This window comes from Microbacterium oleivorans, assembly GCF_023715745.1.
Taxonomy (GTDB): Bacteria; Actinomycetota; Actinomycetes; order Actinomycetales; family Microbacteriaceae; genus Microbacterium; species Microbacterium oleivorans_D.
In genome coordinates this window covers 56,832-112,393 of sequence record NZ_JAMBOV010000001.1, presented here as the reverse complement: position 1 = coordinate 112,393, position 55,562 = coordinate 56,832, and the positions used below count along the sequence as shown (strand labels likewise).

At 69.4% G+C, this 55,562-nt stretch carries 59 protein-coding genes (2 of these 59 cut by a window edge); 33 read left to right on the top strand and 26 right to left on the bottom strand.

Annotated elements, in window-relative coordinates:
- The 3 genes in view from M3190_RS00555 to M3190_RS00545 are tightly spaced (at most 16 nt apart) and all read right to left on the bottom strand, a layout consistent with a single transcriptional unit that may run on beyond the window.
- Positions 1-167 carry the start of an L-idonate 5-dehydrogenase gene (locus M3190_RS00555; protein ID WP_251577275.1) on the bottom strand. 856 nt of this gene lie to the left of the window's left edge, so the window shows 167 of its 1,023 coding nt (coding positions 1-167); its start codon is at positions 165-167; its stop codon lies beyond the left edge, outside the window.
- A gap of 16 nt (positions 168-183) precedes the next feature.
- On the bottom strand, positions 184-951 hold the full coding sequence (locus M3190_RS00550) for an SDR family oxidoreductase (protein WP_251577273.1): 768 nt from the start codon (positions 949-951) through the stop codon (positions 184-186).
- Positions 944-2,329, bottom strand: a complete 1,386-nt coding sequence (locus M3190_RS00545; protein ID WP_251577271.1) for a GntP family permease — start codon at positions 2,327-2,329, stop codon at positions 944-946. Before M3190_RS00545 ends, M3190_RS00550 begins: the two co-directional genes overlap by 8 nt.
- A gap of 138 nt (positions 2,330-2,467) precedes the next feature.
- On the opposite strand from M3190_RS00545, the gene M3190_RS00540 reads away from it, so the two are divergent.
- The 5 genes from M3190_RS00540 (at position 2,468) to M3190_RS00520 (ending at position 6,779) form a co-directional block, all read left to right on the top strand.
- Positions 2,468-3,172: a FadR/GntR family transcriptional regulator gene (locus M3190_RS00540; protein ID WP_251577269.1), complete on the top strand. Its 705-nt coding sequence runs from the start codon at positions 2,468-2,470 to the stop codon at positions 3,170-3,172.
- 65 nt (positions 3,173-3,237) lie between these two features.
- Positions 3,238-3,519: a metal-sensitive transcriptional regulator gene (locus M3190_RS00535; RefSeq protein WP_251577267.1), complete on the top strand. Its 282-nt coding sequence runs from the start codon at positions 3,238-3,240 to the stop codon at positions 3,517-3,519.
- Positions 3,520-3,544: 25 nt separating this feature from the next.
- Positions 3,545-3,826 carry a heavy-metal-associated domain-containing protein gene (locus M3190_RS00530; protein WP_251577265.1) on the top strand — a complete coding sequence of 94 codons (282 nt, stop codon included), beginning with the start codon at positions 3,545-3,547 and terminating at the stop codon, positions 3,824-3,826.
- Positions 3,823-6,000 carry a heavy metal translocating P-type ATPase gene (locus M3190_RS00525; RefSeq protein WP_251577263.1) on the top strand — a complete coding sequence of 726 codons (2,178 nt, stop codon included), beginning with the start codon at positions 3,823-3,825 and terminating at the stop codon, positions 5,998-6,000. Before M3190_RS00530 ends, M3190_RS00525 begins: the two co-directional genes overlap by 4 nt.
- Positions 6,001-6,278: 278 nt before the next feature.
- Positions 6,279-6,779 carry a tetratricopeptide repeat protein gene (locus M3190_RS00520; RefSeq protein ID WP_251577261.1) on the top strand — a complete coding sequence of 167 codons (501 nt, stop codon included), beginning with the start codon at positions 6,279-6,281 and terminating at the stop codon, positions 6,777-6,779.
- On the opposite strand, the gene M3190_RS00515 is transcribed toward M3190_RS00520, so the two are convergent.
- Complete coding sequence (locus M3190_RS00515) at positions 6,776-6,964, bottom strand: hypothetical protein (protein WP_251577259.1); 189 nt, start codon at positions 6,962-6,964, stop codon at positions 6,776-6,778. The two genes, M3190_RS00520 and M3190_RS00515, sit on opposite strands and share 4 nt — an antisense overlap.
- Between M3190_RS00515 and M3190_RS00510 the strand changes: the two genes are divergently transcribed.
- Entirely contained in the window at positions 6,963-7,364 is a 402-nt protein-coding gene (locus tag M3190_RS00510) for a hypothetical protein (RefSeq protein WP_251577257.1), read from the top strand. The genes M3190_RS00515 and M3190_RS00510 overlap by 2 nt on opposite strands.
- A gap of 67 nt (positions 7,365-7,431) precedes the next feature.
- On the opposite strand, the gene M3190_RS00505 is transcribed toward M3190_RS00510, so the two are convergent.
- Positions 7,432-7,602, bottom strand: coding sequence for a CsbD family protein (locus M3190_RS00505; RefSeq protein WP_251577255.1), 171 nt, complete (start codon positions 7,600-7,602; stop codon positions 7,432-7,434).
- Positions 7,603-7,726: 124 nt separating this feature from the next.
- On the opposite strand from M3190_RS00505, the gene M3190_RS00500 reads away from it, so the two are divergent.
- Positions 7,727-8,155 (top strand): SRPBCC family protein, encoded by a 429-nt coding sequence (locus M3190_RS00500; protein WP_251577253.1) that lies wholly within the window; start codon positions 7,727-7,729, stop codon positions 8,153-8,155.
- Between the two features lie 79 nt (positions 8,156-8,234).
- Positions 8,235-8,663, top strand: a complete 429-nt coding sequence (locus tag M3190_RS00495; protein ID WP_251577251.1) for a hypothetical protein — start codon at positions 8,235-8,237, stop codon at positions 8,661-8,663.
- Position 8,664: 1 nt separating this feature from the next.
- Here the strand turns inward: M3190_RS00495 and M3190_RS00490 are convergent, their stop codons facing one another.
- Positions 8,665-9,402 carry an SDR family NAD(P)-dependent oxidoreductase gene (locus M3190_RS00490; RefSeq protein ID WP_251577249.1) on the bottom strand — a complete coding sequence of 246 codons (738 nt, stop codon included), beginning with the start codon at positions 9,400-9,402 and terminating at the stop codon, positions 8,665-8,667.
- 14 nt (positions 9,403-9,416) lie between these two features.
- Complete coding sequence (locus M3190_RS00485; RefSeq protein ID WP_251577247.1) at positions 9,417-10,967, bottom strand: cryptochrome/photolyase family protein; 1,551 nt, start codon at positions 10,965-10,967, stop codon at positions 9,417-9,419.
- Between the two features lie 94 nt (positions 10,968-11,061).
- On the opposite strand from M3190_RS00485, the gene M3190_RS00480 reads away from it, so the two are divergent.
- Positions 11,062-12,054 carry an alpha/beta fold hydrolase gene (locus M3190_RS00480; RefSeq protein ID WP_251577245.1) on the top strand — a complete coding sequence of 331 codons (993 nt, stop codon included), beginning with the start codon at positions 11,062-11,064 and terminating at the stop codon, positions 12,052-12,054.
- A 1-nt stretch (position 12,055) separates the two neighbouring features.
- On the opposite strand, the gene M3190_RS00475 is transcribed toward M3190_RS00480, so the two are convergent.
- Positions 12,056-13,249 carry an ROK family protein gene (locus M3190_RS00475; protein WP_251577243.1) on the bottom strand — a complete coding sequence of 398 codons (1,194 nt, stop codon included), beginning with the start codon at positions 13,247-13,249 and terminating at the stop codon, positions 12,056-12,058.
- Between the two features lie 127 nt (positions 13,250-13,376).
- Here M3190_RS00475 and M3190_RS00470 point away from each other — a divergent pair, with 127 nt between their 5' ends.
- The 8 genes from M3190_RS00470 (at position 13,377) to M3190_RS00435 (ending at position 21,329) form a co-directional block, all read left to right on the top strand.
- On the top strand, positions 13,377-14,681 hold the full coding sequence (locus M3190_RS00470) for an ABC transporter substrate-binding protein (protein WP_251577241.1): 1,305 nt from the start codon (positions 13,377-13,379) through the stop codon (positions 14,679-14,681).
- Positions 14,678-15,601, top strand: a complete 924-nt coding sequence (locus tag M3190_RS00465; protein WP_251577239.1) for a carbohydrate ABC transporter permease — start codon at positions 14,678-14,680, stop codon at positions 15,599-15,601. Before M3190_RS00470 ends, M3190_RS00465 begins: the two co-directional genes overlap by 4 nt.
- Positions 15,601-16,521 carry a carbohydrate ABC transporter permease gene (locus M3190_RS00460; RefSeq protein ID WP_251577237.1) on the top strand — a complete coding sequence of 307 codons (921 nt, stop codon included), beginning with the start codon at positions 15,601-15,603 and terminating at the stop codon, positions 16,519-16,521. Before M3190_RS00465 ends, M3190_RS00460 begins: the two co-directional genes overlap by 1 nt.
- 27 nt (positions 16,522-16,548) lie before the next feature.
- The gene (locus tag M3190_RS00455) at positions 16,549-18,243 is read left to right on the top strand and encodes a glycoside hydrolase family 13 protein (RefSeq protein ID WP_439957992.1); all 1,695 of its coding nucleotides are present in this window, start codon (positions 16,549-16,551) and stop codon (positions 18,241-18,243) included.
- Between the two features lie 76 nt (positions 18,244-18,319).
- Positions 18,320-19,117, top strand: a complete 798-nt coding sequence (locus tag M3190_RS00450; RefSeq protein WP_251577235.1) for a DNA-formamidopyrimidine glycosylase family protein — start codon at positions 18,320-18,322, stop codon at positions 19,115-19,117.
- Positions 19,118-19,164: 47 nt separating this feature from the next.
- Positions 19,165-20,445 (top strand): putative Ig domain-containing protein, encoded by a 1,281-nt coding sequence (locus M3190_RS00445; protein WP_251577233.1) that lies wholly within the window; start codon positions 19,165-19,167, stop codon positions 20,443-20,445.
- A 55-nt stretch (positions 20,446-20,500) separates the two neighbouring features.
- Positions 20,501-20,875, top strand: a complete 375-nt coding sequence (locus M3190_RS00440) for a DUF2256 and DUF3253 domain-containing protein (RefSeq protein WP_251577231.1) — start codon at positions 20,501-20,503, stop codon at positions 20,873-20,875.
- 1 nt (position 20,876) lies between these two features.
- Positions 20,877-21,329: an MSMEG_6728 family protein gene (locus tag M3190_RS00435; RefSeq protein ID WP_251577229.1), complete on the top strand. Its 453-nt coding sequence runs from the start codon at positions 20,877-20,879 to the stop codon at positions 21,327-21,329.
- Between the two features lies 1 nt (position 21,330).
- Here the strand turns inward: M3190_RS00435 and M3190_RS00430 are convergent, their stop codons facing one another.
- Together M3190_RS00430 and M3190_RS00425 are read right to left on the bottom strand one after the other, a co-directional pair.
- The gene (locus M3190_RS00430; protein ID WP_251577227.1) at positions 21,331-22,236 is read right to left on the bottom strand and encodes a nucleoside hydrolase; all 906 of its coding nucleotides are present in this window, start codon (positions 22,234-22,236) and stop codon (positions 21,331-21,333) included.
- Entirely contained in the window at positions 22,233-24,707 is a 2,475-nt protein-coding gene (locus M3190_RS00425) for a glycoside hydrolase family 2 protein (RefSeq protein ID WP_251577225.1), read from the bottom strand. Before M3190_RS00425 ends, M3190_RS00430 begins: the two co-directional genes overlap by 4 nt.
- A gap of 221 nt (positions 24,708-24,928) precedes the next feature.
- Here M3190_RS00425 and M3190_RS00420 point away from each other — a divergent pair, with 221 nt between their 5' ends.
- From M3190_RS00420 to M3190_RS00385, 8 genes are all read left to right on the top strand, one after another.
- Positions 24,929-26,617 (top strand): ABC transporter substrate-binding protein, encoded by a 1,689-nt coding sequence (locus M3190_RS00420; protein WP_251577224.1) that lies wholly within the window; start codon positions 24,929-24,931, stop codon positions 26,615-26,617.
- On the top strand, positions 26,614-27,603 hold the full coding sequence (locus M3190_RS00415; RefSeq protein ID WP_251577222.1) for an ABC transporter permease: 990 nt from the start codon (positions 26,614-26,616) through the stop codon (positions 27,601-27,603). Before M3190_RS00420 ends, M3190_RS00415 begins: the two co-directional genes overlap by 4 nt.
- A gap of 14 nt (positions 27,604-27,617) precedes the next feature.
- On the top strand, positions 27,618-28,574 hold the full coding sequence (locus tag M3190_RS00410) for an ABC transporter permease (RefSeq protein WP_251577220.1): 957 nt from the start codon (positions 27,618-27,620) through the stop codon (positions 28,572-28,574).
- On the top strand, positions 28,571-29,425 hold the full coding sequence (locus M3190_RS00405) for an ABC transporter ATP-binding protein (RefSeq protein WP_251577218.1): 855 nt from the start codon (positions 28,571-28,573) through the stop codon (positions 29,423-29,425). The genes M3190_RS00410 and M3190_RS00405 overlap by 4 nt, the downstream gene beginning before the upstream one ends.
- Positions 29,422-30,231, top strand: a complete 810-nt coding sequence (locus M3190_RS00400) for an ABC transporter ATP-binding protein (protein ID WP_251577216.1) — start codon at positions 29,422-29,424, stop codon at positions 30,229-30,231. Before M3190_RS00405 ends, M3190_RS00400 begins: the two co-directional genes overlap by 4 nt.
- Positions 30,232-30,239: 8 nt before the next feature.
- Positions 30,240-31,259, top strand: a complete 1,020-nt coding sequence (locus M3190_RS00395) for an acetylxylan esterase (RefSeq protein WP_251577214.1) — start codon at positions 30,240-30,242, stop codon at positions 31,257-31,259.
- Positions 31,260-31,328: 69 nt separating this feature from the next.
- Positions 31,329-32,441: an ROK family transcriptional regulator gene (locus M3190_RS00390; RefSeq protein ID WP_251577212.1), complete on the top strand. Its 1,113-nt coding sequence runs from the start codon at positions 31,329-31,331 to the stop codon at positions 32,439-32,441.
- Positions 32,442-32,450: 9 nt separating this feature from the next.
- Positions 32,451-33,170, top strand: a complete 720-nt coding sequence (locus M3190_RS00385) for a peptidase E (protein ID WP_251577210.1) — start codon at positions 32,451-32,453, stop codon at positions 33,168-33,170.
- Positions 33,171-33,186: 16 nt separating this feature from the next.
- On the opposite strand, the gene M3190_RS00380 is transcribed toward M3190_RS00385, so the two are convergent.
- Positions 33,187-34,185 carry an adenosine deaminase gene (locus M3190_RS00380; protein WP_251577208.1) on the bottom strand — a complete coding sequence of 333 codons (999 nt, stop codon included), beginning with the start codon at positions 34,183-34,185 and terminating at the stop codon, positions 33,187-33,189.
- Between the two features lie 53 nt (positions 34,186-34,238).
- Positions 34,239-34,709, bottom strand: coding sequence for an Asp23/Gls24 family envelope stress response protein (locus M3190_RS00375; protein WP_251577207.1), 471 nt, complete (start codon positions 34,707-34,709; stop codon positions 34,239-34,241).
- A 137-nt stretch (positions 34,710-34,846) separates the two neighbouring features.
- On the opposite strand from M3190_RS00375, the gene M3190_RS00370 reads away from it, so the two are divergent.
- From M3190_RS00370 to M3190_RS00355, 4 genes are all read left to right on the top strand, one after another.
- The gene (locus M3190_RS00370) at positions 34,847-35,344 is read left to right on the top strand and encodes a DUF805 domain-containing protein (protein ID WP_251577205.1); all 498 of its coding nucleotides are present in this window, start codon (positions 34,847-34,849) and stop codon (positions 35,342-35,344) included.
- Between the two features lie 41 nt (positions 35,345-35,385).
- Positions 35,386-35,547 carry a hypothetical protein gene (locus M3190_RS00365; RefSeq protein ID WP_251577203.1) on the top strand — a complete coding sequence of 54 codons (162 nt, stop codon included), beginning with the start codon at positions 35,386-35,388 and terminating at the stop codon, positions 35,545-35,547.
- 64 nt (positions 35,548-35,611) lie between these two features.
- Positions 35,612-36,904 carry a Na+/H+ antiporter NhaA gene (gene nhaA / locus M3190_RS00360; protein WP_251577201.1) on the top strand — a complete coding sequence of 431 codons (1,293 nt, stop codon included), beginning with the start codon at positions 35,612-35,614 and terminating at the stop codon, positions 36,902-36,904.
- On the top strand, positions 36,901-37,239 hold the full coding sequence (locus tag M3190_RS00355; protein ID WP_251577199.1) for a DUF6804 family protein: 339 nt from the start codon (positions 36,901-36,903) through the stop codon (positions 37,237-37,239). Before nhaA ends, M3190_RS00355 begins: the two co-directional genes overlap by 4 nt.
- A gap of 1 nt (position 37,240) precedes the next feature.
- On the opposite strand, the gene M3190_RS00350 is transcribed toward M3190_RS00355, so the two are convergent.
- From M3190_RS00350 to M3190_RS00340, 3 genes are read right to left on the bottom strand one after another with little or no spacing between them, the layout of a single operon-like run.
- Positions 37,241-37,630 (bottom strand): ribonuclease inhibitor, encoded by a 390-nt coding sequence (locus M3190_RS00350; RefSeq protein WP_251577197.1) that lies wholly within the window; start codon positions 37,628-37,630, stop codon positions 37,241-37,243.
- A gap of 5 nt (positions 37,631-37,635) precedes the next feature.
- Entirely contained in the window at positions 37,636-38,571 is a 936-nt protein-coding gene (locus tag M3190_RS00345) for an aldo/keto reductase (protein ID WP_251578948.1), read from the bottom strand.
- Entirely contained in the window at positions 38,571-39,389 is an 819-nt protein-coding gene (locus M3190_RS00340; RefSeq protein WP_251577195.1) for an EI24 domain-containing protein, read from the bottom strand. The genes M3190_RS00345 and M3190_RS00340 overlap by 1 nt, the downstream gene beginning before the upstream one ends.
- Positions 39,390-39,484: 95 nt before the next feature.
- Between M3190_RS00340 and M3190_RS00335 the strand changes: the two genes are divergently transcribed.
- Positions 39,485-39,949, top strand: a complete 465-nt coding sequence (locus M3190_RS00335; protein WP_251577194.1) for a DUF2975 domain-containing protein — start codon at positions 39,485-39,487, stop codon at positions 39,947-39,949.
- Positions 39,950-40,024: 75 nt separating this feature from the next.
- A complete protein-coding gene (locus M3190_RS00330) occupies positions 40,025-41,401 on the top strand; it encodes an APC family permease (protein WP_251577192.1) in 1,377 nt (458 codons plus the stop codon).
- Between the two features lie 3 nt (positions 41,402-41,404).
- Here M3190_RS00330 and M3190_RS00325 read toward each other — a convergent pair whose 3' ends face one another.
- Positions 41,405-42,436 (bottom strand): LacI family DNA-binding transcriptional regulator, encoded by a 1,032-nt coding sequence (locus M3190_RS00325; RefSeq protein ID WP_251577190.1) that lies wholly within the window; start codon positions 42,434-42,436, stop codon positions 41,405-41,407.
- 110 nt (positions 42,437-42,546) lie between these two features.
- On the opposite strand from M3190_RS00325, the gene M3190_RS00320 reads away from it, so the two are divergent.
- Positions 42,547-43,482: a dihydrodipicolinate synthase family protein gene (locus tag M3190_RS00320; protein ID WP_251577188.1), complete on the top strand. Its 936-nt coding sequence runs from the start codon at positions 42,547-42,549 to the stop codon at positions 43,480-43,482.
- A 133-nt stretch (positions 43,483-43,615) separates the two neighbouring features.
- Positions 43,616-44,938 carry an Nramp family divalent metal transporter gene (locus tag M3190_RS00315; RefSeq protein ID WP_251577186.1) on the top strand — a complete coding sequence of 441 codons (1,323 nt, stop codon included), beginning with the start codon at positions 43,616-43,618 and terminating at the stop codon, positions 44,936-44,938.
- A 51-nt stretch (positions 44,939-44,989) separates the two neighbouring features.
- Here the strand turns inward: M3190_RS00315 and M3190_RS15470 are convergent, their stop codons facing one another.
- The 10 genes from M3190_RS15470 to M3190_RS00265 form a co-directional block, all read right to left on the bottom strand.
- Positions 44,990-47,608, bottom strand: coding sequence for a chitobiase/beta-hexosaminidase C-terminal domain-containing protein (locus M3190_RS15470; RefSeq protein ID WP_251577184.1), 2,619 nt, complete (start codon positions 47,606-47,608; stop codon positions 44,990-44,992).
- 179 nt (positions 47,609-47,787) lie between these two features.
- Positions 47,788-48,399: a bifunctional 4-hydroxy-2-oxoglutarate aldolase/2-dehydro-3-deoxy-phosphogluconate aldolase gene (gene eda, locus M3190_RS00305; protein ID WP_251577182.1), complete on the bottom strand. Its 612-nt coding sequence runs from the start codon at positions 48,397-48,399 to the stop codon at positions 47,788-47,790.
- Complete coding sequence (locus M3190_RS00300; RefSeq protein ID WP_251577180.1) at positions 48,399-49,124, bottom strand: SDR family oxidoreductase; 726 nt, start codon at positions 49,122-49,124, stop codon at positions 48,399-48,401. The genes eda and M3190_RS00300 overlap by 1 nt, the downstream gene beginning before the upstream one ends.
- Positions 49,121-50,602 (bottom strand): xylulokinase, encoded by a 1,482-nt coding sequence (locus M3190_RS00295; RefSeq protein ID WP_251577178.1) that lies wholly within the window; start codon positions 50,600-50,602, stop codon positions 49,121-49,123. The genes M3190_RS00300 and M3190_RS00295 overlap by 4 nt, the downstream gene beginning before the upstream one ends.
- Before the next feature lie 3 nt (positions 50,603-50,605).
- On the bottom strand, positions 50,606-51,574 hold the full coding sequence (locus tag M3190_RS00290) for a shikimate dehydrogenase family protein (RefSeq protein ID WP_251577176.1): 969 nt from the start codon (positions 51,572-51,574) through the stop codon (positions 50,606-50,608).
- Positions 51,571-52,260, bottom strand: coding sequence for a deoxyribose-phosphate aldolase (gene deoC / locus M3190_RS00285; protein WP_251577174.1), 690 nt, complete (start codon positions 52,258-52,260; stop codon positions 51,571-51,573). Before deoC ends, M3190_RS00290 begins: the two co-directional genes overlap by 4 nt.
- Positions 52,253-52,855 (bottom strand): glucose-6-phosphate isomerase family protein, encoded by a 603-nt coding sequence (locus M3190_RS00280; protein ID WP_251577172.1) that lies wholly within the window; start codon positions 52,853-52,855, stop codon positions 52,253-52,255. The genes deoC and M3190_RS00280 overlap by 8 nt, the downstream gene beginning before the upstream one ends.
- 163 nt (positions 52,856-53,018) lie before the next feature.
- Entirely contained in the window at positions 53,019-53,981 is a 963-nt protein-coding gene (locus M3190_RS00275) for a phosphotriesterase family protein (protein WP_251577170.1), read from the bottom strand.
- Positions 53,978-54,934, bottom strand: coding sequence for an NAD(P)-dependent oxidoreductase (locus tag M3190_RS00270; RefSeq protein ID WP_251577168.1), 957 nt, complete (start codon positions 54,932-54,934; stop codon positions 53,978-53,980). Before M3190_RS00270 ends, M3190_RS00275 begins: the two co-directional genes overlap by 4 nt.
- On the bottom strand, positions 54,931-55,562 hold the 3' portion of the coding sequence (locus M3190_RS00265) for an SIS domain-containing protein (RefSeq protein ID WP_251577166.1). Its footprint extends 289 nt past the window's final position; the window shows 632 of its 921 coding nt (coding positions 290-921); the start codon falls outside the window, past its right edge; it ends in the stop codon at positions 54,931-54,933. The genes M3190_RS00270 and M3190_RS00265 overlap by 4 nt, the downstream gene beginning before the upstream one ends.

The following is a 55,562-nucleotide window of genomic DNA, read 5'->3' as shown; positions in this document are numbered from 1 at the left end:
TCGGTGACGACGAAGGCACCGTTCGCGCCTTCTGCGTAGTAGTGCAGGTCCGATCCGCAGATCCCCACATAGCCCACGCGCACGCGGACCTGGCCCTCGCCGGGGACCGGAACGGGGTGCTCGGTGACGGTGAGATCGAGTTTGCCGCCGATGACGACTGCGTCCATGTCAGTGCTCCTCGGGTCAGACGACGGCGGTCATGCCGCCGTCGACGAACAGGTTCTGGCCGTTCACGAAATCGCTCGCGGCCGACGCCAGGAAGACCAGGGGTCCCCGCAGCTCCTCGACGTCGCCCCACCGTCCGGCGGGGGTGCGCTGGGCGATCCAGTCCGAGAAGTCCGTGTCGGCGACGAGCGCCGCGTTCATCTCGGTCGCGAAGTAGCCCGGCGAGAGGGTGTTGACCTGGATGCCGTGGCGCGCCAGGTCTGCGGCCATCCCCCGGCTGAGCTGGGCGATGCCGCCCTTGCTCGCCGCGTACGGTGCGATGGTCTGACGTCCCAGCAGCGACTGCACGGACGCGATGTTGATGATCTTGCCGCTGCCCCGCGCGATCATGCCGGGCGCGACGAAGCGCGACACGTAGAAGGCGCTCGACAGGTTGCTCGAGATGACGGCATCCCAGTCCGCGACGGGGAACTCTGCGAACGGCGCGCGCCGCTGGATGCCGGCGTTGTTGACGAGGATGTCGGGGGTCCCGACCCGCTCGCTCAGTTCCGCGACGGCCGCCTCGACGGCGCTCGCGTCGGTGACGTCGAAGATCGTGGTGTCGGGACGGACGCCGGTGCGCTCGCCGATCACGTCGGCGCTGCGCGCGACCGCCGCGGCATCCCGTCCGTGAACGACCACCCGTGCTCCCGCTTCCACCAACCCGATCGCGAGGCTCTGGCCGAGCCCTCGGGAAGATCCCGTCACGAGGGCCAGCCGGTTGCTGAGGTCGAACGCGTCAGACAAGGGACACCGCGCCGAAGATCACGAGGACGAAGGCGAAGCCGACGACGGACTCGATCGCCTGCTGGACGGTCCACGTGCGCAGTGTGGTCTTCACGTCCATACCCATGAGGCGGCCGACCAGCCAGAACCCGGAGTCGTTGACGTGCCCGGCGAACACCGAGCCGGCCGCGGTGGCGAGGACGATACACGCGATCTGCAGCGGGCTGAACCCGCCCGAGACGACCGCCGGGGCGATGAGGCCCGCGGCGGTCACGAGGGCGACGGTCGCCGATCCCTGAGCCACGCGCAGGAGGAGGGCGATGAGGTACGCGGCGAAGATGACGGGCACGCCGAGGGAGGCGAGCGAGTCGGAGAGCGCGTCGCCGATGCCCGAGGCACGCAGGACGCCGCCGAACATGCCGCCGGCTCCCGTGATGAGGACCACCGAGCAGATCGGACCGAGCGCGGACTCGACGATCTTCTCCATCGCGCTGCCGCCGACACCGCGCCGGGTGCCGAGGACGAGCATCGCCACGAGCACCGAGATGAGGAGCGCGATCTGGCTCGTGCCGATCAGGCGCAGCGCCTGCACCCAGATCGCGTCGCCGTCGACGGCGCCGCCCGACACGAGCGCGGCCGTGCCGGTGTTGAGCAGGATGAGGACGAGCGGGATCGCGATGACGCCGATGACCGTGCCGGCCTTGGGCGGGTTGGCGGGCTGAACGTCCTCGCTGCCGAAAAGGTTCGGGATGGCGAGGGGGAAGCGGCGGTCGGTGAACTTCGCCCACAGGTAACCGCTGACGTACCAGGTGGGGAGGGCGACGACCAGACCGATGAGCAGGACGAGGCCGAGGTTGGCGCCGTAGGTCTCGCTCGCCGTGATGGGGCCGGGGTGCGGCGGCACGAAGACGTGCATCACCGAGAAGGCCGCGGCGGCGGAGATGCCGTAGAGCAGCATGTGCTTGCCGCCGATGCGGCGGGCCACGGCGAAGATGATCGGCAGCATGACGATCAGGCCGGCGTCGAAGAACATCGGGAAGCCCATGATGAGCGACGCGACGCTGAGGGCGAGGGCCGCGCGCTTCTCACCGAAGACCGAGACCATCTTCTCTGCGAGCACGCGCGCTCCGCCGGAGCTCTCGACGAGGGCGCCGAGGATGGCACCGAAACCGACGAGCAGCGCGACCGTTCCCACCGTGGAGCTGAAGCTCTCGATCAGGACGGTGCCGATGCTGTCGACGGGGATGCCGGTGGCCAGCGCCGTCAGCAGCGAGACCAGCACGAGCACCAGGAACGCGTGCAGACGCACCTTGATGATCAGGAAAAGGATCAACGCGACGGCTCCGGCCGCGATCAGCAGGAGCGGAACCGCTCCGAGTGTCTGAGTCCACTCATCCATGGGTTGTGTTCTCCAGTGAATCGTCCCCGTGCCGGGTCCGTTCCCGACAGCGGACCCACGGTGCCACATAAGTAGTACTTTTCGCAAGCGAATGATCCTACTTTTCGCGATAGCGTGAGCCAGCGAGGAAGGACACCGATGCCCACGCCCGTCACCACCGCATCCCATGCCCACATCGTCGAGACCCTGGGTCGACGCATCGTCGGGGGCGAGTTGCCCGCGGGCACCGGGCTCACGCTCGCGGGCCTCGAGGAGACCTTCGCGGCGTCGCGGACGGTCGTCCGTGAAGCGGTGCGCGTCCTCGAGACGCACGGACTCCTCACGTCTCGGCGCCGGGTGGGGATCGTCGTCCGCCCGCTCTCGGAGTGGGACGTCCTCAACGCCGAGATCATCGAGTGGTCGCTCGACAGCCCGCGCCGGCGCGACGTCCTCATCGAGCTCACCGAGCTGCGCGTCGCCGTCGAACCCGTCGCGGCGCGGCTCGCCGCGGGGCGTGCGAGCGCGGCCGAGCGTGAGGAGCTGCTGCGATGGGCGACCCTGCTCAGCGATCTGGGCGGCCGCGGGCTCGGCGACTCCGAGGAGTACCTCGACGCCGACATCGCCTACCACCGGCTGCTGTTGCGCACCTCGGGCAATCCGCTCTTCCTGCGACTGAGCGAACCGATCGCCGAGATCCTCCGCGGACGCGCCGTCCGAGGACTGACGCCCGGGATGCCGCGGGTCGGGACCCTCGAGGCGCACCTCGCGACGGCGCAGGCCATCTTCGACGGCCGGGGAGCGGATGCCGAGGCGTCGGCGCGGGAGCACCTGACGCTCGTGTCGGGCGAGGTCGAGGAGGTCTGACCGCGCGGCGCGGAGAGGCATCCGCTCCGTTGACGAAGATACCCTAGGGGGGTACCGTATCTTTCGTGAACGGATACGACGCCCACAAGGACGACCTGCAGAAGCGACTGCGTCGGGTCGAGGGCCAGGTGCGCGGCATCGCGCGCATGGTCGACGAGGACAAGTACTGCATCGACATCCTCACGCAGGTGTCTGCGGCGACGAAAGCCCTCGAGACCGTCGCGCTGTCGCTGCTCGCCGACCACCTCAGCCACTGCGTCGCCGAGGCGAGCGCCGAGGGCGGCCAGGTCGCCGCCGACAAGATCCGCGAGGCGAACGACGCGATCGCGCGCCTCGTCCGCTCCTGACCCCGCCGACACCCGGAGGAACGACATGACCGAACGCATCCAGCTCGGACTCACCGACGTGTCGACGTCGACGAGCGCCCCGGCATCCGCGGTGAACGAGAAGATCCTCGTCACCGGCATGACGTGCGCGCATTGCGTCGCGAGCGTCCGCGAGGAGCTGTCCGAGATCGAAGGTGTCGAGGGCGTCTCCGTCGATCTCGTCGCCGGCGGCACCTCGCACGTCACGGTGCACAGCGCGATCCCCATCGATGACGCCGCACTGACAGCCGCCGTCGAGGAGGCCGGCTACACCCGGGTGTCGGCGTGACCCTCACCGACGTCGAGCTCGACATCTCCGGGATGACGTGCGCGTCGTGCGCCACTCGGATCGAGCGCAAGCTCAACAAGCTGCCCGGCGTCGAGGCATCCGTCAACTACGCGACCGAGAAGGCGCGCGTAAGGGCCGACGGCGTCGACACCGCCCAACTCATCGCGACCGTCGAGGCCGCGGGGTATGCGGCGACGGTCCCGGTGCCCGAGCCGGCGGTGACCGAGACGGATGACGAGACGAAGCCGCTCCGCAACCGTCTGCTGATCAGCGCCGCACTGTCGCTGCCCGTCGCGGTGCTGTCGATGGTCCCCTTGCTGCAGTTCGAGTACTGGCAGTGGCTTTCGCTGACCCTCGCGGCTCCCGTCGCGGTGTGGGGTGCGTGGCCGTTCCACCGTGCGGCGGCGGTCAACCTCCGCCACGGCGCCGCGACGATGGACACCCTCATCAGCCTCGGCGTCATCGCCTCGTTCGGCTGGTCGCTGTACGCACTCTTCTTCGGCGGCGCGGGCATGCCGGGCATGACCATGACCTTCACGCTGATCGGTGCGCCGCGCGCGGGCGGGCACGAGATCTACCTCGAGGTCGCCGCGCTCGTCACCGTCTTCATCCTCGCCGGGCGCTACATCGAGGCCCGGGCGAAGCGGGCGTCGTCCGAGGCGTTGCGCGCGCTGCTCGAACTCGGAGCGACGGATGCGGCGAAGCTCCAGAACGGCGCGGAGGTGCGGGTCCCCGTGTCGCAGCTCGCCGTCGGCGACACGGTCGTCGTGCGTCCGGGCGAGAAGATCCCGTCGGACGGCCTCGTCACCGCGGGCATGAGCAGTGTCGACGCGAGCATGCTCACCGGTGAGTCGATGCCCGTCGAGGTCGCCGAGGGGTCCCGTGTCGTCGGCGCGACCATCAACGTCGGCGGTCGTCTCGAGGTGCAGATCACACGTGTCGGCGCCGACACCGAGCTCGCGCGGATGCGGCGGCTCATGGAGGAGGCGCAGACCGGGAAGGCCGAGGTCCAGCGCCTCGCCGACCGCGTCTCGGCCGTCTTCGTGCCCGTCGTGATCGGGCTCGCACTGGTCGCGCTCATCGGGTGGACGCTCGCCGGAGCATCGTGGGAGCTCGCCTTCACCGCGGCGGTCGCGACGCTCATCATCGCCTGCCCGTGTGCGCTGGGTCTGGCGACCCCGACCGCGCTGCTGGTCGGCACCGGACGCGGGTCGCAGCTGGGCATCCTCATCCGCGGGCCGCAGGTGCTCGAGCAGACGCGCACCGTCGACACGATCGTCCTCGACAAGACCGGCACCGTCACGACGGGGCGCATGAGTGTGACCGAGGTGCTGCCTCTCGGCGTGTCCCGGGAGTCGCTGCTGGCCGTCGCGGCGGCGGTGGAGTCGGGGTCGGAGCACCCGGTCGCGCGGGCAATCGCCGCCGCGTCCGCACCCGGCAGTGTCGAGTCCTTCCAGTCTCACGCCGGTTTCGGTGTGCAGGGGATCGTCGACGGCGCTGCGGTCGTCGCGGGTCGGCCGTCGTGGCTCGCGGAGCAGTGGGCCGTGGCGGTGCCCGCGGATCTGCCCGAGGGCACGGTCGTCGCCGTCGCGCGTGACGGCGCGTACCTCGGCGCGATCGTCGTCGCCGACACCGTCAAGCCCTCGAGCGCCGCCGCGGTCGCGCGGTTCCGCGAGCTCGGACTCGAACCGATCCTGCTGACGGGCGACACTGCCTCATCCGCCGCGCGGGTCGCCGCCGAGGTCGGCATCGAGCGCATCGAAGCCGGCGTCACGCCGTCAGGCAAGCTCGAGACCATCCGGCGTCTGCAGGGCGAGGGGCGGGTCGTGGCGATGGTCGGTGACGGGGTCAACGACGCCGCGGCGCTCGCCGCCGCCGACCTCGGGATCGCGATGGGCGGCGGAACGGATGCGGCGATCGCCGCATCCGACATCACCGTCGTCTCGGGCGACCCTCTCGTCGTCGCCGACGCGGTGCGCCTGGCCCGCCGCACCCTCGGGATCATCAAGGGCAACCTGTTCTGGGCGTTCGCCTACAACGTCGCCGCCATCCCGCTCGCGATGGCGGCCCTGCTGAATCCGCTCGTGGCCGCCGCGGCGATGGCGCTGTCGTCGGTATTCGTGGTGACGAACAGCCTGCGCTTGCGCGGGTTGCAGGCGGTGGGGCGGGGCTGAGGGGGACCGTTCGCGGATGCGATAGTTCGCACGCGACACGCCGAGGCGCGGCATCCATCACCCGCGTGTCGCCTCGAATCCATTGCATCGGCGTGCAGCAGGAGCCGAGCCCACGGCGAGGTCGGCCGTGCGCGGGGTGGTTCGCGGATGCAATAGATCGGGCACGACGCGCCGAGGCCCGGCATCCGTTACTCGCGTGTCGGCCCAGATCTATCGCAGCGGTCTACGCCGGGGACTGCCAGCTCGCCGCGCCCTCGACGGCGTGACACCATCGGACCATGACTGACGCCGTCTACGCCGAGCTCGACCGGCTGCTGGCCGAACGCGATCGACACGACATGGCACCGACGCTTGCGGCTCTGAAGGCCATCCACGACGAGCATCCGACGGACGCGCGGGTGCTCTACGAGTACGCGGGTGCGCACGACACGGCCGGCCAGGAAGAGGCGGCCGCCGAGCTCTACGAGCGAGCGCTCGCCGCCGGCCTGGAAGGAGACGTCCGACGCCGATGCCTGCTGCAGTACGGCAGCACACTGCGCAACCTCGATCGCTTCGACGAGTCGATCGAGGTGTTCGGCGCCGCCCGGGTCGAGTTCCCGGATGCCGCATCGCTCGCCGTCTTCGAGGCGATCACCCTGCACGCGGCGGGGCAGGTCCACGCCTCGCTCGGCTCACTCCTCGACGTGATCGCCGACCACGTCGACTCCGCCGAGCTCGAGCGCTACAAGCCGGCGATCCGCGGCAACGCCGCGTACCTGCTCGAGCTGGACGCCGACTAGAACCCGGTCTCGCCGTGCCGCGCGTTCCGCAGCGGCGAGAACACGATCACGAGCGCGGCGACGGCGAAGACCGCGGCCGCGACTCCGAAGCTGGCCGCGTACCCGAGCCAGGTGGCGAGCACTCCGGCACCGAGGGCGCCGAAGAGGAAGACGATGCGGTTCGTCGTGCGTATGGTCGCGTTCATGGCCCTGGATGCCGTCGGGCGCGACCGCTTGACGATAGGAGATGTCGTTCGCATCCTCGATGCCCATCGCCAGGCCGAACAGGAACTGCGCGATCGACACCACCACGAGGAGCGCCGCGGTGTTCGTCGCGCTGCTGAGCGGGACGACAGCGAGGAGCAGCCATGGCACGACCGTCAGGCTCCGGCCGACGAGGATCGCGCGCCCGGCTCCGATCCGCTCGCCGACGGCGGGCGCGACGATCGCGCCGAGGAGGCCGCCGACCCCGCCGAGGGCCACCGCGATGCCGAAGGCCCAGGCTGGCATCCCCAGTTCTCGGAGCGCGAAGACGGCGAACAGAACGGCGAACAGTGGGATGACGAGGACGGACTCGAGATCATCTACGAAACGGCGACCTCGTAGCGCCGCCGCACGAGCGAGGGGCCCCACCGGCTGACCGGCGGGGCCCCTCGCGCATTCTCGGGCTGGCTTACTTGAACGCGTCCTTGACGTTCTCGCCGGCCTTCTTGAGGTTCGCTTCACGCTGGTCGGCTTCGCCCTCGCGGCGAAGGTCCTCGTCACCGCGGTGCTCGCCCAGGGCTTCCTTCGCCTTGCCGGCAATGTCCTGCGCAGCGTTCTTGATCTTGTCGTCGAGACCCATCTCACACTCCTCAGTTCGCGGGATCCCAGAATCCGACTCGGGACGATTCCGCTCAACCGCTTGATTTCGGCGCCGATCGGTGGATGCCGGATCCCGCGACCCGCCCCGCACCTAGGGTGAGGACATGTTCACCGTCACCGAGTCCGTCACCATCGACCGTCCGGTGGCTGAGGTCTTCGACTTCTTCACCGAGGGCCGCGCGCGCTGGGACGAGTCCGTCATCTCCGAGGAGCTCACCTCCCCGCCGCCGGTCGGCGTCGGCTCGACCCTGCACACCCGGATGCGGGCGGTCGGGCGCGAGTTCGCCTTCGACTGGCGGGTCACGGACTACGAACCGGGGTCGCGCATGGCCGTGACCAGCACGAGTGGGATCATGCCGACCTCGTCGGAGCTGGTGTTCGCCGACGCGAACGGGGCGACGCTCGTGACCGTGCGCATCGAGGCTGAGCCGACCGGGATGATGCGCCTCGCGCAGGGGATGATCGCCGGCGAGGTGCGCTCGACGCTCGAGACCTCGCTCAGCAAGGCGAAGCGGATCCTCGAGCAGGGCTGAGTCGACGTCATCCCTCCGTCGGACACGGATGCCTCGCGAGGCCGATGAGCTCGGCGCGGCATCCCCGTAGACAGGAGGCATGAACCGCGCGCTCGCCGTCCTGTCCCTCGCCGCCCTCGCCACCGGTCTGACGACCGCCTGCGCGCCTACATCGAGCGACGTCGAGGAGCATGTGCTCGACGCGGTCGCCGACCAATCGAGCCTGCCCGTCGCCGACCTGCTCCCCGAGGACGGCGCGAAGCGATTCACCATCGCCTGCCCGTACGAGAGCGCGGCGGACGTCGCCGCCCGACTCGACGTCGACGCGAAGGCCGTCCCCGACCTCTCGGACAGCGACGGCGTGCAGGCCCTGATCGTCGTGACGGCCACGGGAATCGACACGGGCGAGTTCGCGCGCGATCGCGTCGACCTGTGCTCGACCGGCGCCGCATGGCCCGCCTACCGCGGCGATGTCGACACCGTGCTCACGGTCACCCGGGAGGACGATGTCTACGTCGTGACCCGCTGACCTACTTCACGAGCGGGCGGATGGTGGTGAACCCGCCGTCGACGGGGATCACCTGACCTGTGATGCGGGCGGCATCCGTCGACAGCAGCCAGTCCATGACCGCCGCCACCTCCTCGGCGGACTGCACCCCGCCCAGCGGATACTGCTTCTCGGCGCCTTCACGCTGCATCGGAACCGACAGCATGCCGGCTGTCATCGGGGTGTCGGTCATCCCCGGCGCGACGGCGTTCACTCGGATGCCGCGGCTCGCATACGTCGCGGCGGCGCTCCGAACGAGGGCCTCGACGCCGCCCTTCGCCGCGGCGATGGCCTCGTGATTCGCGACGCCGATGCGCGCGACGACCGAGCTCGCGAAGACCGCAGCTCCGGGTTCCTTGCCGGTCGCCTCGAGCCAGGCCTGCAGGATCCAGATGCTGCTCTCGAGGTTGACCCGCAGGATGTCGCGCGCGGCATCCGCTCTTGTCCGATGCAGCGGCGTGATGAGCGTGCTGCCGACGGCGTGCGCCAACCATGCGGGCGCGTCGCCCAGCTCGGTCCGGCACCCGTCGAGCGCTGCTGCGGCGCCCTCGGGCGTCGTCACGTCGGCCTCGATGTGCGCGTCCGCGTCGGTGGAAGCCAGGGAGGCGGCATCCCGCCCGACGGCGGCGACGCGGAGACCACGAGCGCGCAGGCGCGCGACGAGGGCGCTCCCCACTCCGCCACGCGCGCCGGTCACGAGGGCGATGTCGGTCGAGGTCATGGTTCTCTCCTTCGTCAGTCGTGCGGCACGGGGATGTCGCCGGCACGGATCGCGTCCGCGCGCTGCCGGATGGCCGAGACCTCGTCGTCGTCCAGCCGCGCCACGTTCTTCACCTGCAGCGACATGCGGTGGTTGGCGGCGAGCGGCTCCTCGTGTCGGATCAGGTAGTCCCAATAAAGGGTCGTGAACGGGCAGGCGTCCTCGCCGATGCGCTTCGCCGGGTCGAACGGACAGGTCTTGCAGTACGGACTCATGCGGTCGATGTACTTGCCGGTCGCGGCATACGGCTTGCTGCCCATCAGCCCGCCGTCAGCGTACTGGCTCATCCCGAGGGTGTTCGGCAGCTCGGCCCACTCGACCGCGTCGACGTAGACCGCGAGGTACCAGGCGTGCACGTCCTGGGGATCGACGCCGAAGAGCATGGCGTACAGCCCCGTGATCATGAGCCGCTGGATGTGGTGCGCGTAGCCGTTCTCCAACGTCGTGTCGATGGCGTCCTTCAGACACGCCATCGGTGTGTCGCCCGTCCAGTAGAAGTCGGGAAGCGGCTCGAAGGCCTCGAATGCATTCCGATCCAGGTATTCGGGCATCTGCGTCCAATAGATCCCGCGAACGTACTCCCTCCAGCCCAGGATCTGGCGGATGAACCCTTCGGTCGACGCGAGCGGTGCCTTCTTGGCGCGATAGGCCGCCTCGGCCGCGGCGACGACCTCGCGGGGCGTGAGCATCTTCAGGTTCATGGACGACGAGAGGTGCGCGTGCCACAGCCACGGCTCGCCCGGCCACATCGCGTCCTGCGTCTCGCCGAATCCGGGCAGCCGCTCCTCGATGAACAGATCGAGTGCCTCGAGTGCCTGCGCCCGGGTGACCGGCCAGGCGAAGGAGTCGAGCGAACCGGGGTGGTCGCGAAATCGCTTCTCGACCAGAGCGATGACCTCGCGGGTGATCTCGTCGGGTTCGAATCGCGCGCGCGGCGGGACGAGCCCCGGCCCCTGCTTCGGGAATGACTTGCGGTTGTCGGCGTCGTAGTTCCACTGCCCGCCGAGCGGCTGTCCGCGGGTGGTCATCAAGACGTCGTGCTTCTTGCGCATCTCGCGGTAGAAGTACTCCATCCGCAGCGACTTCCGCCCTTGGGCGTGCTCGGCGAACTCCGCGACGGTGCTGAAGAAGTGACGATCCTCGCGGACCTCGAGCGGGATGCCGCCGGTCTCGGCCACCTCCCGCAGGGCTTCGCGGACACGCCACTCACCCGGCTCCGTCACGACGAGCCCCTCGGGCTTCAGCTTCTTCAGATCGGCGGTGAGCTGGTCGGCGAGAGACCCCTTCGTCCCGCGGGCGTCGAGCTTCGCGTAGTGGAGGGTGCGCCCGGCATCCGTCAGCTCTGCGGCGAAGTGTCGCATGGCAGCGAGGAAGACGGCGGTGCGCTGCTTCGTGCTCCATACGTGCTCGGATTCCTCGGTGACCTCGGCCATCCACACGGCATCCAGCCCGGGTTCGAAGTCGTCGAAGGCGCTCGACTCGTGATCGAGCTGATCGCCCAGCACGATGACGAGGTTTCGCAGCATGGCGTCAGCGTAGGAACGGCTCGCACCGATCCCCAGCGCTTGTGCGCGGTGGGGCCCTGCGCTAGCGGCCCACATGACCTGGCATTCTGGGGGCATGCCCGCGACCGAGGATGCCCCCGACGTCGACGTCGAGCACGTCGGCCACGGCGATCGCCGCACGCGCGTCACGCGTGTCGAGACGACGGCGGGCGACGGCGGCCGGCCGTTCGTCCTCGTCGCAGGAGTGGGTGTCGCGGCGACCTACTTCGAGTTCCTCGCGCCCTCGCTCGCCGAGCACGGCGACGTGTTCGCCCTCGATCTGCCGGGGTTCGCCGGCATGCCGCGCCCCGGCGACCAGCCGACGGCCGAGTTCTTCGCCGACCGGGTCGAAGAGGTGCTCGACCATTACGGCCTCGACGACCCGGTGATCATCGGGCACTCGATGGGCACACAGGTGGTGACCGAGGTACTGATCCGTCGACCGCAGCTGCGGCACGCCGTGCTCGTCAGCCCCGTCGTGAACGATCAGGAGTCGTCGCTGCCGATCGTCGCGCTGCGGTTCGCGCAGTCGGCCACCCGGGAGACGCTCCATCTCGCGATGACCGCGCTGTCGGCGTACGTCCTCTGCGGCTTCGTGTACTTCGTGCAGGTCCTCCCGCACATGCTGCGGTATCGGTTGATCGAGCGGATGCCGCGGGTCGAGGCATCCGTCCTGCTCATCCGCGGCGAGTTCGACGCGACGTCTCCGCGCCGCTTCCACTCGCGGCTCGTCGCCGTCGCTCCGCGCGCGCGGCGCTGGGAGATCCGGGGCGCGGCGCACTCGATCATCAACGCGCACGCGGTCGGCGCGGCCGATCTCATCGTGAAGCACGCGAACAATGCCCTCGCCCCGAAGGGGCGGATGCCGGCCGAGAGGGCCATCGTTCCGCCGCCACCGCACGCGGGCCTCGGGGTCGTGTGGAGCGCGATACGCGAACGTGCGTCGGAGTGGTGGTCCGCGGCCCGCGGCGACGAAGCGGGCGTCGAGCGCGCGAAGGAACGTCACGCCCGCATCCTCTGGCGCGCGTACACCCGCTCCGGTCAGGATCCCCGCCGCGGAGTGCGCTGACTCAGTCGGCTGCGCCCCACACGTCCAGCACCCGTTCGCGCGCCGAGGCCACGGCGGCGGCGACCGCCCCGATGACGACCACCTCACCGCCGAGGGTCGAGGCGACGAGCTCGGGGGCGGGCAGGTCGAGGTCGGTGGGCAGTGAGCGCCGGGCGGCGGCGACCACTTCGTCCACGCCGTCGGCGATCGCGCCCGACACGACGACGCGCTCGGGGTCGAACATGCTCCCCAGGACGCTGACGATGCGGGCGAGCGTCAGGCCCACCCGGTCGACGATGCGGCGTGCGTCGGCATCCCCCTGTGCGGCCATCCCCAGGACGGTCCGCGCGTCCAGCGCCTCCAGCGCGACGCCGCGGAGGCCGGCGGTCGCCTTGCCGGAACGGACGAGCTCCCGCGCCAGGTCCGATGCGCGGGAGCCGAGGCCCTCGGCCCCGTGCACGCCGTCGACGTGGTCGAACGCGACCATCTCGCCGACGCCGCCGTGGCTGCCGCGCAGCAGGTGGCCGTCGACGACCACCCCCGCGCCCAGGCGCGACCCCGCCAGCAGGGCGATGTAATCGCGGCATCCGACCGCCGCGCCGACCGAGCCCTCCGCGACGGCGGCGAGTGACGCGTCGTTCTCGATCCGCACCACGGGTGCCCACGACAAAACGTCGACGAGGTCGGGGTTCATCCGTTCCCAGAAGCGGGTCGGATGCCGCGGCGACCGTCCCGTGCGATCGACCGGCGCCGGCACGCCGGCGCACACGGCCAGTACGTCGCTGCGCGAGAGGCCCGCGGCGGCGAGGGCGCGGTCGATCGTGTCGGAGACGACGGCGGCGCGGGCGGCGGCGTCGTCACGATCCATGACGAGGCGCGCGTCGGCATCCGCGATCTGCTTTCCCCGCAGGTCAGCGACGGCGACGGACACGTGCTCGTGGCCCGCGTCGACACCGATGACGACGGCCGCGTCGTCGCGGAGCGCGAACCGACGGGCGGGTCGCCCTTTGCGGTAGTCCCCCGCGAGCCGAGCGTTCGGCAGTTCGCGCAAGAGGCCCCGCGCGACGAGCGCATCGGTCGCCTCGATCGTGGTCGAGCGCGTCAACCCCGTGGACTGCAGCGCGTCGGTCGCGGTGAACTCGGACGAGTCCCACGCGAAAGCGAGCACGGCGTCCTGGCTGGCCGGCCGTGCCGGGGAGGAGGCGAGTGTCGACATCGGAGTCTTGACCTTTCGGAATCCGCCCTGCAATATTGCCTGCATCGCATTGATTTGGCGACTAAATATAATCGCTGGATCTCTGCTCGAGTGAGAACTTCGTCCGCAACGACGCGATCGGATACACATGTCATCGACCACCACCCGCAGGCGGCGGGTTGCCGCCGCGCTCGCCGTGGCCGCCCTCGGCGGCGCCAGCCTGGCCGGCTGCTCCGCCGACGGCCGCGAGACCATCCGCTTCACCTTCAGCAAACGCGAGGCGCTGACGTTCATGCAGGACGTCGTGAAGGAGTACAACGCCTCGCAGGATGCCGTCACCGTCGAGATGGACACTTCGGGTGTGGACGTCGTCTCGGCGAGCTTCGTGCGTGGCAACCCGCCCGACATCATGCTGGCGAACTACAACTACGAAGTCGCCCGCTTCGTCCAGCGCTGCGCGCTCAGCGAGCTCGGCGACACGGATGCCGCAGCCACCGTCCGCGACGATCTGCAGCCGCTCATGGAGCAGTACGGCAGCTGCGAGGGCCGCACGAGCGCACTGCCCTACTCCGTGATGGCCTCGTCGGTGATCTACAACACGCAGATCTTCGAGGAGAACGGGCTCGAGGTGCCCACGACGTGGGACGAGCTCATCGCCGTCTGCGACGCGCTCGAGGAGGCCGGCGTCACCCCGTTCTACGGCACGTTCAAGGATGACTGGACCGTCGCGCAGGGCTGGTACGACTACGCCATCGGCGGCTCGATCGACGTCATCGACTTCTTCGACGGCCTCGCCGCCGAGGGTGCCGACGTCGACGGCTCCTCCGAGGTCTCGTTCGAGAAGGACTTCACGGAGCCTGCCGAGAAGATGCTCCAGCTGGCCACCGAGTACACGAACGGGGATGCCGACAGCAGGGCATACGGCGACGGCAACCTCGCGTTCGGCGAGGGCGAGGCGGCGATGTACCTGCAGGGGCCGTGGGCGTTCAGCGAGATCGCGAAGACCGCGCCCGACGCGCCCCTCGGCACCTTCCCGCTCCCGATGACCGATGACCCGGACGACCGCGCGATCCGCGTGAACATGGACCTCGCCGCGATGATCCCCGACGCGTCGACGAAGAAGGACGCGGCGCGGGACTTCCTCGAGTACCTCTATCAGCCCGAGATCATCGAGGCCTACAACGAGTCCCAGCTCGGTTTCTCGCCGACGACGGATGCCGCGCCGCCCGAGGATCCGCGCGTCCAGGGGATGCAGGAGTTCTACGAAGCGGGGGCGATCTACCAGGGTCCGTCCGTGCTGGTGCCGAAGACGATCCCCGTCTTCGCCTACGCCCAGGCGCTGATGTTCGGTCAGGACCCGGCGCAGACGTTCGCCACCATGGACAACGACTGGTCGCGGCTCGCGTTCCGCCAGCCCGTCCTCACCGACGAGGCTGAGGAGGCCGCGCGATGACCACCACGACGGGGTCGACGACGACCCTCCTGACGCAGGGCGACCGCACGCGTCGACGCAGCAGCAAGCGCGTCGAACCGATCTACTATCTGTTCCTCCTGCCGACCGTGCTGCTGTTCACCCTGGCGATCACCGTCCCGGGCATCATCGGCATCTTCTTCAGCCTGACCGACTCCATCGGGCTGGGGGAGTGGAACTTCATCGGTTTCACGAACTACGTCGCGCTGTTCAGCGACCCGGCGATCCTGCAGAGCTACCTCTTCACCGCCGGCTTCGCGGTGGCGACGGTGATCGTCGTGAACATCGCGGCGTTCCTGCTGGCGGTCGGGCTGACCTCCCGCATCCGGTTCAAGACGGGCCTCCGGACGATCTTCGTGATCCCCATGGTCATCTCGGGCATCATCATCGCCTACGTCTTCAACTTCCTGTTCTCGAACTCGCTGCCTTCGGCAGGGTCATCGCTCGGGGTTCCGTGGCTGCAGGAGAGTCTGCTCGCGAACCCCGACCTCGCGTGGATCGCGATCGTCATCGTCACCGCGTGGCAGGCGATCCCCGGCACGCTCCTCATCTACATCGCCGGGCTCCTGTCCGTGCCGGGAGATGTGTACGAGGCGGCCGACATCGACGGCGCCTCGAAGCGCCAGCAACTTTTGCGCATCACCGTGCCCCTCGTCGCCGGCTACGTCGTCATCAACGTGATCCTGGGATTCAAGGGCTTCCTGAACGCCTACGACATCATCGTCGGCCTCACCGGCGGCGGTCCCGGAACGGCCACCCGCAGCGTCGCGATGACCATCATCGCGGGCTTCAACGGAGGCGACTACGCCTACCAGATGGCCAACGCGACGATCTTCTTCATCGTCGCGGTCCTCATCTCTCTCCTGCAGCTCTCGCTCACGCGGGGAAGGAACAAGGTCTGATGTCCACCACGCAGCCCGCGCTCGCCTTCGAACAGGCCGACGCCGTCACCGCCCCCGATCGCCCCACCGAACCACCGCGTCGTCGCCGGAAGACCGGCGCCGAACGACGCAACTGGTCGGGGACCGTCATCCTCTTCCTCTGCTCGGTCACCGTGCTCCTGCCGCTCTACGTGACCATCTCGATGTCGCTCAAGACGACGGGGCAGGCCGTCGACGGCAACGCCTTCTCGCTCCCCGCGCCGTTCAGCTTCGACGGGTTCGTGCAGGCCTGGAACCTCACGCAGTTCCCCGTCGGCGCCGCCATCTCGTTCTTCGTGACGGCGGGCACGGTGGTCGCGACGATCATCCTGGCCGCGTTCGCGTCGTACGCGATCGTCCGCAACTGGGACCGCAAGCTCTTCCGCTACTCGTTCTTCTACCTGCTCGCGGCGATGTTCATCCCGTTCCCGGTGGTGGCGCTGCCGCAGATCCAGCTGACCGGCCGGCTGGGGCTCGACAACCCGGTGGGCGTCATCCTGCTGGCGACCATGTTCCAGTTGAGCTTCAGCGTGCTGCTGTTCACGGCGTTCCTCCGCTCGATCCCGCTCGAGCTCGAGGAGAGCGCCCGCATCGACGGAGCGACGACCTGGCAGACGTTCTGGAAGCTGATCTTCCCGCTGCTCGCCCCCATGAGCGCGACGGTGGGCATCTTCGCCTTCCTCTACGCCTGGAACGACTTCATGCTGCCGTCGCTCATCATCTCGGACCCGTCGATGCAGACGCTGCCGGTGCGGCAGAACCTGTTCCAGACGCAGTTCAGCAACAACTACAACGTCGCCTTCGCGTCGTACCTCATGGCCATGGCCCCCGCGATCCTCGCCTACCTCTTCACCCAGCGCTGGGTGATGGAAGGCGTGACGCAGGGCGCCGTCAAGGGCTGATCGACCACCGACCCCGAAAGGACCCTCGTGACCTCCGACGTGCAGACCGCGCCCGAGACCACCGATCTGACCGACGCCGAACTGCCCGAATGGTGGCGGCAGGCGGTCGTGTACCAGGTGTACCCCCGCAGCTTCGCGGATGCCGACGGCGACGGCATCGGCGACCTGCGCGGCATCCGCTCCCGTGTGCCCTACCTGAAGGACCTCGGTGTCGACGCCATCTGGATGAGCCCGTTCTACCCGTCCGAGCTCGCCGACGGCGGCTACGACGTGGCGGACTACCGTGACGTCGACCCGCGCCTGGGCACGCTCGACGACGCGGACGTGTTGATCGCCGCGCTGCACGAGGTGGGGATCAAGGTCGTCATCGACATCGTGCCGAACCACACGTCCGACCAGCACGCGTGGTTCCAGGAGGCGCTCGCGTCGGAGCGCGGATCGGCAGCCCGGGCGCGCTACATCTTCCGCGACGGGAAGGGCGAGAACGGCGAGGAGCCGCCCGCCGACTGGCAGTCCGTGTTCGGCGGACCGGCCTGGGAGCCCGTGGGCGACGGCCAGTGGTACTTCCACAACTTCGCCGTCGAGCAGCCCGACCTCGACTGGTCGAACCCGGAGGTGCGTGCCGACTTCGTGCGGACGCTGCGCTTCTGGTCCGACCGGGGCGTCGACGGGTTCCGCATCGACGTGGCGCACATGCTGACGAAGGACCTGCCCGAGGACCTGCCGACGCAGGCGGAGCTCGACGCGATGCCGCAGGACGGGCAGCATCCGATGATCGACCGTGACGACGTGCACGAGGTGTACGCCGAGTGGCGAGCGGTCTTCAACTCCTATGACCCGCCGCGCACCGCCGTCGCCGAGGCGTGGGTCGCTCCGTCGCGCATCCCGCTGTACGCGAGCGCCGAGAGCCTGGGCCAGGCGTTCAACTTCGACCTGCTCGAGGCCGACTTCGACGCCGGCCAGTTCCGGCGCATCGTCGCCGACAACCTCGCGCTCGCCGCCTCGTCGGGGTCGTCGACGACGTGGGTCCTCTCGAACCACGACGTCGTCCGGCACGCCACGCGGTACGGGCTGCCGCATCCGGAGCGGGATGCCTCGGGCCGCCCGTCGCGCAAGCACGGCAACGAGTGGTTGCTCTCGGGCGGCGCCGAACCGGCGCTCGACGCCGAGGCCGGTCTGCGATGTGCGCGCGCGGCGAGCACGTTCGTGCTGGGACTCCCGGGCTCGGCCTACGTCTACCAGGGTGAGGAGCTCGGGCTGCAGGAGGTCGCGGACATCCCCGAGGCTGAGCGGCAGGATCCGACCTTCTTCCGCAGCCCCGGTGAGGACATCGGTCGCGACGGATGCCGGGTGCCGATCCCCTGGACGGAGTCCGGTCCGTCGTTCGGGTTCGGCTCGGGTGGCTCGCATCTGCCGCAGCCGGAGTGGTTCGGCGCGCTGTCCGTCGAGGCGCAGGACGAGGACCCGACGTCGACCCTGAACCTGTACCGCCGGGCGCTGGAGCTCCGGCACGAGCTGCAGACGGCCGAGGCGCTGACGTGGCTCGACACCGGAAGCGACGACGTCCTCGCCTTCACGCGGCCGAACGGCTGGACTGTCGTCACGAACTTCGGCGACGAACCGGCTGAGTTGCCGGCGGGCGAGGTGTTGCTGGCGAGTGCCGAGCTCTCCGACGACCGGCTGCCCGGGGCGACCACGGTCTGGCTGCGCGTGGCGCGCTGACCCGGGCCCGCGGGGTCCGCAAGCCGTCGACGGACGGCAGCGGACCCCGCTACGGTCGTCCGACGGAGGTGGGCGGATGCCGGAAGGCGACAGCGTGTTCCGGTTGCGGCAGCGGCTGGCCGCGGCATCCGTCGGGCACTCGATCACCGCAGGTGAGCTGCGATCGGGGGGTGCGGCGGGGACGCCGCTCGCCGGTGCGCGGATCACGTCCTACGACACGCACGGAAAGCACCTGCTGACCCGCTTCGCCACCGGGCAGACGCTTCACACGCACCTGCGGATGCAGGGGAGCTGGACGGTCACGCGGCCGGGTCGCCGCATCCCATCGCGCGAGGAGCACCGGGTGCGCGTGCGGATGCGACTCGACGACGGGTCGACGCTGTGGGGGATCGGCCTGCCCGTGGTCGAGCTCGTCGCGACGGCGGACGAGGGTGCGCTGCTCGGGTATCTCGGTCCTGATCCGCTGCGGGACGACTGGGATGCCGACGAGGCGGTGCGCCGGCTGTCGTCTCGGCCCGAGCGGACGGTCGTGGCGGCGCTGCTCGACCAGCGAAACATGGCGGGACTCGGCAACCTCTGGGTGAACGAGACCGCGTTCCTCTCCGGCGCGCATCCGTTCGCACCCATCGGGTCGGTGGATCTCGCTCCGCTCGTCGAGAGGGCGGCGCGGATGCTGCAGATCTCGGCGACCGTGCCGGGGATGTACCAGGTGACCACCGGCTCGACCCGCAAGGGGGAGTCCCGTTGGGTCGTCGGCCGCGCCGGGCGGCCGTGCCTGCGCTGCGGCACCCGGATCCTCGTGCGGGAGGAGGTGGCGAACGACCCCGAGCGCCGGCGCACCTGGTGGTGTCCGCGCTGTCAGCCGGAGGTGTGACGCCAGCGACGGAGGGCGATACGCTGTGCCCGAAGAGGGGGCATTCCATGCGCACGACGCTGTGGCGCCGCACATTGACGGGTATCGCGGGCATAGCACTCGCAGTGAGTCTCATACCCACGGTGAACGCGGAGGCGAGTCCGGCGCTGAAAGCTGCCGACGCGCACTTCCTTCACGTGAGCGACCGCCTCACGGAGATCGAGGCGTCCTCATCCGGAAACGTCCTCGTCGGCCGCTCGCGGGGAGCCGGTGTTGACGTGTTGACCGTCATCGACACCGTGAGCGGCCAAATCGCCAAGCAGAGGACAGCCGCGACGGACATCTGGGACATCGCCGTCCACCCGAAGGGGACTTCGGTCTTCACCGTCCACCCGGGATCCAAGAAGACGCGGGCATGCAACGTCACCGAGTTCGACACCCGGACTCTTCGCAGCATCCGAACCTTCGTGGTAGGCGAACTCTGCGACCATCTCGTGATCTCCCGCGACGGAAGGACGCTGTACATCGCCGACCTCAACCACATCCTCATCGTGGACGCGAGGTCAGGGAGGGTCTCCGCGCGAATCGAATATCGAGGTCTTATCGAAGACCTTACGCTGTCGCCGGACGGTCGCTTCGTGTACGCAGCCGAAGCGCAGCAGGATGCGGTCATCTCCATCAGCACCGAGTCCCGCACGCAGTCCGGCACGATGTGGGTCCCGACCAGTGCTCGTCAGCCGGATTGGCTGGAGCGGGTTCTGGTATCTCCAGACAGCCGGACGGTCTACGCCATAAGCAACCACGCGATCTACATCGTTCCTCAGTCCGGTTCGGCACGCCCGACCCGAGTGCCCATCCCTCATGAGCACCAGAGCGTCGCGCTCTCGCGCGACGGCAAGAAGCTGTACATCGGCCTGCAGAACAGGTTGATCGTTTGGGATACGGAGGCTCGACGCTTCCGGAAGGCGATCGAAGACACGGCATCCATCACCTCCCTGACCGAGTCGCCGGACGGCCGCCGCCTCTATTTCGCAGCGAGGGGGTCCGTCGTCACCTTCGGTGCGACACCGCAGCTCGTGTATCCCGATCCAACACTCGCTGCAAGGAAAGGCAAGTCCTTCGTCTCCACGCGCCCTGTGTTCAGGTACGGATGGGACCTCCAGTGGTATACGGTCACGCCTGCGCTTCCGAAGGGGCTTCGGCTCAACCCCGAAACCGGAGTCATCAGCGGCGTACCGTCTGAGACGCAGGGCACACGCACGTATCGAGTCTCGACGACCAAGTACGACGCTGACTCCGGTGTGACCACCCAGCCCACCGCGCGCATCACCATCACGATCACCAAATAGGCCGCGGACGCGCAACCCCTTCGCCCGTGTCGGCTCTTCGACGTAGCGTCGCGGCATGGCTTCCACCCCGGCACCCAAGACCTGCGCCTCGTGCGGGCGCGAGATCCAGTGGCGCAAGAAGTGGGAGAAGAACTGGGATGAGGTGAAGTACTGCTCCGACGCGTGCCGGAAGCGCGGCATCCGTCCCGTCGACGAGAAGCTCACGCGCACGATCGTCGAGCTGCTGGACGCGCGGGCGGCGTCGGCGACCATCTGCCCGTCCGAAGCCGCCAAGGCGGTCGGCGGCGAGGACTGGCGCGACCTCATGGAACCCGCCCGTCGGGCGGCAAGGCGTCTGGTCGCGGCGGGGGAGGTCGAGATCACGCAGCGCGGGCAGGTCGTCGACCCGTCGACCGCGAAGGGTCCCATCCGCATCCGGAAGGTGCGCTGACGTGCAGACCTTCGTCCCCTATGCCGACCTCGCCCGCGGCATGGCCGCGCTCGATACGAAGCGCCTCGGCAAGCAGCGCGTCGAGACCTTGCAGGTGATGCGGGCGCTGACCATTCCGGACTACGGCTGGCGCCACCACCCTGCGGTCGCGATGTGGCGCGGCCACCGCGCCGCGCTCATGGTCTACCAGGACCTCACGGTCGACGAGTGGGTGCGCCGCGGCTTCGCCGACACGACGCGTCAGTCCACACTCGCCACCCTCGACGAGATTCCCGAGGACGGGGCCGAGTACCGGTCCGGGACTGTGCGGATGCCGGGATGGTTCGGCCGCGAGGACGTCCACCGCTCGCACCGGTCCAACCTGCTGCGCAAAGACCTCGAGTACTACCGCGCGCAGGGCTTCGACGATCCCGACGACCTGCCCTACGTGTGGCCGAAAACCGACACCGAGTGATTCAGGCGGAGGCCGCGCGCTCAGCCCTGCCCTCCGCGAACGAGGCGAGTTTGGCGAAGAAGTCCTCGATCAGGTACCTCGTGTCGACGCTCTCACAGACACGGACGTCGGGTCCGTGGTCCTGCTCCGTCGCCGGCGTCATCTCTGCGTCGGCAGTGAAGCGCGTGCGAGGACGCCGCCGCCACACCGCGCCGAAGGGGTTCAACGTGACCGAGATCGCCGGAGAGTCGCCGAGTGAGCGGAAGTCCGCCGCGCGGCCGACGTTGTACCGTCGCACGGTCTCGGCGAGGTACGCGCCCAGCTCACCCTGAGGGCCTACCCGGCGGTCGAGTTCGGCCTGACCAACGCCGACGTGCGTGTAGACCGGCATCGGCACCTGCCAGAGTTCGACCCCTGACCCGAAGACGACGTTCGCGGCGGCCACGTCGTTGATCAGGTTGAACTCCGGGCCGTACACGGCCTCCACGCCGTCGTAGGGCGGACCGCCGATCCACACGACGGTCACCTCGCGCGCGGCGAACTCCGGGTCGGCGAGGATCGCGGAGGCGACGTCCGTCAACGGACCGAGCACGCACACCGTCAGGGGGCCGGCGACGCTCGCCTCGCGCAGCAGAGCGGATGCCGCGGACTCGTGCGCCGTCGACTCGTCGACGAGCGCGTGCTCCGCGCCGTCGGCGACCACGACGTCGTCGCGCCCGAGGAGCGTGAGCAGCCGGTCGACCTCGGTTCGGCTCGCCTGCAGGGACCCGGGTCGCCCGAAGTGCGCCGGCGCGACACCGACGACGTCGAGCACCGGCGACAGCAGCGCGTGGACGATCGCGAACTGGTCGTCTGCCTCATTCGCCGCATCCGTGCTGATGACGACCCTCTTCCGAGGCGTGGTCGGTTCATCGCTCCCCGCGCTCATGCCGCAGCCGTGCGTGCGCGCACCACGAGATCGTTGGCCGAGCGCAGCACTCGGTCTCCGACGAAGGCCTCGGGGTCCAGGCCCTCGGGGGCCGTCACGCGGAACACGTGCTCCTCGCCCGCAAAGAGGGTGACCATGCTCGAGTCGACTCGGGCTGAGGCATCCACTCGGTCGACGAGGAGGGTGATGTCCTTCGTGACCTCCCTGGCCGTGACGGCCACCTCGTAACCGCCCGGGACGGCGCGAGCCCGAGCGTCGAGCGCGAGGTCCAGATCGAGCGCGGTGTCGTCCGCGAAGAACCAGAGCGCGCGCTCGCCGGTCGAGGAACGGGCCACAAGCACCTCCTTTGCAGGGTTCTCTGGAGTCGCGAGCAGCGGGTCGACGGCGACGGATCCTGCGGACCGAGCGTCCACGACGAGGTCGACGCTCGAGGTCTCGAGCACCGTCCCGTCGAGGGTCTCCCGGCGCAGCTCGAGCGTGCCGGCGGCAGCCTCATCGGCGTCGTTGTGAAGGACCACCCGCAGCCCTTCACCCGCCAGCGAGGGCTGGACGGTCAGCAGCCGCGGCGCCGACACGCGCCGCAACTCGTACCAGAGCGGCTTGCGATGGCGGTGCCCGTCGACGGCTGCCCAGGACACCACGGGCCAGCAGTCGTTGAGCTGCCACATGATCCATCCGCGGTTCAGCGGGAACAGCGAGCGGAACCACTCGATGCCGAACGCGACGGCCCGAGCCTGATTCAGCTGCATCGTCCAGTGCCAGTCGTCGTAGTCCCTGGGCTCCGGCAGATGCGACCCGAGTCCGCGCTCGAGCTTGACGTTCCCCTGATCAGCCTTCTGATGTGCGAGCATCTCGGCGCCGAACGCGCTGCGCGGTTCGTCTCGCACGACGCTCTCGAGCGTCGAGAACGCCGGCGGCCCCTGGTACCCGAACTCGGACACGAAGCGGGGGCGGTGGGTGCGGTAGGCGTCGTAGTCGCGGGCGTTCCACACGTCCCAGATGTGCATGGTCCCGTGCGCGGCGTCGTTGGGGTGCGCGTAGCGGCTGAACGAGAACGGACTGCCCTCCGAGTAGAAGGTCGTCGGTGCCAGCTCGGCCACGATGCGGGGGAAGAGGTCGGTGTAGTAGCCCTCGCCCCACGTGCGCCCGCCCAGCCGCGGACGCCACTTCCAGTCCACGTAGCCCCAGATGTTCTCGTTGCCGCCGTTCCAGATGATCAGGCTCGGGTGACTGGTCAGTCGGGTGACCGCCTCGCGGGCCTCAGCCTCGAACTCATCCCAGAGCTCGGCATCCTCCGAGTACGCGGCGCAGGCGAGGAGGAAGTCCTGCCAGACCAGCACGCCTTCGCGGTCGCAGATGTCGTAGAAGTCGTCGCTCTCGTAGAGCCCGCCGCCCCAGACACGGAGGAGGTTCACGCCCGCGTCTGTGGCGTCGGCGATCGATTCGGCCAGACTCTCCGGGGTGATGCGGGTGACGAAGACGTCGTCGGGGATCCAGTTCGCGCCATGGACGTAGACGTCGCGACCGTTCACGCGAACGGTGAAGGGGCTCCCGTCCTGGTCGGGCGCGAGGTCCACATCGACGCTGCGGAAGCCGATGGAGCGCGACGAACGGGTGTGATCCTCGCCGCCTCCGTCGACCGTGACCACCAGCTCGTAGAGGTTCGCGTCGCCGTAGCCGCGCGGCCACCATGGCTCCGCCCCGGGGACATCGAGCGAGACGACGAGCGGGTGGTCACGGCGCGCCGTCGAATGCGCGACCGCTCCCGCCACCGACACGACGACCGGGACTTCCTCGCGGGTGTCGTCGTCCTGCCACTCGAGGTCGACGTGCACGTCCACGTGCGGGACCCCGTCGACGAGATCGACCACGGGACGGATCGACGCTATGCGCACGCCGGACCACTCCTCGATGCCCACAGGGCGCCAGACGCCGGAGGTGGCAAAGTCCGGACCCCAATCCCACCCGAAGTTGCAGGCACTCTTGCGGATCGCGTTGAACGGGTGGACGTAGGCGTGCGGCCGCGCGCCGAGCACCGCCTCGCGTTCCCGTGCCCACTCCACCGGAGAGCGGAAGTCGACCTCGATGTCGTTGCGGCCTCCGCGGAGCACGCCGGCCAGGTCGACCCGGTGGCTGCGATGCTGATTCGCCGTCTCGAGTACCACCTGGCCGTTCACCCGCACCGTCGCCACCGTGTCGAGTCCTCCGACGACGAGGTCTGCACGCGAGTCGTCAGCCGACGGCGTCCACGTGAACTCCGAGCGATATCGCCAATCCGACAGTCCGATCCAGGCGAGCTCGGCTTCCTGGTCGCCGATGAAGGGATCGCCGAGCAATCCGGCCGCCATGAGGTCGGTGTGCACGACGCCCGGCACCGTAGCCGGGATTCCGCCGTCGACGGCGGCACAGTGCTCCGGGCGATCGCCGCGGAGCAGCGTCAGCGTCCAGCCTGAGTCGAGCGGATGGTACATGGGTCGTCCTCTCGGAAGTGGGTTCTCTCTTGAACCAACTGAATTAAGCCGACGCGCGAGATCTGAGGCGCGGATTGTCGGGGGACTGCTTCTGATTTCAGGTGTTGCGAGGTGGCGGACGATCCGATCAGCGTCGAAGGGATGCGGCTCTTGCACGCCCGTCGGAGAAACCTTATAAAGGAACTTAAATTGTCCGCAACAGGGCGGAGAGAGGAACGACGATGTTTCTGAGCAGCACCAGCAGGAGGGCGCGGTCCGGTCGTGCGGCCGCCACCATCGCGGCGGCCACAGGGCTGCTGCTATCCGTGAGCGCCTGCCAGGCGGGCGATCGCCGCGACGAGGGCGGCATCACGGTGTCGACCGGGATCATCGGCGACATCACGCGCAACTTCAATCCCTTCTCACCCTCCGTGCTCCAGCCGACGCTCGGGGTCATCTACGAGCCGCTGTTCTTCTACAACCCGCTGAGCACGACCGGCGAGCCGGTGCCCATGCTCGGCACGGAGTTCTCGTGGAACGAGGACGGCACCGAGCTCACGATCGCCGTGCGTGACGGCGTCACCTTCACCGACGGCGAGCCGCTCACGGCCGCGGACGTGGAGTACACCTTCGACCTCCTCGCCGACACCCCGGAGATCAACGCGATCGGTTACACGGGTGACGCGACCGCGACGGATGACTCGACGGTGGTGGTCACCTTCCCCGAGTCCTCCCTGCCGCTCGGGCCCGATCTGCTGGGGCGCACGCCCATCCTGCCCGAGCACATCTGGGGCGAGATCGACGACGTCGTGAACACGATCAACGAAGACCCGGTGGGAACCGGCCCCTTCAAGCTGAGGACGTTCACTCCGCAGAGCTTCGTCCTCGAGGCCAACTCCGACTACTGGCAGGACGGGAAGCCGGGCCTGCAGACGCTGCGCTTCGTGTCCTTCGCAAGTGGCGACTCGGCGACGACGGCACTCCTCGACGGCCAGCTCGACTGGAACACGGGGCAGCTGCCCGATTTCGACGATGACGTCGAGGCCGATCCCGACCTGAACCAGATCGACACCCCGGTGAACCAGACGGCCTTCATCGCGTGCGCTGACGCCGACCGCGGCTGCACCGGGCCTCAGACGGACCCTGCCGTGCGACTGGCCATCAACTACGGGATCGACCGCGACGAGATCATCGACATCGCGTTCGAAGGCAAGGGCGGCGCGGTCTCGCCCGCGCTGCTGCTGGTCGACAGCCAGTCCGACCAGATCGCCGCCGATCTGCCGGAGGAGTCCCCCGCGAACGCCGACCAGGCGCGCGCGACCGAGATCCTCGAGGCCGCCGGGTGGGAACGGGGTTCCGACGGCATCTATGCCAAGGACGGCGAGCGGTTGTCGGTGAAGGTGCAGGTGCCGCAGGAATGGACGAGCTACATCACCGCGATCCAGATCGCGCAGCAGCAGCTCGCCGAGGTCGGCATCGACCTGTCCGCCGAACAGCTGCCGGGGAACCAGTACAGCGAGAACCGGTTCACCGGTGACTTCCAGTTCACGATGGACGGGGTCTACCAGGGACCGGCCCCGGACCCCTATTACGTCTACAACACCTACCTCACGAGTGCGGGGACCGCGGACGTCGGCGAGACGGCCAACAGCAACTACTCGCGCTTCAGCGACCCGGAGATCGACGAACTGGTCGAGAAGGCCCGGGTCTCCCTCGACGACGCCGAGAAGACCGCCATCTACGCGCAGATCCAGACCATCGCCGCTTCTGCCATGCCCTACATCCCCGTGCTCGTCGTCCCCACGGTCACCTACTACCGCACGGAGGACGCCGTCGGGTGGCCCGAGGAGGGCGACCTGTATGCGTTCCCCGCATCCTGGTCGGTCTGGAACATGGGCGTCGTGGCGGCGAACCTGACTCCGGCGCAATGAGGTACTACCTTCGCAAGCTCGCGTTCTACCTCGTCGCCTTCTGGGCGGCGCTGACGCTGAACTTCTTCCTCCCCCGTCTCATGCCCGGCAACCCCGTCGACAACCTGTTGTTGAAGCTGTCGCAGAAGGGGCCCGTGAGTCCGGAGACACGTCAGAGTGTGGAACTGATGCTCGGGCAGGACCCGTCGCAGAGCCTGTGGAGCGCGTACGTCGGTTACATCGGGCAGGTCTTCTCCGGTGACTTCGGTCCGTCCCTGGCGTACTTCCCGACGCCTGTGGCGGATGTCATCGGGCAGGCCCTGCCCTGGACCATCGCCCTGGTGGGGGTGTCGACGCTGCTGTCGTTCGTCTTCGGCATCATCCTCGGCACCCTCGCAGGGTGGAAGCGGGGGTCGTGGCTCGACTCCTTCATCCCCGTGACCACGATGTTCCAGGCGATCCCGTACTTCTGGCTGGCCATCATCCTGCTGTTCTTCCTGGCCGCCACCTGGCGGGTGTTCCCCACCTTCGGGGGCTACGACATCTACGCGACCCAGCCGGAGCTGTCGTGGACCTTCGTCTCGAGCGTGGTGTACTACGCGATCCTCCCCGCGTTGACGATCATCATCTCGTCCATCGGCGGGTGGATCCTCGGCATGCGCAACATGATGGTCGCGACGCTCTCGGAGGATTACATCGTCACGGCGGAGGCGAAGGGGCTGTCACCCGTCCGCATCCGTCAGAGCTACGCAGCCCGGAACGCCATGCTGCCGTCGGTGGCGGGATTCGCACTGTCGCTCGGCTTCGTGGTGTCGGGGTCGATCGTCACCGAGCAGGTGTTCTCGTACCCCGGCATCGGCTATGCGCTGCTGCAGGCGACGCAGAACAACGACTACTCCCTCATGCAGGGGCTCTTCCTCGTCATCACTCTCGCCGTCCTGGGCGCCAACCTCCTGGTCGACCTCTTCTACGGCTTGATCGACCCGCGCACCCGCTCGGCGCGCTGACCCTCGGAATCACCATGACCTCCAACGCCGTTACCGCCGACCTGGCACTCGAAGCCCCGCCCGACCGCAGTCCGGGAGGCGGCGGTCTTCGGGCCCTGCTCCCGCGCCGCCCCGGAAAGCTCCTCGTCGGCCTGTCCATCAGCGCCGTCATCGTCGTCTTCGCCGTGGTCGGGCCCCTGCTCGCCGACGACCCGCTGCGCATCCGTGACATCGGCTTCACCCCACCGGGGGCGGAGTTCTGGCTGGGGACCAATCAGAAAGGCCAGGACATCTTCGCCCAGGTCGCGCTGGCGACCGGGAACTCCCTGATCGTCGGAGTGCTCGTCGGTCTCCTGACCCTGCTGCTGTCCGCGCTGTTCGGCATCGTCGGCACGTTCCTGGGCGGCGTCGTCGACGAGGCGTTCTCCCTGCTGTCGAACATCATGCTCGTCATCCCCGGGCTGCCCCTCCTGATGATCCTGGCGGGGTACATCGAGGAGCGCGGCATCCTCGTCATCGCGATCGTCCTCGCCATCACCGGCTGGGCCGGGTCGGCGCGGGTGCTGCGCGCCATCACCCTCAGTGTGCGCAGCCGCGACTACGTCGCCGCCTCCCGCGTGAGCGGTGAGCGCACGTGGCGCATCGTCGCCGTCGAGATCCTGCCGAACCTCCTTCCGATCCTCGCGTCGCAGTTCATCTTCGGCGTCATCGCCGCGATCCTCGCCGAGGCGGGGCTGTCCTACCTGGGCCTCGGAGTGGTCGACGACTACACCCTCGGGCGCATCCTCAATGAGGCCCAGATGGGAGGAGCGCTGCGCGCGGGGGCGTGGTGGTGGTTCATCCCGCCGGGGCTGATCATCGCCGCGCTGGGTGCGGCGCTGTCGCTCATCAACTTCGCCCTCGACGAGGTCGTCAACCCGAAGCTGCGTGTGCAGCCGGTGCACAAGACCGGACGCACTCGCACGCGCCGTCAGGCGGTGAGCGTCTCATGAGCGCCCCCGTCCTCAGGATCCAGGGGCTGTCCGTCGACTACGCGGTCGAGCCGCGGGTGCACGCCCTCGCCGACGTCGACCTGGAACTCCACCGCGGAGAGGTCCTCGGGATCGCGGGGGAGTCGGGGTGCGGCAAGTCGACCCTCGCCTATGCGGTGACCCGCCTGCTCAAGCCTCCCGCGGAGGTCGTCTCCGGAGAGGTGCACTTCCTCGCTGACGGGGAGGACGTGCGGATCGATCAGCTCGAGGGCGAGGCCCTCCGTCGATTCCGCTGGGACCGCATCTCCATGGTGTTCCAGGGGGCGATGAACGCCCTCAACCCGGTGCTGAGCATCGGAGCGCAACTGGGGGATGTGTTCACCACCCATCGTCCCGGCATGAAGGATGCCGAGCGCCGAGCTGCGTGCGCGCGACTCCTCGAGAAGGTGGGCGTGCCGGCCGATCGACTCACCGTCTATCCGCATCAGCTGTCGGGCGGGATGCGTCAGCGCGTCATGATCGCCATGGCCCTCGCGCTCGATCCGCCCGTCATGATCATGGACGAGCCGACGACGGCGCTCGACGTCGTCGTGCAGCGGGAGATCCTCGACGAGATCCTGCGGCTTCGTGACGAGTTCGGGTTCGCGGTGATCTTCATCACCCACGACCTGCCGCTGCTGCTGGAGATCAGCGACCGCATCGCCGTCATGAGGGAGGGCCGCATCACCGAGCTCGCGCCCACTCGACGGCTCTACGAAGCACCTGAACACCCCTACACCCGCGAGCTCCTGCGCTCGTTCCCGAGTCTCACCGGCGATCAGGGCGGGTTCGTGCGCACCGGTGCGGTGCGTGTCGTCGAGGAGGAACGATGACCGAACTGGACGTGCGGAACGTCACGAAGATCTACCACTCGGTGGGCCGGGCGCGCGCGGTGACGGCGGTGTCGGATGTCGACCTCACCCTCACGGCGGGGCGGACCGTCGCCCTCGTGGGCGAGTCGGGCAGCGGCAAGTCCACGATCGCGAAGATGCTGCTCCAGCTGGAACGGCCGACCTCTGGCGAGATCCTCCTCGACGGCGAGCCGATCGCGCGGCACGGGCGCGGGCTGGACCGGTACCGCGCGGCCGTGCAGATGGTGTTCCAGGACCCGTTCGCATCCCTCAATCCGTTCCACACCGTCGGTCACCACCTCGCCCGGCCGTTGCTCGTGTCGGGCCGGGCGCGCGGCGCGCGCGATACCAAGCACCGGGTCGCGGAGCTGCTCAGCCGCGTCCGACTGGATCCCGCGCTCGCCTCCCGTCGTCCGCACGAACTCTCAGGTGGTCAGCGACAGCGGGTCGCGATCGCTCGGGCGCTGGCACCCGAGCCGCGGGTGCTGATCGCCGACGAGCCGGTCTCGATGCTCGACGTGTCGATCCGACTGGGGGTTCTCAACCTCCTCGCGGACCTGCAGCGCGAACGCGACCTGGCGGTGCTCTACATCACCCACGATCTCGCCACGGCACGCCACTTCAGCGACGAGATCCTCGTCATGTACCGCGGTGAGATCGTCGAACGGGGGCGGAGCGATCAGGTGATCCTCCACCCGACGCACCCGTACACCCAGAGGCTCGCGGCCGCGGCGCCCGACCCGCGCCGCCGGTTCGCGGCTCAGCAGGGAACCGGCACCGCCTCGTGAACGTCGATATGCCCTACGACGCCCTCCGTGCCTACGAGTACCCCGGTGCGGAACCTGTGGACTTCGACGCCTTCTGGCAGACCTCGCTCGACGAGGCGGCGCAGCATCCGCTCGGCCTGCGGGTCGAGCCGGTCTCGACGGAGTTCCCCGTGCTGTCCGTGTGGGACGTGACCTTCAGCGGGTTCGGCGGACATCCCATCAAGGCGTGGCTGAAACGTCCCGCCGCGGCATCCGGTGATCTGCCGCTCGTCGTGGAGTACGTCGGGTACGGCAGCGGACGCGGCGACGTCCTCGACAACACCTTCTGGGCGCTGGCCGGCTTCGCCCACCTGGTGATGGACGTGCGGGGGCAGGGCGCGAACGGGATGCCCGGAGACACCCCCGATCCCGTGGGCAGTGGCCCGGCTTTCCCGGGTTCGATGACCCGCGGCATCCTCGACCCGCACGACTACTACTACCGGCGGGTCTACATCGATGCCGCGCGGGCCGTGGACGCGGCACGCCGCCTACCGGGTGTCGACCCGACCCGCGTCGCCGTGGCCGGCGGCTCCCAGGGCGGCGCGCAGGCGCTGGCGGCAGCCGGTCTGTGCCGGGATCTCGCGGGGGTCGTCGCCTTCGTCCCGTTCCTCAGCGCCTTCGGGCGTGCCCTCGAGATCACCGACGTGCACCCGTACGCCGAGATCTCGCGCTACCTTCGCGTGCGGCGGGGCGACGTCGCGCAGGTGCATCGGACCCTCGCCTACGTGGACACGGTCCACCATGCGCGTCGCGCGACCGCGCCCGCTCTGTACAGCACGGCGCTCGCCGACTCCACGTGCCCACCCTCGACCGTGTTCGCATCGTTCCGGGCGTACGGGGGCGACAAGCGGATCGAGGTCTGGCCGTACAACGGTCACGAGGGCGGCGGCTACGACGATCTGCGCCTTGCGGCTCGCTTCCTCGCCCCGCTGCTGCGAGGCGAGCCCGTCGACGCGGGAGGTTCCGCAGAGGTCGTGCTCCGACGCGAACCACTCGAGGCGGCAGACTGAGATCCGACGGACCCATGCACGAACAGGAGGCCATCGGTGGCGAAGAGCAGCTCTAGCACGCGCGGACGGGTGCTGGATCTGATCCGGGCGCAGGGTCCGGTGAGCCGGATCGAGCTCGCGGAGCTGACAGCACTGACGCCGGCGGCGATGACCGGCATCGTCCGAGACCTCCTCGCCGCTGATCTCGTCACGGAGGTCGGCGCGGGAGCACCCACCGGCGGCAAGCGGCGGATGCTGCTGCAGCCCAACCCCACGGCGCAGTTCGCCGTGGGGATCGAGCTCGGCTTCGTGCGCGTCCATTGCGTCCTCGTCGATCTGCTCGGCCGCCCGATCTCGTCGGTCGAACTCCCCGGCGCGGGTGAGGCGGATCCCGAGTCGGTGGTCGAGCGGGTGGCGGCGGCCTTCGCCGACCTCGTCGCGGACGCCGGGGTCGACGCCGCGCGGCTGGTGGGGATCGGGCTCGTCGCCCCCGGGCCGATCGACCTCTCGCACGGCCGCGCGGTGCAGCTGCCGACCCATCAGCAGTGGCAGGAGTACCCGTTGCGCGACCGCCTCGCGGAGCTCACCGGCCTCCCGGTCTGGCTGGGGAACGATGCCAACGCTGCGGCGGTCGGCGAGCACTGGACGGGTGCCGCCGGATCGGCCCGTGCGTTCGCCACCGTGCACATGGGAGTGGGGATCGGTGCCGGCCTGATGGTCGGAGGCGAGCTGATCCTCGGCGCGAGCTCGAACGCGGGCGAGATCGGTCACATGTCCGTCGACGCCGATGGCCCACGCTGCCACTGCGGCGCGCGGGGATGCGTCGAGCTGATCGCCGCCCCCTTCACCGTCGAGCGGTTGTACCGCATCGCGACCGGCGAGGCGGTGGACTCCGCCGAGATCGGTGCTCGCGCGCTCGCGGGCGAGGGTGACGCCCTCGTCATCATGGAGGCCGCGGCGGATGCGGTCGCGACGGCGCTCGTCAGCCTCGCGAACGTCCTCGACCTCGATCTCGTCGTCTTCACGGGTCCGGGTTTCGGGCCCGCCTTGGAGCTGTTCCGTCATCGCGCTGCGCACCACCTCGATCGGGCCTTCCTGTCGCGGCGTTCCCACGAGGTCGACGTCCGCGTTTCCGCGCACGCCGCCGATGCCGCCGCCCTCGGCGCGGCGTCCCTCGTTCTCAAACAGACACTGACGGCATAGGAGGCTCCGATGAGCACTCTCGGTACGATCGTCGCGACGTGCGGCGGGTGGTCACCTGCGGCATGGGGCGACGTGGAGCTCAGTCCGGTACAGCGGTACGCCATCGACCTCGCGGGTGTGGCGGGGCGACGTCCCCGGGTCGCCTTCGTCAACACGGCGTCGGGCGACCAGCGCGGTGATGAGGGCCGTGAACTCGCCGCGGCGGCCGCCGCTGGAGTGGATGCGGTCCACGTGCGCCTCTTCGGACGCAACCAGCCCGATCTCGACGAAGTCATCGGGGGATGCGACGTGGTGTGGGTGGGCGGAGGAAGCGTGACGAATCTCCTCGCGGTGTGGCACGCACACGGGCTGGATCGCGTGCTGCGCGGCGCGTGGCAGCGGGGTGTCGTGCTGGCCGGTACCTCCGCGGGGGCCATCTGCTGGCACGTCGGCGGTCCGACGACGTCGACGGGCGGGCTGACCGTGGAAACCAATGGTCTCGGCCTGATCCCAGGTTCGGTCGGAGTGCATTACGACTCGCAGCCCGGGCGGCGCCCCGCGCTCCACGCGGCGGTCGCGGAGGGGCTGCTCCCCGACGGTTTCGGCCTCGATGAGGGTGCCGCCGTCGTGTATCGCGGCACCGAGCCTGTCGAGTACCTCAGCGAGAATCCCGCGGGAGCGGTCTACCGCGTGCGCCGGTCGCACGAGCGCGCCACCGAAGAACGCCTGCCGACGCGCCTGCTCGTCTGACCGCTGCGCATGCGTGTCAGGCGGATGCCGCCCACGCTCGGATCTCTGCGATGAGAGCGGCCTTTCGCGCGGCATCCGCGAACGACGCCTCGATCGAGTTCTCGGCGAGCTGCGCCAGTTCGGTCGTGTCGAAGCCGAGCGAGGCGACGGCGGCGTAGTTGTCGCCGATGTACCCGCCGAAGTACGAGGGGTCGTCGGAGTTGATCGTGACGACGACGCCCGCCTCGACGAGGCGGCGCAGCGGATGCGCGGCGAGGTCGGGCACGGCCCGCAGCCGCACGTTCGACAGAGGGCACACGGTGAGCGGCACCCGGTGTTCGGCGAGGTGCGCGATCAGGTCGGGGTCGTCCACAGATCGGATGCCGTGGTCGACCCGCTCGACCTCGAGCTCCCGCAGCGCCTCCCAGACGTACGCCGCGGGACCCTCCTCCCCGGCGTGGGCGACGCGATGCAGCCCGAGCTCGGCGGCACGGCGGAACACGCCTTCGAAGAGCGACGGCGGGTAGCCGACCTCCGCCGAGTCCAGACCGATGCCGAGGATCTCGTGCGCACGGGGCGCGATCTCGTCGAGGAGCGCCTCTGCGGAGGTGACCGGCTGGTCACGGACGATGCAGACGATGAGTCCGCCGGTCATGTCGAAGCGGTCGGCTGCCGTCCGGAGGCCGGCCCGCAGCCCGTCGATGACGACGTCGACCGGGACGCCGTTCGCGGCGTGGACCTGCGGGTCGAAGAACATCTCGACGTGCCGCACGCCCTCGGCCGCTGCCCGCTCGAGGTAGGCGACGGCGAGCTCCTCGAAATCCCGAGCGGTGCGCAGTGCGGTCATGCAGGAGTAGTAGAGGTCGAGGAACGACTGCAGGTCCGTGAAGTCGTAGCGGGCGCGGAGGTCGTCGATGTCGGCGAACGGCAGCAGGACGCCGTTGCGCCGCGCGAGGGAGAACGCGAGCTCCGGCTCGAGCGTCCCCTCGATGTGCAGATGCAACTCGGCCTTCGGGAGGGTGCGCAGATCCGTCACGGGGAGCCATCGTACGCACCCTCCCGGATCGGCCGGGTGGGCGAGGTGCCGGATCAGGCGACGCGCGGCTCGTCCTGCTCGTCGGACTCGTCCTCGATGTGGACGTCGTGGATCTCGACGTTGACCTCGACGACCTCGAGCCCGGTGAGACGGTGCACGGAGCCGGCGACCGAGCTGCGGACCTCGTCGGCGACGCGGCCGATCGGAGCCGGGTACTCCACGACGACCTTGAGGTCGATCGCCGCCTGCGTCTCGCCGACGTCGACCTTGACGCCCTGCGTCAGGTCGGTCGCATTGATCGCGTCGCGGATCGCGCCGAGGGCGCGAGCGCCGCCGCCGCCCAGCGCGTAGACGCCGGTCACCTCGCGCGCGGAGATGCCGGCGACCTTGGCGACCACGCCGTCGGCGATCGTGATGGTGCCGGCGGTGGTCGGGGCGTCCGTCCCGCGTGTCCCGGGCGCACGGTCGACGCGAGCGGCAGGAGCCGCCGCGGACGGGGTGGTGGTCTTCTGGTCCTCAGCCATGTCACTGTCCTTCTCTGTGTCTGTGGGGGCGGGATGTTCCGCCTCTGTACATGAGAGGGATCCCGACCGGTAGTCGTCACAAAAAAGTGCGACATCCGCCACGATGGAGCCACGCAGTCGACGCGCTGGAGGAACACATGTCCTACGCCCCGCCCCCGCCGCCCTCCCCGTACGGCCGACCGACGCCCCCCGCTGCCGGTCCCGGCCAGCCGCCCCTCGAGTGGCCCCATTACGGGGCGACGTTCACCCAGGCGTTCGTGCGGTACTGGAAGAAGTACGCCACCTTCACCGGCCGCGCGAGTCTCAGCGAGTTCTGGTGGATGCGACTCGCGTACCTGCTCATCGTGATCGTGCTCGTCGTGATCATGATCGGCGGGGCACTCGTCGGTGTCTCGTACGACCCGATGACCGGCGAGAGCCAGCCGGGCCCGCTGATCGCGGTCGGCGGCATCCTCCTGGTCCTCTTCATCATCGCGACGATCATCCCGGATGCCGCTCTCACCTGGCGCCGGCTGCACGACGCGAACCTGCCCGGGCCGCTCTTCTTCCTCTCGTTCCTCCCGGGTGTCGGCGGCATCGTCCTCCTCGTGCTGACGCTGCTGCCGACCAATCCCGCCGGCCGTCGCTTCGGCTGAGGCACCGGTCGACACCCGGCCCGCGCCGGTACGATGGGGGCATGACGATCACGGCCCGCTACCGCCTTGAGCGGGCCCTGCCGTCGGCCATCGGGATCCGCACCCTCACCGCTCCGCAGCACCCGGGCACGAACGGCTGGGTGAGCGAGTGGGGCACCAACGCGCACGGTGAGATCGCCGGCTGCCCGCCGTCGGGGTTCTGACCCGCACCGCTTGTCGGTGCGCCCTTCAGCGACCCTCGATCACCGACGCGGAAAGCGATCCGTCATGTCCACCTCCCCTTCCTCCTCCTCCCGCACCGCCCCCCATGAGATCTGGCGCGGAATCCGGCAGACCGTGCAGACCGACACGTTCGGCGGCATCCTGCTGCTCGCCGCGACCGTCGCGGCCCTCGTCCTCGCCAACTCGCCCGCCGCGCCCTGGTACACCGGCCTGCGCGAGACGTCCTTCGGGCCCGAGGCGCTCCACCTCCACCTGACCGTCGCGCACTGGGCGGCCGACGGACTGCTCGCGATCTTCTTCTTCGTCGTCGGTCTCGAACTGAAGGAGGAGATCGTCGCGGGGCGGCTGCGCTCTCCGCGCATCGCTGCGGTCCCCGTGATCGGCGCGCTCGGGGGTGTCATCGTCCCGGCGCTCATCTTCACCGCGTTCACGGTGGCGGTGCCGGGCGACGCGGTGCGGGGATGGGCCATCCCGACGGCGACGGACATCGCCTTCGCGATCGCGGTCTTCGCCGTCGTCGCGAAGGGGCTGCCGCCCGCGCTGCGTGTCTTCCTGCTCACCCTCGCCGTCGTCGACGACCTGTTCGCCATCACGATCATCGCGACGGTCTACACCGACGACCTGCAGCCCGTGTGGCTCGCTGCAGCGATCATCCCGCTCGTCCTGTTCGGGCTGGCGGTGCGTCGCGGCATCCGGCACTGGTGGGTGCTGATGCCGCTCGCGATCGTCACGTGGGGGCTGGTCCACGCGTCGGGCGTGCACGCGACCATCGCCGGTGTGCTGCTGGCCTTCACGGTTCCCGCGACGGTGACGCCGCGCGCCCGGGTGCAGGTGGGGACGGATGCCGACGGCGCCCCGATCCACGATGCGTTCACCGCGCACTTCGCCGACCGCTTCGGTCCTATCTCGACGCTCGTCGCCATCCCCGTGTTCGCGTTCTTCTCCGCGGGGGTCACGGTCGGCGGCTGGGACGGCCTGGTCTCGGCGTTCGCAGACCCGGTGACCCTCGGCATCCTCGTCGGGCTCGTGCTGGGCAAGCCGATCGGCATCCTCCTCGCCGTGTTCCTCCTCACCCGGATCCCCTCGGTGCGGCGGACGTTCGAGCTGCGGTGGGGCGACATGCTGGGCGTGGGTCTTCTCGCCGGTATCGGGTTCACCGTCGCTCTGCTCGTGGGGGAACTGTCCTACGGCGTGGGCTCCCTCGAGGACGATCACGCGAAGATCGGCATCCTCACCGGATCGGTGATCGCCGCGATCGTCGGCGGAGCGGTGCTCGCCTGGCGCGCGCGACGTGTGCGGCAGACTGAGACGACGTCCCCGTCCGGAGGAGCCCCGTGAGCCGCGCGCAGCCGACACCCGCCATGTATCAGCGGAACGCCCTCGCGCCGAGCCTGCTGGCCGCGGCGGTCCTTTTCGTCGCGCCGGCGCTGCTCGAGAGCGACTGGTTCCTCACCGTCCGGTTCGTCGCCACGATCCTCGCGCTCATCATCGGATGGTTCGCGGTGCAGGCGCGGCACTGGTGGTGGGTGCCGATCATGCTCGCTGTCGCGGTGATCTGGAACCCGATCTTCCCCTTCGCGTTCGCGGGTGCGATCTGGAGCGCCGCCCAGGTCGCGGCCGCGTTCGTCTTCCTCGCCGCCGGCGCGACGATCAAGATCCGGCGCCAGACCTGACTCAGCGGAGGTCGAGCGCGACCTGCGGGTGGGCGGCGAAGACGTCGAGCACCCGGTCGAAGTAGGTCGCGCCGGTCCCCGCGCGAAGGTCGTCGAGCTGATGCTGGATGGTCTCGGACCGGAACGTGCCCGGCTGCGCCAGCTTCCTCCGCAGCCATCGTTCGGTCTCGGCGAGGCCGAGGGTGCTCCGACTGCGCGCCGCATCTCGCCAGACCACCTGTGCGGCGTCATCATGCGCGAGCGACCCGTAGCCGCCGTACAGCAGGTCGTCCAGCGCGTCGAGGCTGGCGCCCAGCTGCCAGTCCTCCCCGGCCATGAAGACACGGTTCAGTTCGGCGTAGAGATCGGGGATGCCCCGGATGCGGCTTCCCTCGATGACGTAGTCAGCCACGCGGGTCAGGGCACCTTGTGGCCCGCGGCCGAGATGAGGCCGTACCACTCGGCGCGGGTGAGGGGGATGTCGGAACCGGCCGCGGCATCCGTCACCCGCTGCGGGTTCGTCGTGCCGAGCACGACCTGCATGTGCGCGGGATGCCGGGTGATCCAGGCCGTGGCGATCGCGAGCGGCGTCACGTCGTATTTCGTCGCGAGGCGGTTGAGAAGGGTGTTCAGCTCGGGCAGTTCGGGGGCGTCGAAGATGACCCCGTCGAAGAACCCCTTCTGGAACGGCGACCAGGCCTGCAGCGTGATGCCGTTGATGCGTGCATAGTCGACGAGCCCGCCGCCGTCCCGCGTGATGGAGTCGTCCTCGCCGGCCATGTTCGATGCGAGACCCTGGGCGACGATGGTCGAGTGCGTGATCGACAGCTGCACCTGATTCGCGACGATCGGCTGGGTCACGGCCGTCTTCAGCAGATCGATCTGCCGAGGCGTGTGGTTCGATACGCCGAAGGCGCGGACCTTCCCGGAAGACTCGAGGTGGTCGAAGGCGCGGGCGACCTCCTCGGGCTCGACGAGCGCGTCGGGGCGGTGGAGCAGGAGGATGTCGATCCGATCGGTGCCGAGCGCCTGCAGCGACTCTTCAGCCGAGGCGACGATGTGCTCGTACGAGTGGTCGAAGTGCCACTCGTCCGGCACGATGCCCGTCTTGGTCTGGAGCGTGATCTCGTCGCGTTCAGCCGGGCTGAGGCGCAGCGCCTCGGCGAAGCGGCGTTCGCAGCCATGGCGCGAGCTGCCGTACAGGTCGGCGTGGTCGAAGAAGTCGACACCGGCCGCGCGGCAGGCGTCGTAGAGCTCCCGGATCGCGGCATCCGACATCTCCTCGATCCGCATCATCCCGGCGACGATGTTCGGGACCGTGCGGTCGGTGGGTCCGAGGGGGACGAGGCGCATCATCGTGCTCCGTTTCTCCGCCGAGGCGGCGGGGTCGACTCCCCAGCATGGTCGACGGAGGCCCGCGCGTCGAGCAGGGTGCGCGCGAGCACAGTGGACCCGGCGACCGCGGCGGGCATCGTGATGACGGCGCCCAGAGGGATCAGGAAGCAGAGCTGGGTCGCGACACCGAAGCCCAGCACCCGCGCGCGCTGACCGCGACGCAGGTCGCGGCGGGCAGCGGCATCCAGTCCTCGCGCGGCGAGGGCGCGGGAGGTGAGCTCGTCCGCGAGGAGCCAGCCGGTGAGGGAGGCGCCGACGATCGCGCCGAGGGCGGTGCCCACGACGGGGATCAGCCCGACGAGACCCGCGACGACCGCCGCGAGGAGCCCTCGGAGGATGAGTCCGATGCTGTCTCCGATCGACCGCCAGAACCCGTAGTCGGATTCCGGGGGAGCGTCGCCGAGGTGCCCCTCGACCGATCGCCAGATGCGCTCGTAGAACGGGTCGCCGACCAGCAGGGTGAGCGCGGTGAACGACACGACGGCGAGCACGATCGCGCCGCCGACGAGTGCCGCGCCCACACCGAACCGCACGAGCGAGGCGAAGAACTCCGACCACGTGTCGGCGAAATGCGTGAGCGCGGTCACGATGTCGCCCACGAAGACGATCAGGGTGACGATTCCCGCCAGGAGCACGATGCCGACGATCGCGGCCGGAATCAGCCCCAGTGCCATCGCACGGGGCAGTCGACCCCAGAACGCGAAGCCGCGACCGAGATCTCCGACCCCTCGGAAGAAGGAGGCGACCGGATGGCGCGCGGGCGGGGAAGTCGTCATGCCCCCATCCTGCCGTGCACAGGCCATGACGGGACCTGTGGCGCGAGCACCGTTTATCGACATAGAGTGATCGACAATCGATAGATGGGGTGCGCATGTTCGCTCTCGGCAAGGCGGGCGCCGGTTTCCTGTTCACGGTGATCGTCATCCTGCAGATCTGGGTCGTACCTGACCTCATCAACGGCGTGGTGCAGGTGATGCCGGAGGTCTCCGGGCTGCGGGACGCGGGGGCGGTGCTCCTCGCCATCCTGCTCCTCTGTGGGCAGCTCGCCCTGGTCTGCGTGTGGCGGCTGCTGACGCGCGCTGATCACGGGCGCATCTTCGAGGACGGAGCGATCCGCTGGGTCGACGCGATGATCGGGTGCGTCGCCGCGGCGATGCTCGTCGTGATCGTCGGGTGCGGGATTCTCGTCGGCGCGGGTGCCGGGAATCGGTTCGTCGTGTGGATGACGTTCCTCGCTCTCATCCTCGGTGTCGGCGTCGCGCTCCTCGTCGGGGCGCTGCGTGAGGTGCTGCGGAACGCGGTGAACCTGCAGGACCAGGTCGGCGCAGGCGGGTGATCGGTTCCTCATGCACGTCGCGCCCGGTCGCACCAGGGGTTGCTTCGCGCGCGGGGTTTCGGTTGGAGTGGTGCGATGACAAACGACACCACGGCTGCACCCGCCCAGGAGAAGCCCGGGCTGAAGCGCGCGGTCGGTACGTGGCTGCTCTTCGCCTTCATCGTCGGTGACACCCTCGGTGCAGGGATCTACACGCTCGTCGGCACGATGGCGACCGACGTGGGCGGCGTCATCTGGCTGCCCTTGCTCATCGCGCTCGTCGTCGCGCTGCTCACGGCCGGGACGTACGCGGAGCTGATCACCAAGTACCCCCACGCCGGCGGCGCGGCGCGTTACGTCGACAAGGCCTTCGGCATCCCGTTCCTGTCGTTCCTCGTCGGATTCCTCATGATGGCCTCGGGGATCACGACCGCCGCCGCCCTGGCCAACGCGTTCGCGGGCGACTACTTCGCGTCGCTCGTCGCCATCCCGCCGGTTCCCGTCGCCATCGCGTTCATCGCCGTGCTGACCCTCATCAACCTGCGGGGTGTGAGGGAGTCGCTCGCGACCAATATGGTCGCCTCGATGATCGAGGTGTCGGGTCTCGTGATCGTCATCGTGATCGCCGCCATCGTCTTCGGCAGCGGCGGCGGAGAGCCGTCCCGCGTCTTCGAGTTCGCCCCCGATGTCGCTCCTCTGCAGGGCGCATTCGCGGCATCCATCGTCGCGTTCTTCTCGTTCCTCGGTTTCGAAGCGGCTGCGAACATGGCCGAAGAGGTCAAGAACCCGTCGCGGTCGTATCCGCGGGCGCTGTTCGGGGCCATCATCACCGCCGCCGTCGTGTACCTGCTGATCGCGATCGGCGCCGTCATCGTCGTCGAGCCGTCGCAGCTGGCGACGTCGACCGGCCCGCTCCTCGAGGTGGTCACGGCCAGCGGCCTCGCGGTGCCGGGGTGGCTGTTCAGCCTCATCGCCCTCGTCGCGATCGCCAACGGCGCGCTGCTGTTCATGGTGATGGCGAGCCGCGTCGCCTATGGGCTGGCGGAATCGGGTCTCATGCCCCACGCCTTCGGCAAGGTCCTGCCCAAGCGGCGGACGCCGTGGGTCTCGATCCTCGTCGTCGCCGGCGCGACGATGCTCCTCACGGTGGTCGGCGACATCTCGACGCTCGCCGAGACGACGGTGCTCCTGCTTCTGCTCGTCTTCCTCACCGCGAACGTGAGTGTGCTCGTGTTGAAGAAGGACAAGGTCGAGCACGCGCACTTCTCGGTGCCGCGCGTCGTCCCGATCCTCGCCATCGTCGCGAGCATCGTGCTGCTCACGCAGCAGACCGGCCTGGTCTGGCTCGCGACCGCCGGCTATGTCATCGTCGGAGCGATCCTCTTCTTCGTGGCGCGATTCAGCCGTCGCCGGGGTGACCGCAAGATCGCCGAACGGACAGGCGCGATCCCGACGGTCCGGGGCCGCGAGTAGGCGTCACCGCGTCGAGGCGACGTGGGCGGTCGACGCTCGTGGGATGAGCGTCGGCATCGCCACTCGCATCGACGCGCCCGCATCCGCAGCGAGCAGCATCTCGACGGCGGTCGTCGCGATCTGATCGAACGGTGTCCGCACCGAGGTGAGTGGCACCGGGAGCTGGGCCACCAGCGGGATGTCGTTGTACCCCACGAGTGAGAGGTCCCGACCCGGGACCAGACCGCGGTTCTGCGCCACGGTGAGGATGCCGAGGGCGAGGTTGTCGTTGGCCGCGAAGACGGCCGTGGGTCGATGGGGGCCGTCGAGCAACCGGTGTCCGGCGTCGATGCCGTGGTCGAGCCCGTAACCGACGGCGAGGATGCGCGCCTCGGGGAGCTCGATACCGGCCTCGGCCGCGGCGCGCTCGGCACCGGCGCGGCGGTCGCGCCCGCTCGAGGTGAACCACGGGCCGGTGACGACACCGATGTCGTGGTGCCCCAGGTCGATGAGGTGTCGCATCGCCAGGTACCCGCCCGTCTCGTCGTCTCCCAACGACGAAGGGCTCACGCGATCGGTACGGAGTGCGAGCACGTGCGGGACGTTCCGCTCGCGCAGCGACGCCGGCAGTCCGTCGTCGATGCGGGCGGTCGCCAGCACGACGCCGTCCACCCCGCGGTCGAGGAGCGTCTCGGTCGCGCGGCGCTCCTCGTCGGGGTCATCGCCGCAGGTCGCGACGACCGCGAAGTGGCCTCGCTGGCGTGCGGCCCGCTCGACCGCCTCGAACATGAGCGCCATGACGGCATCCGTCAGCCGCGGCACGAGGACGCCGATCGTGCCGGTCGCTCCGCGGCGCAGATTCGATGCGAAGACGTTGCGCCGGTAGCCGAGGTCGTCGGCCACCGCACGAACGCGCTGCGCCGTTGCCGACTTCGACGGCGGCGTGCGTTCGTCGAGGATGCGGCTCACCGTCGAGATGCTCACGCCCGACGCCTCGGCCACGTCGCGCAAGGTCACGGGGCCGGCGGTGCCGCCCGGTTTCGAGGTGATCGCCATTGCTCCCCCTTGACACGATCTCTGTCCGTCAGCATACTTGCAATCGTTACTGCAAACGTTCCCGCCAACGTTTTCACTCGGCGGGTCTCAACGAAGAGAAGGAGCCAGCCATGGTCCTCGACCTCCGTGGTCTCAACCCCGCACCCGTCACCCCCTTCACCGAGGACGGCGCCGTCGACTACGCCGCCATCCAGCGACTCGGCTCCTGGCTCGGTTCGATCGACGGCGTGAAGAGCCTCGTCGTCCTCGGCCACGCCGGTGAGGGAACGTTCCTCACCGAGGCCGAGCAGCTCGACGTCATCCGCGCCTTCCGCGACTCCGTCGACGACAAGCTGCCGATCATCGCCGGCATCACCAAGGAGGGCAACCTCACCGCCGCCCTCGAGGCCAAGGCCGCCGCGGATGCCGGGGCCCGGGGCGCACTCGTCTACCCGTCGCACGGCTGGCTCCGCTTCGGCTTCCAGCCAGGAGCCCCGCAGACCCGCTACCGCGCGATCTGGGAGGAATCGGGGCTCGAGGAGATCCTGTTCCAGTACCCCGACAACACGAAGGCCAGTTACGACCTCGACACGCAGCTGGAGATCGCGGGTCAGGAGGGCGTGAACCACACGAAGAACGGCGTCCGCAACATGCGCCGCTGGTACACCGAGATCCCGGCGCTGCGCGCGGCCTACCCCGAACTGCAGGTGCTCTCCTGCCACGACGAGTACCTGCTGCCGACGATGTTCGACGTCGACGGTCTGCTCGTCGGCTACGGCAACATCGCCCCCGAGCTCCTCGTCGACCTCATCGCCGCCGGCAAGGCCAAGGACTACGCCGCCGCGCACGCCATCCACGAACGCCTGCTGCCCGTCACCAAGGCGGTGTACCACCGCGGCTCGCACATGGAGGGCACGGTCGCTCTCAAGTGGGGGCTGGTGAACCGCGGCATCCTCGACCACGCGACGGTCCGCGAGCCGCTGCTCCCGCTCGAGCCCGGAGCGGATGCCGAGATCGCCGCCGCGTTCGCCTCCGCCGACCTCGGCAAGGTCGGCGTCTCCGTGTGACCCGGCTTCGGGGACCGGCCGCACGCCGGTCCCCGAAGGCATGGACGGCACCGCACCCGTCGATCTACCCTGCAGTGCGGCTCTTCAGTCAACGACGACTCGGCGGCAGGACCGCCCTCCCGAAGGAGCTCCCATGAGCATCGACCGCTCGCGCACCACTCGACCCCCCGCGACCCCCGGCACCGGACACGGTCGCATCTCGACCGAGACGGTGCGGACCATCGTCGAATCCAGCCACACCCGGCGTACGTTCTGGCGCCAGCTCGCCCTCATCGGCCCGGCCTTCGTCGCCGGCGCGTGGCAGTTCGGACCCGGCAACCTGACCACCGCCATGAACGCCGGTGCGGGCTACGGGTACACCCTCATCTGGGTGATCATCGTCTCGACGATCCTCATGATCTTCCTCACCGACATGAGCGTGCGTCTCGGCATCCGAACCCCTGTCTCCCTCATCGCGTCGGTCAAAGAGCGGCTCGGCGGCTGGGTCGGCGTCGTCGCCGGCTTCGGCGTCTTCCTCATCACGCTGTGCTTCTCCGTCGGCAACGCCGTCGGCTCCGGAGTCGGTCTGTCGATGCTCATCCCCGGCACGTCGCCCGTCATGTGGACGATCATCTGCACCGTGGCGGTCGCGTCGATCCTGTTCCTGAAGGGGATCTACCGCATCGTCGAGAAGATCCTCATCGCCATCGTCGCCCTGATGGCGGTCTGCTTCATCGTCTCGGCGTTCGTCGCGAACCCCGACTGGGCCGCGGCCGGCGCGGGCCTCATCCCCGTCGTCCCCGACAACGCCTGGCTGCTGATCATCGGCCTGGTCGGCACGAACTTCTCGATCAACGCGGCCTTCTACACCTCCTACGGCACGAAGGCACGGGCGCGCACGAAGGAGGACTACCGCGACATCACCATCGTCGACACGATCCCCGGCATCGTGGCCCCCGGCATCATGACGGCCCTCGTCATCGTGGTCGCTGCGGCGGTCCTGAACGCGACGGGCACCGACGCGCCCGGCGCCTTCGGCGGGCTTGCTCGCATCTTCGAGCCGATCGCGGGCCCGGTCGGGGCGTGGATCTTCGCACTCGGCTTCTTCGGTGCGGCGTTCTCGTCGATGATCCCGAACTGCGTCGCGGGCGGCACGATGCTCTCCGACGCACTCGGCAAGGGGGCTTCGGCCGAGACGAAGACCGCGCGGCTCGGCAGCGGCTTCATCCTGATCTTCGGCGTCGCGATCACCCTGATCTTCTCCGGCTCGTCGCCGGTCGAGCTGATCATCCTCGCGCAAGCCCTCACCGTGCTCTTCGCACCGATCCTGGCGGTGCTGATCATCGTGATGTCGAACGACAAGCGCCTCATGGGGCCGCTGCGCAACACCTGGTGGCAGAACGTGATGGGGCTCATCGGCCTGGTGTCGGTCATCGCGCTCTCCGTGCGTCTCGTGGTCAGCCTGATCGGTTCCTGACCCACCAACAGTGAAGGCCGCGACCCGCGCGGGTCGCGGCCTTCACTGGCGTCACTCGGCTTCGACGACCTTCACCGCGTCGATGAAGCCCGTGTTGTCACCGTCCACGGTCGTCGCCACGAACGAGATCGTGTGCTCGCCCGCGTCGAGCGTCACGGCATCCGTCTGGTGGAACTCGTAGGAGCCGCCCGCCGGAGCGTAGTGACCGAGCAGTTCGTCGTCGATGAAGACATCGAACTCCTGCAGCCCGCCGAAGTCGGCGCGGTTGGCCGTGTAGAAGGTCAACGCGAAGGTGCCCTGCGGGAACACGACGGTCTGGTCGATGCGGCTCCCCAGCCCGGAGTCGGTCTTCAGATAGGCGGTGCGCTCACCCTCGGGCGCGTCCTCCGCGGGGTTGAAGACACTGTTGTTGTGCTGGATGCCGGCACGTGCGCTGAACGTCCATCCGTTCACCATCGGTCCGTTCGCCGTTCCGCCCGTGGCGGGACTCTCGAACCCCGCGTTGAAGATCGTGACGATCGGCTCTTCTGCCGGGATCTCGGGGTTGACGAAGCACCGGTTGTCGCCACCCGGGTTCGGGTTGGCTCCGAACGACGCGGCCGTGCACTCGACGCCATCAGTGAAGGTGCCGTACTCGAACAGTCCGTCGGAGCCGAATGCCACGCTCGCCTCGCCGGCGAAGGCGCAGGTCCCGCCGTCCTCGTACTGGCAGAACTCGTACCCGTCGGGGGCGTTCTGCACGTCGAGCACCTTGTAGAGCCGCGACGTGATGCCCGAGTCCTCCAGGCCCGGTGCGACGGCGATCGCCCTCAGATAGGTCGTCTGGAGCGGCTCGAGGAAGATCTGCCCGGTGTAGAGCGTCGAGTCAGCGGTGGGCTCACTGCCGTCGGTCGTGTAGCGGATCTCCGCGCCCGGTGTGCCGGACGTGATCGTGACCGCCTCGACCGACGGATACAGGCCGGGCTCGAGGCTGAACACCGGCGCGTCGACCACACCCGCCTTCGGAGCAGGCGTCACGGTGATCTGCGCGACGCCGTAGTCACCGCTGCGCGTCGTCGCGCGGACGGCGACGGTGCGCTCACTGGTCACGTCGGGCGAGGTGAAGACGCCGCGCTTGTCGACGGTGCCGTTGCCCTTGCCGACGACCGACCAGGTGACCTTGCCCTTGCCGTCGATGATGTCGGACGAGAGCGCGACCTTCGATCCGCCCGAGATCGTCGACTCCGTCGGCGTGACGGCGACCTGGGTGGCGGCCGGTTCGGTCGTGTAGATCACGAAGCCGTGCTGGTCGTTCACGTCGCGGTCGGTGAAGGCCGACTTCTGCGCGTGCAGCGTGCCGCTGGATGCGGGCAGGATCGCGTTCGCTTCGGGCTGCGCAAGTGAGTCGTCGAAGGCGATGCGCGTGAACTTATCGTTCACGCGGCCGCCCTCGAAGCGCACCGTGACGTCCTTGGCTTCGCCGCCCTTCGACTCGACCAGCACGGTGAGTTCACCGTCGGCGTCGCGGAACGCGGCCGCACGGATGTCGTCGTGCGACACCGTCGTGGCCAGCACGGTGCTGTGATCCGGGATGTAGCGCATGAGGAGCCCGGCTTCGTAGAAGGCCGCCGTCGGCTCGAGGCCGAGCACGAGGGAGTCCCACATGTTGAACGCGCCGTTGGTGTCGCCCGCGGGGTCGTGCGTCATCACGCCGTTGAGCTGCCACACGAGGTTCGAGTGGACGCCGTTGTTGGCGCTCCCGATGATGTAGTTCGCGTACCCGGTCTCCCAGACGCTCGTGCCGGGGTTCGTCCATCCCATCTCGGACAGATTCAGCGGGGCGTCGCCGATCGAGCTGCGACGCTGGTCGATCGCGTCGCCGAGGAAGTCGTACGACTCGCCGTAGAGGTGGAAGGAGTACTGGTCGAAGACGTCCGCGGCGTTGTCGGCCATGTACTGCGTCCAGTCGGGTGCGTTCACCTCTTCGGGGCCCCAGATCTGCACCTGGTCACGAAGTCCGTCCTCGACGAGCTGCTCGTGGACCTTCCGCGCCATCTCGGCGTAGTAGGCCTTCTGATCGGCCGGTCCCTCGAAGTCCCAGCTCCCGTTGGGCTCGTTGTAGAACGTCAGGTAGTCGATGTTGTCGTAGCCGCGGCTGTTGACGAGTTCATCGAGCAGGGCTGAGGCCGACCGTCCATAGGCATCGAGGTCGGCCGGGGCGCTCTCATAGGGCTTCTGCACGCCGGGGTAGAGGAACCAGTCATGGACGCGCTCGCCGACCTTCCACCCGAAGTTGAGCAGGACTTCTGTCCCGGCCTGCTCGAAGGCGTCGAGGTACCGGTACACGGCCTTCATCTCAGGGCTCTCGAAGTCGTACTGTCCCTTCTCGAGCTCCATCCAGTCGATCTGGAACCAGAGACGTGCCACCTTCGGCTGCAGGGTGAGGATGCGCTCGACATCCACCTCCCAGTCGGCGTCGTCGTAGCCCAGGGAGGTGGTTCCCTCCATGAGACTCCACGGCATGACGTTGGCGCCGATGCCGAGGTAGTCCTCCTGGACGACGTCATCGAGGTCGACCGTCACCGTCCGCTGCGCGTCGGGGTCCGCGGCTGCCGCCGGGAGGGAGGGGAGGAGTGTGGCCGCGGACAGCGCTGCTGCTGCTGCGATCGCAGGCCCGATTCGTCGTTGCACGGGGGTGCCTTCCTATCTTCATCGATAGAACGCGGTGCGGCTGGTTCGGGAGTGTCGTCGGTGACACCAGGTAGTTGCACTACGCACTTTCCTTGTCCGAGTACGCTAACCGACGACTTTCCGGGGTTCAAGAGCCCTGGGAAAGGTAGTGTAGGTAGTGCAACTACCCATGCGGGGACTCACAGGGCGGCGAGGGCGCGGCGTGACAGCTCTTCGATCCGTGTGAAGTCGCCGGCCTCGAGGGCATCCGACGGCACCATCCATGAACCGCTGACGGCGAAGACCGCCGCGTGCGCGAGGTAGTCGCTCGCGTTGGCGGGGGAGACCCCGCCCGAGGGCATGAAGCACGCGTCGGGAAAGGGGCCGGCGAAGGCGCGGATCGCGTCGAGCCCGCCGATCTGCTTCGCGGGGAAGAGCTTGAGGTGCCGGAGCCCACGTCCGAGGGCCTGCTGGATCTCGGTGGCCGTCGCGACACCCGGCACGAGGGGAATCCCTCGCGCCAGGCAGCGCTCCAGCACGCGCGGATCGAAACCGGGCGAGACGGCGAATCGAGCCCCCGCGTCCGCGACGTCGTCGACCTGCTCGGGGCTCAGAACCGTGCCCGCCCCCACGACGATGTCCTGGCGGTCCCGCAGCGCGTCGATCGCATCGAGGCCCGCGGCCGTCCGCAGCGTGATCTCGGCGCATCGGATGCCGCCGGCGACGAGCGCGTCAGCCAGAGGGTGCGCCGATGCGGCGTCCTGCAGGACGACGACCGGGACGATGCGGGCGCCGCCGACCGGCGAGTCCATCAGGCGTCCTGGGAGGTGGGGGCGACCACGATCTCGCGATGGCTGATGTGCTGCGGCAGCCGGTAGGCGCCGAGGATCGCGTCGGCGATGTCCTCGGGGCGGAGTCCACCTCCGATGCTGTCCTTGTACTCGAGGTAGCCCTCGAGGACGGCGCCGTCGTCGGTGTTCGATAACAGCGCGGTGTTGACCATGCCCGGCGCGACCAGCAGCACGCGCACACCATGCGCGGCGTTCTCGCGCCGCATCCCCTCGGTCATGGCGTGGACGGCGTACTTCGTGCCGTTGTAGACCGTGTGGTCGGAGTACAGCTGCTTGCCTGCGATCGAGCCGATGTTGACGATCGTGCCGCGGCGGCGGTCCTGCATGCCGGGGAGCACGAGTCGGCTGTTGTTCACCAGCGCGACGCAGTTCACCTCGAACTGCTCGCGCACGAGCGCGGGGTCGGCTTCCGCGACCGGCGAGAGCGCCATCAGCCCGGCATTGTTCACCAGCAGATCGACGGGGCCGAATCGTTCCTCGGCGCGCGCGATCGCCTCGGCCACGGCCGTCGTATCCGTCACGTCCACGGCTGCGAGCTCGGCATCGGGCAGCCCCAGCGCCCGCATCGGCTCCAGGCGCCGGGCGATGAGCAGCAGAGGGTGGCCGGCGGCGGAGAAGGCGCGCGCCGTGGCGGCCCCGATACCGGAACTGGCGCCGGTGATGACGACGAGTGGGCGATCGGTCATGGGGAAACCTCCTGAGGGGCGAGCGCTGCGCTCACCGCATCGAATCGGGCCCGGGCCGCATCGTAGGACTCGGGATGCGTGGGGGTGATGGTCTCGAGGGCGCCGTGCGCGGCATCCGCTCGCGAGAAGTCCGCCCAGATGCCCGCGCCGACGAACGCGATCGTCGCTGCGCCGAGGGTCGCGGCCTGCTGGTCGACGGTGGAGCGCTGCAGCGCGGAGCCGAGGACGTCGGCGTAGATGCCGTTCCACAGGTCGGATCGCGCGCCGCCGCCCGAGACGAGGAGAGGCTCGGTCGAGCCGCTCAGCTCTCGGATGTGGCGCAGGCTGCGGTCGAGCGAGAAGGCGATGCCCTCGAGACATGCGCGGACGAGGTCGGCCGTACCGGTGCTCAGATGCAGGCCCGACAGGATGCCGCGCGCCGCGCTGCCTCCTTCGAGCGGAGTCCCGCCCGCGAGGGTCGGGACGAACGTGACGCCGCGGGCGCCAGCGGGGGATGCCGCAGCGGAGGCGATCACGTCAGCCGGATCCGCATCGGCCGCGATCAGTCGTCGCAGCCAGTCGAAGCTCGTGCCGCTGCTGAAGGTGGACAGCGCGCTGACGAACATCCCGGGAACGGCGTGGGCGAAGACGTATGGACGAGTGGCCTCGTCGAGGACCGGCCGCGAAGACGTGACCGTGATCCAGCTCGACGATCCGAGGGCGGCGTAGATCCGGCCCTCGGCCGTGCCGCGGGAGCCGAGCGCCATGGCGGCGTTGTCGACCGCCCCGGCGAAGACGGGGATGCCGGCGGGGAGGTTCAGGGCTGTCGCCGCATCGGCCGTCAGCGTCCCGACGCGATCGTGGGAGCGCGCGATCGGGGCGAAGAGACCCCTGTCGAGACCCGCGGCGGCGAGGATGTCGTCGGCGTAGTCGGCCGCGCGCAGATCGTAGGCACCCGTACCGGACGCCATGGAGTGGTCGGTGGCGAGCTCACCGGTGAGCCGGAGATTCACCCAGTCCTTCGACCCGACCAGCCGCGCCGTGCGCGCCCATCGATCGGGATCCTCCGCCCGCAGCGTCGCTGCCTTGAAGATCGGGTACAGCGGTGCGCCGAAGCCGTTGCCCGTTCGGCGGTACCACTCGCCTTCCTCGAGATGGGCGAACACATGCTCGGTCAGGCCACGGGCGTCCGACCAGATCGGGGTCGTGTCGCTCAGGGGTTCGCCCCGGGGATCGAGGGCGATGACGCCGAGGCTCTGGCCCGACAGGGCGAGCCCCGCGATACGCGTCGCCGCACCAGGGCTCCGGCCGAGGAGCGCGCGCGTCGAGGAGACGACGGCATCCCACCAGTCGGCGGGGCGCTGCTCATTGCGATCCGGCGATGGGTGCAGCGTCGGGTAGGGCATGACGACCTCGGCCACCTGCCGGGCGTCGGCATCCCACAGCGACGCCTTGCACCCCCCGGTGCCGAGGTCGTAGGCGAGGACGAGCTCGGTCATGGATCAGCGCGCCGAACGCGCCAGCCGGCCGAGGCGGTCGAACGAGGGGCCGGAGGTCGGGATGTCGATGTGGAACACCTCGGCGATGACCTGAGTCCACCCGTGCAGGAAGTAGATCCAGCCGTCCTCGATGTGCAACGCACGGGCCTCCTCCTGCGCCCGTGCCTGGTCGAGGAAGACGAGGTCGCCGCGGTAGTTCAGGTCCCATGCCACGCCGTGGCCCGGGAAGCGTGCCGCGTCCGTGAGGGGGGATCCGGGTGCGTCCTTGCCGAGCCCGGTCGCGTTGACGACGAGCGAGCCGGCCGCGAGGTCAGCCAGCACACGGTCGTTGTCGGCGGGCGTCGGTGTGAGGACGTACTCGAATGCCGTATCGGTGTCGAGCTGCCGGTGGATCCCGCGGATGTGGTCGAGACGTTCCTCGGACCGATTCGTCACGACGATGCGCCGCGGTCGATCCGCGCCGCTCTCTCGTCGCGACAGGTACCAGCTGATGGCGATCGTCGATCCGCCGGCCCCCATGCACAGCGCATCCGCGCCACCGGCCCAGTGGCCGGCCGGAACGAACGCGTCCAGCGCCAGACCGCTCGAGATCGGATCCTTCGCGTGGCACACGAGGAGTCCGTCGCGCTTGGAGATGCAGCTCGTCTCGCCCATGAGGCGGGCGAACGGATCGATCTCGTCGAAGAGGTCGGCGCACGCCGTGTAGAGATCGATCTTGTGCGTCGTCACGAGGGCACCGAGGCTGAGCGGGTCGGCGGCGATGAACTCCACGACGCGTCGGTAATCCGCCGCCGGGGCATGCAGCGGCAGGTCGATGCCCTGCAGGACCGCGTCCGTGAGACCGAGCTCATCCGCCCAGCGCGGGAAGACCTGCTGGATCGAGGACCGGCCGGTCGTGACGCCGATGAAGTAGAGGGTCGGCGTCACCGCGGGGCGGAGGTCGGCCGAGGTCATGGTCTGGACGATCGTCATGCGTAGCTCCGGGATGCCGCGACGGCCGCGACGGCGGCGGTGGCGTTCATGCCGAACCGGGTGACCCCCAGCTCGGCCATGGTCGTGATGGTCTCGATGTCGCGGATGCCGCCCGCGGCCTTGAGCGCGGCGCGCCCGGCGGCCTGCTCCGCGATGACGCGGATGTGCTCGACCGTGGTCGGGATGCCGGACCAGCCCGTGCCCGTCTTGATCCAGGGCACGCCCGCTGCGATCGCGGCATCCACTCCGCGGCGGATCGTCGACTCGTCGAGGTGCCCGACCTCGAGGATCGCGCGGAGCGGCACTTCGCCGGCCACGATGTCGACCACCCGGCTGAGCTCATCGGTCACCGTGGCGGTGTCGCCGGAGCGCAGACGCCCGATCGAGACGACGACGTCCAGTTCTTGGGCCCCCAGGCCGAGCAGCTCGCGCGCCTCGGCCGCCTTCGTCGCCGGGGTCGCGCCCCCGCTGGGAAAGGAGACCGGCGAACCGGCGAGGACACTGCTCCCGGACAGGAGTTCCCGCAGCACGGGGAGCCAGGTGGGCAGGACGTGCGCGCTGACGAAACCGCCGTCGACGGCGCGGCGCGCGAGCTCCTCGACGTCGCGCAGCGTGTGCTGCGCCTGCACGCAGCTGATGTCGATGTGTGCGGCGAGGTCGGCGAGGACCGCAGATGCGTCAGACACGGTATCCCCCATGATCCGGGTTGAGGCGGGTCGTCCAGCCGTCGCCGTCGGCGACGATCAGCTGCTTCATTCCCCCTGCGCGTTCGATGATGCCGTAGTCCTGACCGGCTTCGGTCGCGTAGGCGAAGACGGTGACGAGCAGGTCGTCGCCGACGTTCACGCTGCGGTGGACCCAGCCGCCGGGCACATGCACGGCGACGCCGGGGGAGATGGGGATGGCTCGGGCCTCGCCGTCGACGCTCTCCAGGAGCATCACGCCGCTGCCGGAGACGCCGTAGTAGAGCTCCGCGAACTCGGCATGCGCGTGCAGGTGGCCGCGGGTCATCGCGAACTCGTCGCCGATCCGTCCGGGACGCAGCACGCTGAGTCCGATCGTGAGGGCGCCTCGCCCGCTTTCGGGGGTGCTGCTGTCGACCCAGTACACCGGGCTGCCGTCATCGTCTCGGATCGCCGCGGCGAAGGCGTCCGAGTCCCGGTAGAGCCCGTCGAGATCGGGCAGGTGCTTCTCATACCGTTCAGCGGTGCCCGTGAGGCTGCCGGCGAGCGGATCGACGGTGAGGGCGGCCGGTTCGGCCGGTCGTGCAGCGGCGCACATGTCACGTCCATTCGTTTCCGATCCGGGTCTCGGATCGGTAGTAATACTACGCAGAGACAGCCAAAAGCCGCAATCGACACCCCCAGGATGCGTCTGAGCGCGTCTTTGCGGTAGTTGTGCTACGTGAGACGGCTTGCTCCGGGAGCGCGGCGGCGGATGCGCGTCAGATCCGCCAGGTGAGCCAGGTCGCCGGGTTGGCCCCGAGCACCGCAGCGATGAGCTCGGGCCCACCCGCCGCGCGGACCCGAGGGACGAATCTGTCGCCCAGGTAGGCGAGCCCCGGCATTCCGCCGTAGGCGACGTACCGGCTGCGTCGCGCGACGTCGCCGCCGAGCAGGATCCGCGTCGCGCCGCCGCGACGGGCGGTCTCGACGAGGCAGTCCACGAGTGCCGAGTCCGGCCACTCACGGGAGCGCGCCGGACCGTCGTACCCCAAATAGGAGCCTCGCGCCGCGAGTTCGGCGTGCAGGCCCGGATCGGGATTGCGGTCGATGTGCGCGAGCGCGACCCGGTCGGCGCCCACTCCCGCCTCGTCGAGCGCGTCGAGCGCTTCATGCGCAGCCGAGCCGTGCTCCAGGTGCACCATCACGGGTGCCCCGGTCGCGCGGTGCGCCGACCCCACCGCCTCGATCGCCCGCCGCGCGGCCGCGTCGATGCGCCAGTACCCCAGGCCGACCTTCAGCACCCCCGCGCGGGGCCGACCAGCGGCCTCGGACGTCGCGGCATCCAGTCCCTCCTCCGCACCGTCGCGCAGGTCCCGCAGGAAGGCGCGCGCGAGGACATCGACGTCCGCCGTGAGGAGGGGATCGTCCGACGCATAGTGCTCGCGGCGGTGCACCCCGGTGGTCATGACGACGGACACGCCCGACTCCTCCGCGATGCGGCGGATGGCATCGGGCCGCCGGCCGAGGCCGAGGGGTGTCGCGTCGACCATCGCCGTGAACCCGGACCTCCGCAGGAGGACCGCTTCGCGGAGGGAGGCCGCCTCGTCGTCCAGATCGTCGCCGGGAAGGAGGGGGGAGCGCTGGAAGAGATGCTCGTGGTAGTCGACCGCGCCCAGAGCGGCGGGTTCCACATCACCCGTCACGGTCCGGACGAAGCCGGCAGGCGCAGCGGGTTCGATCACGCTGACACCGGATGCCGGGGGGCGCGCCCCTCGAGGACCGCGCGCAGGTCCGCCGTCGCCATGCCGCCCATGCCGTCCACGCCCTCGCGCGTCTGCGCGCCGAGGTGCGGGGTGATGATGACGCGGTCGGCGAGGTCGTCAGCGAGCAGCGGCGATGCGAGGTCTCCGTGATTCTCCGTCGCGAGTGTGTCCGCGGCGTAGGCGACGACGCGGCCCGAGCGGATCGCGTCGGCGAGGGCGGGCTCGTCGACGAGGTCGGCGCGTGCCGTGTTGACGAGGATGACGGGTCGGTCGGAGGCGGCGAGCCAATCGCGGTCGACGACCGTCCGGCCACCGGGCGCGTGGAGCGTGACGACGTCGCACGTCACCGCGAGCTCGGCTGCGTCGCAGCGCACGACGCGATCGAAGACGGGGTCGTCCTCGGGCACCCACGGATCCGCGCCGCGGACCGCACAGCCGAAGCCGTCGAGACGTTCGATCACGAGGCGTCCGATCCGCCCGAGCCCGAGCACCCCGACCGTCAGAGCCGACAGCTCGCGCGTCGACCAGCCCGACCAGTCGCCGCGGCGCACCCGTCGATCGGCGGCGGGGATCCCCCGCAGCGCGCTGAGCAGCAGGGCGAGGGTGTGCTCGGCGACGGCGGCCGAGTTGGCCCCCGGGGTGTTCGTGACGATCACACCGCGAGCACCCGCTGCCGCGACGTCGACGTTGTCCACCCCCACGCCGTAGCGCGACACCACGCGGAGCCTCGGGGCGAGATCCAGATGTCGGCCCGTCACCGGTCCGGTGCCCGCGATCCACCCGTCGACCGCCGGCAGGATGCGGGAGAGCTCCCCCAGGTCGTGCGAGGGGTCGGCGCGGACGATCTCGTAGCCCGCCGCGGTCAGTTCGCCCACCACGTCCCGGCCGCCGCCGCCGAAGGACCGGGAGGTGACGAGCACCCGACCGGTCACGACGGCGACTCCTCCGTGGTCGGGGATCCGCCCGAACGCATGGTGGCCAGCTCGCTCTTCATGCGGCGGATGGCCTCGGTGTGCTCCGGGCTCCGCCGCAGGGCGACGCCGGTGGCGAGGATGTCGATCACCACGAGGCCGGCGAGGCGGCTCGTGGACGGCGTGTAGACGTCGGTGTCCTCGAACGTGCGCGCGATGAGGGGAACCGTGGCGATGTCGGACAGCGGGCTCTGTCTGCCCGTGATCGAGATCACCGCAGCGCCGGCCTTGCGGGCCGCTTCGGCGACGATGAGCGTCTGCTCGGTGTGACCGGTGTTCGAGATCGCGACCGTGACCGACCGCGGGCCGCTCATCGTCGCCGCGATGAACTGCTGGTGGAAGTCCTCGGGCGACTGGCAGGGGACCCCGAAGAGCGGGAACTTCTGCTGTGCGTCCTGCGCGATGATCCCGCTCGCGCCGAATCCCACGAAGAGGATGTCGGATGCGTCGAGGAGGAGGGAGATGGCCTGCTCGACGGATGCGGCGGCGAGGGTGCGCCGGGCGCGGTCGAGGCTCGAGATGGTGTGGTCGAAGATCTTCTCGGCGAGGTCGGCGCTGGAGTCGTCCGTCGTGATGGACGAATGCGTGA

Bases quoted from the DNA above. Each gene is read 5' to 3' on its own strand.
- M3190_RS00530 (WP_251577265.1), top strand. From the start codon at position 3,545: ATGACCGAACGCATCCAGCTCGGACTCACCGACGTGTCGACGTCGACG.
- nhaA (WP_251577201.1), top strand. From the start codon at position 35,612: ATGTCCACCTCCCCTTCCTCCTCCTCCCGCACCGCCCCCCATGAGATC.
- M3190_RS00280 (WP_251577172.1), bottom strand. From the start codon at position 52,855: ATGTGCGCCGCTGCACGACCGGCCGAACCGGCCGCCCTCACCGTCGAT.
- M3190_RS00510 (WP_251577257.1), top strand. From the start codon at position 6,963: ATGGCCCTGGATGCCGTCGGGCGCGACCGCTTGACGATAGGAGATGTC.
- M3190_RS00400 (WP_251577216.1), top strand. From the start codon at position 29,422: ATGACCGAACTGGACGTGCGGAACGTCACGAAGATCTACCACTCGGTG.
- M3190_RS00430 (WP_251577227.1), bottom strand. From the start codon at position 22,236: ATGAGCGCGGGGAGCGATGAACCGACCACGCCTCGGAAGAGGGTCGTC.
- M3190_RS00445 (WP_251577233.1), top strand. From the start codon at position 19,165: ATGCGCACGACGCTGTGGCGCCGCACATTGACGGGTATCGCGGGCATA.
- M3190_RS00470 (WP_251577241.1), top strand. From the start codon at position 13,377: ATGTCATCGACCACCACCCGCAGGCGGCGGGTTGCCGCCGCGCTCGCC.
- M3190_RS00290 (WP_251577176.1), bottom strand. From the start codon at position 51,574: ATGACGATCGTCCAGACCATGACCTCGGCCGACCTCCGCCCCGCGGTG.
- M3190_RS00395 (WP_251577214.1), top strand. From the start codon at position 30,240: ATGCCCTACGACGCCCTCCGTGCCTACGAGTACCCCGGTGCGGAACCT.
- M3190_RS00375 (WP_251577207.1), bottom strand. From the start codon at position 34,709: ATGGCTGAGGACCAGAAGACCACCACCCCGTCCGCGGCGGCTCCTGCC.
- M3190_RS00460 (WP_251577237.1), top strand. From the start codon at position 15,601: ATGTCCACCACGCAGCCCGCGCTCGCCTTCGAACAGGCCGACGCCGTC.
- M3190_RS00340 (WP_251577195.1), bottom strand. From the start codon at position 39,389: ATGACGACTTCCCCGCCCGCGCGCCATCCGGTCGCCTCCTTCTTCCGA.
- M3190_RS00490 (WP_251577249.1), bottom strand. From the start codon at position 9,402: ATGACCTCGACCGACATCGCCCTCGTGACCGGCGCGCGTGGCGGAGTG.
- M3190_RS00295 (WP_251577178.1), bottom strand. From the start codon at position 50,602: ATGACCGAGCTCGTCCTCGCCTACGACCTCGGCACCGGGGGGTGCAAG.
- M3190_RS00335 (WP_251577194.1), top strand. From the start codon at position 39,485: ATGTTCGCTCTCGGCAAGGCGGGCGCCGGTTTCCTGTTCACGGTGATC.
- M3190_RS00420 (WP_251577224.1), top strand. From the start codon at position 24,929: ATGTTTCTGAGCAGCACCAGCAGGAGGGCGCGGTCCGGTCGTGCGGCC.
- M3190_RS00480 (WP_251577245.1), top strand. From the start codon at position 11,062: ATGCCCGCGACCGAGGATGCCCCCGACGTCGACGTCGAGCACGTCGGC.
- M3190_RS00370 (WP_251577205.1), top strand. From the start codon at position 34,847: ATGTCCTACGCCCCGCCCCCGCCGCCCTCCCCGTACGGCCGACCGACG.
- M3190_RS00365 (WP_251577203.1), top strand. From the start codon at position 35,386: ATGACGATCACGGCCCGCTACCGCCTTGAGCGGGCCCTGCCGTCGGCC.
- M3190_RS00300 (WP_251577180.1), bottom strand. From the start codon at position 49,124: ATGACCGATCGCCCACTCGTCGTCATCACCGGCGCCAGTTCCGGTATC.
- M3190_RS00330 (WP_251577192.1), top strand. From the start codon at position 40,025: ATGACAAACGACACCACGGCTGCACCCGCCCAGGAGAAGCCCGGGCTG.
- eda (WP_251577182.1), bottom strand. From the start codon at position 48,399: ATGGACTCGCCGGTCGGCGGCGCCCGCATCGTCCCGGTCGTCGTCCTG.
- M3190_RS00545 (WP_251577271.1), bottom strand. From the start codon at position 2,329: ATGGATGAGTGGACTCAGACACTCGGAGCGGTTCCGCTCCTGCTGATC.
- M3190_RS00540 (WP_251577269.1), top strand. From the start codon at position 2,468: ATGCCCACGCCCGTCACCACCGCATCCCATGCCCACATCGTCGAGACC.
- M3190_RS00405 (WP_251577218.1), top strand. From the start codon at position 28,571: ATGAGCGCCCCCGTCCTCAGGATCCAGGGGCTGTCCGTCGACTACGCG.
- M3190_RS00345 (WP_251578948.1), bottom strand. From the start codon at position 38,571: ATGCGCCTCGTCCCCCTCGGACCCACCGACCGCACGGTCCCGAACATC.
- M3190_RS00425 (WP_251577225.1), bottom strand. From the start codon at position 24,707: ATGTACCATCCGCTCGACTCAGGCTGGACGCTGACGCTGCTCCGCGGC.
- M3190_RS00320 (WP_251577188.1), top strand. From the start codon at position 42,547: ATGGTCCTCGACCTCCGTGGTCTCAACCCCGCACCCGTCACCCCCTTC.
- M3190_RS00450 (WP_251577235.1), top strand. From the start codon at position 18,320: ATGCCGGAAGGCGACAGCGTGTTCCGGTTGCGGCAGCGGCTGGCCGCG.
- M3190_RS00415 (WP_251577222.1), top strand. From the start codon at position 26,614: ATGAGGTACTACCTTCGCAAGCTCGCGTTCTACCTCGTCGCCTTCTGG.
- M3190_RS00505 (WP_251577255.1), bottom strand. From the start codon at position 7,602: ATGGGTCTCGACGACAAGATCAAGAACGCTGCGCAGGACATTGCCGGC.
- M3190_RS00475 (WP_251577243.1), bottom strand. From the start codon at position 13,249: ATGTCGACACTCGCCTCCTCCCCGGCACGGCCGGCCAGCCAGGACGCC.
- M3190_RS00485 (WP_251577247.1), bottom strand. From the start codon at position 10,967: ATGCTGCGAAACCTCGTCATCGTGCTGGGCGATCAGCTCGATCACGAG.
- M3190_RS00315 (WP_251577186.1), top strand. From the start codon at position 43,616: ATGAGCATCGACCGCTCGCGCACCACTCGACCCCCCGCGACCCCCGGC.
- M3190_RS00410 (WP_251577220.1), top strand. From the start codon at position 27,618: ATGACCTCCAACGCCGTTACCGCCGACCTGGCACTCGAAGCCCCGCCC.
- M3190_RS00500 (WP_251577253.1), top strand. From the start codon at position 7,727: ATGTTCACCGTCACCGAGTCCGTCACCATCGACCGTCCGGTGGCTGAG.
- M3190_RS00520 (WP_251577261.1), top strand. From the start codon at position 6,279: ATGACTGACGCCGTCTACGCCGAGCTCGACCGGCTGCTGGCCGAACGC.
- M3190_RS00385 (WP_251577210.1), top strand. From the start codon at position 32,451: ATGAGCACTCTCGGTACGATCGTCGCGACGTGCGGCGGGTGGTCACCT.
- M3190_RS00515 (WP_251577259.1), bottom strand. From the start codon at position 6,964: ATGAACGCGACCATACGCACGACGAACCGCATCGTCTTCCTCTTCGGC.
- M3190_RS00440 (WP_251577231.1), top strand. From the start codon at position 20,501: ATGGCTTCCACCCCGGCACCCAAGACCTGCGCCTCGTGCGGGCGCGAG.
- M3190_RS00495 (WP_251577251.1), top strand. From the start codon at position 8,235: ATGAACCGCGCGCTCGCCGTCCTGTCCCTCGCCGCCCTCGCCACCGGT.
- M3190_RS00325 (WP_251577190.1), bottom strand. From the start codon at position 42,436: ATGGCGATCACCTCGAAACCGGGCGGCACCGCCGGCCCCGTGACCTTG.
- M3190_RS00465 (WP_251577239.1), top strand. From the start codon at position 14,678: ATGACCACCACGACGGGGTCGACGACGACCCTCCTGACGCAGGGCGAC.